Below are 56,664 nucleotides of genomic sequence, written 5' to 3'. Positions count from 1 at the left end.
GATAGAGCTGGGTGACGCGGTAGATCAGGTTGTTGCAGTGCTGGGTCCACGCCTCGCTCACGCCCTGATCGCCGATATGGTGCGCCATGCGGCTGGCACGCGGGGAAAAGATCGTCAGGTCCGCGCCGCGTTCCTTGATCAGCTTGAGCTGGTTCTTCTCGATCGTCTCCCGGATCTCGTCATCGGTGATCTCGGGATAGGGCGGAGGCGTGCCGCCGCTCTTGAAAGCGGCTTTCTGCTCTTCGCGCCAGTCGTCATGCTGGGACGGAGCAGTGGTGTAATGGCCATGGCAATCGATGATCAGCGTCATGTGCGCCTCAGTTCCTCTCTTGGTTTGCATTCGCCGCGCGTCGTTGCAATTCGACCGTGCCGCGAGTCATCACAGGTTCCACGCCAAGCCCTAGCAGGGTCTTGGCCGATTCTTCCATCTCCGCCGCGCGGCGTAAACCGTGGGTTTCCATACGCTCGCGATTATAGGCCACGCGCTCCGCCCAGGGGATGGTTTTCTCCGATGCGTCGAGCGAGGTCATGACTTCATCGAACACGCCTGCCGCATCGGCGGCGGCGGCGCATTCGCTGGACAGTGCCTCCAGCCCTTTCACCATGACGGAACGGATCATCTTGATCGCGCTTGCCCGGCCCACATCTTCGCCCACGATGCGGGTCTTGGCGAAGCCGGCATCGCGCATCAGCATCATCGCATCCTGTGCGGCAGGGCCCGCGAACAACAGTGGTACATTCATGCGCGCGGGATCGACCGGCGCCATCACCGCCACATCGACATAGCGACCGCCGGCTGATTCAACCGCCTGCGCGGCGGCCCGCTTCGTTTCAGGGGCCACGGAATTCATATCGCACCAGATCGCGCCTTCGGGCAGGAAGGGCGCATATTCCTGCGCCGCCTTCAGCGCCTGATCCGCCGTGACCAGGCACAGCACCAGCACGGCGCCGTCCAGCGCTTCCTTCGCGCTGGCCGCCGGACGGACCCCGCATTCTTCCATCGCGGCCCGCTTCGCCTCGTCCGTGTCCCAGGCTATCGCCCTGTCTTCCCAGCCGGAGGCAAGGGCAAAGGTGAAACCGGCCTCACCGAAGCCGATCAGGGTCAGGGATGGGGTCTGCGCGTTCATTTCGTTTGTGGCATCCTTCCGCCCCCGCCCCTACAGAATGTATGTGTTGCATACAAGTTGGCCCAAGCCGCGTCACGCACTTGACGGATGGTGCCAAGCCGGTCCACCCGGCGAACGAATTTTAGACAGTGGAGAGTCGGAACATGGCCGGTGTCGTCGTCCAGAATATCGAACGCGCGGATAAGGAAGTTGTGGCAGCTCTCGGCAAATGCGGTGTTGCCACCGTGCACGAGGCGCAGGGCCGTATCGGGCTGCTCGCTTCCTATATGCGCCCGATCTATCCGGGTGCGCGCATCGGCGCTTCTGCCGTGACGATCAGCGTGCCCCCGGGCGATAATTACATGGTCCATGCCGCGATCGAACAATGCCAGGATGGGGACGTTCTGGTGATCGCGCCGACCAGCCCCTGCGAAGACGGCTATTTCGGCGATCTGCTCGCCACTTCCGCGCAGGCGCGCGGTGTGAAGGGCCTGATCATCGATGCCGGCGTGCGCGACGTGCGCGATTTGCAGGAAATGGATTTCCCGGTCTGGTCCAAGCGGGTCTTCGCGCAGGGCACGATCAAGGCCTCGCTCGGCAGCGTGAATGTGGACGTGGTGTGCGCCGGTGCCTTCATCCGCCCGGGCGATATCATCGTTGCCGATGATGACGGCGTGTGCGTGGTGAAGCGCGAAGACGCGGAAGAAGTGCTGAAGAAGGCGCAGGCCCGCGAAGCGAACGAGGAAGAGAAGCGCCAGAAGCTGGCCGATGGCGTGCTTGGCCTCGACATGTACGGCTTCCGCCAGAAGCTGACCGATATGGGTCTGAAGTGGATCTGATCCGGGCAATTCCCCTTTCCGTTCGCGGGAAGGGGAGAGGGATGAAACGATGACACAGACTTCAGCACCCGTGATGTGGATGCGGGGCGGCACGTCCAAGGGCGGCTATTTCCTCAGCGATGATCTGCCCGCTGACGAGAAGGAGCGGGCAGACTTCCTGCTGCGCGTCATGGGCAGCCCCGATCCGCGCCAGATCGATGGCATGGGCGGCGCCGATCCGCTGACCAGCAAGGTCGGCGTCGTGAAGAAGAGCGAGCGGGAAGGGATCGATGTCGATTATCTGTTCCTGCAGGTCTTCGTCGATCAGGCGATTGTCACCGACCAGCAGAATTGCGGCAATATCCTGGCCGGGATCGGCCCCTTCGCGATAGAGCGCGGGCTGGTGCAGCCCACCGGGGATGAAACGCGCGTTTCCATCTATATGGAAAATACCGGGCAGGTGGCCGTGGCCACGATCCAGACCCCGGGCGGCATGGTCAATTATGCGGGCGATGCGCGGATCGACGGGGTGCCCGGCACCCATGCGCCTATCCCGCTGGAATTCCGCGACACGGCTGGCTCATCCTGCGGAGCGCTGCTGCCTACCGGCAATGCCGCGGACGTGATCGAGGGCGTGCGCTGCACGCTGATCGATAACGGGATGCCGTGCATCGTGTTCAAGGCCGAAGATGTCGGCGCCACCGGCTATGAAACGCGGGAAGAGCTGGAGAGCGAGGCATTCGCCCCGATCCGCGAGAAGATCGAGGCCATTCGCCTGGCGGCCGGGCCGTTGATGAATCTTGGCGACGTCAAGGAAAAATCGGTCCCCAAGATGACCCTGGTCGCGCCGCCGAAAAATGGCGGCGCCGTGACAACGCGCGTTTTCATCCCGCATCGCGCCCATGCTTCCATCGGTGTGCTCGGCGCGGTGACGGCGGCGACGGCCTGCCTGGTGGAGGGGTCGCCCGCCGCCGAAGTGGCGGACATCCCCGAGGGGGAGAGCAAGACGTTGAGCATCGAACATCCCAGCGGCGAGATGAGCTGCATCCTCAAGGTGGATGATGCAGGCGATGTGGTCAGCGCCGCCCTTTTGCGCACCGCGCGCAAGCTGATGGACGGGGTGGTGTTCGTCTGACCGGAGTGAGCCGTGCGCGTGCTTCGACAGGCTCGGCACGATCGGTTCTGGTAGTTGGTTGAAAGTTCCGCGCGTCCTGAGCCTGTCCAAGGACGTGCGCCAAGGGAAGATATATGAGCGACCGCATTACCAGCTGGCACCCCAATCCCAGCAAGCCGAACTTCACGCCCCCGCCGGGCGCGGTGGATGCGCATTGCCACGTTTTCGGGCCGATGGCGCAGTTCCCTTTCAGCCCCAAGGCGAAATATCTCCCCGAAGATGCCGGGCCGGACAAGCTGTTTGCCCTGCGCGATCATTTGGGATTTTCGAAGAATGTCATCGTGCAGGCGAGCTGCCACGGCACGGATAATTCCGCCACGCTGGATGCGATCGCCAAATCGAACGGCAAGGCGCGCGGCGTGGCAGTGGTCGATCCGGCGATTTCCGAAGCGGAACTGGCTGCCCTGCATGATGGCGGCATCCGCGGCATCCGCTTCAATTTCCTGAAGCGGCTGGTCGACAATGCGCCGAAGGACAAGTTCCTGGAAGTCAGCAAGCGCCTGCCTGCCGGCTGGCATGTCGTGATCTATTTCGAAGCTGACATTCTGGCCGAACTGCGCCCCTTCATGGACGCGATCCCCGTGCCGCTGGTGATCGACCATATGGGCCGCCCCGATGTGACGCAGGGGCCTGACGGGCCGGACATGAAGGCGTTCCGCGCCCTGCTGGACAGCCGGCCTGACATTCATTTCAAGCCGACCTGCCCGGACCGGCTGGATGCGATCAAGGAAGGCGGAAAGGGCGATCCGTGGAATGATTTCGCCTCGGCGGTCGCGCCGCTGGTGGCCGATTATCCCGATCGCTGCATCTGGGGCACGGACTGGCCGCACCCCAATATGCAGGACGAAGTGCCCGATGACGGGCATCTGGTGGATATGATCCCGCGTATCGCGCCGACTGAAGAATTGCAGCGCAAGCTGCTGATCGACAATCCGGAGCGGCTTTACTGGGCCGATTGACCGGGTCGGTCAGGCCGGAAACTGGCGTGCCGGACGGGGATCAGAGCTCCTCGTCCGCCGCCTCCTCAAGGTGGTCCTTGATATTTTCGCCGCGTTCACGCAGCTCGTCCGCGCGTTGTTCGGCGGCTTCCTGTTCCTGTTCGGGCGCACCTTCGGCCAGTGATTCGACGACATCGGCCTGCGCTTCATAGGATTCGTCGATCGCTTCTGCCTGTTCCTCCACCTGTTCTTCGGCCGGGCTGTCGCACCCGGAAAGGCCAAGTGCCAGTGCGGCCATCGGCAGGGCGGCCAGTGTGATCCTGGTGGTGCTGAGCATCGAAATATCCCCTTTTTCTGCGTTGTTGGCCCGATTGCGAAGCCATTTTCGGCGGGCGCTCAATGGCGGAAACGGTCCAAGGGGCAGGGAAGTTTCCCGAAAGCCAGCATTTGCCCGATTGCGCATTGTCTGGTGGCCAGGCATTCATCATCGCGCGCTGGCCCCTTGTTGCGAAGCGGTTGTGCCGCTAAGGGCGCGGCCACTTCTCTCTTACAAATCGAGTATTGTTTCATGAGCCTGCGCAACGTGGCGATCATCGCCCACGTCGATCACGGCAAGACCACGCTTGTCGATCAATTGTTCCGCCAGTCCGGCACTTTCCGCGAAAACCAGCGCGTTGAAGAACGTGCGATGGACTCCAACGATCTGGAGAAGGAGCGCGGGATTACCATTCTCGCCAAGCCGACTTCGATCGTCTGGCGCGATTACCGTATCAATATTGTCGATACGCCGGGCCACGCCGATTTCGGCGCTGAGGTGGAACGCATCCTGTCCATGGTGGACGGGGTGATCCTGCTGGTGGATGCGGCCGAAGGCCCGATGCCGCAGACCAAGTTCGTGACCGGCAAGGCGCTGGGCCTTGGCCTGAAGCCGATCGTGGTGGTCAACAAGATCGACAGGTCCGATGCGCGCGCCAGCGAAGTGCTGGACGAAGTGTTCGACCTTTTCGTCAATCTGGACGCCAATGACGAACAGCTGGACTTTCCCGTGCTCTATGCCTCCGGCCGCAACGGCTATGCTGGCATGGATGAAAGCGTGCGCGAAGGCGATCTGACCCCGCTGTTCGAAAGGCTGGTGGCCCACGTGCCGGAACCGCAGCTGGACGGCGGCGCCAAGTTCTCCATGCTGGCGACCCTGCTCGATCGCGACAGCTTCCTCGGCCGTATCCTGACCGGCCGGGTGGAAAGCGGCAAGCTGGAAGTCGGCATGCCGATCAAGGCTATGGACGTGAACGGCAAGCAGGTGGAAGCCGGCCGCGCGACCAAGATCTTCTCCTATGAAGGGCTGGAGCGGGTCCCGGTGGAAAGCGCCAATGCGGGCGATATCGTCGCCATTGCGGGCCTGACCACGGCCACCGTGTCCAACACGATCTGCGATCCCGCCGTGGACGAACCGATCCACGCCCAGCCGATCGATCCGCCTACCCTGTCCATGACCTTTGCCGTGAATGACAGCCCCTATGCCGGCCGTGATGGCGACAAGGTGCAGAGCCGCGTCATCCGTGACCGCCTGGAGCGCGAGGCGGAAAGCAATGTCGCCATCCGCATCAGTGAAAGTGCCGAAAAGGACGCTTTCGAAGTGGCCGGCCGCGGCGAATTGCAGCTGGGCGTGTTGATCGAGAACATGCGCCGCGAAGGTTTCGAACTGTCCATCAGCCGCCCGCGCGTGCTGTTCCGCCAGGGCGAGGCCGGCCGCGAGGAACCGTATGAAACGGTCGTGGTCGACGTGGACGATGAATTCTCCGGCACGGTTGTCGAAAAGATGGCCCTGCGCAAGGCGGAGATGACTGACATGCGCCCGTCCGGCGCAGGCAAGACCCGTCTGACATTCTCCGCCCCGAGCCGTGGCCTGATCGGCTATCATGGCGAATTCCTGTCCGACACGCGCGGAACGGGCATCATGAACCGCCTGTTCGAGAAATACGGACCCTATAAGGGCCCGATCAGCGGTCGCCAGAACGGCGTGCTGATCTCCATGGAACAGGGCGAGGCCGTGCCTTATGCGCTCAACGCGCTGGAAGATCGCGGCATATTGTTCATCGCCCCGGGTGAGGCGCTGTATCAGGGCATGATCATCGGCGAGAATGCGAAGCCGCAGGATCTCGAGGTCAACCCGCTGAAATCCAAGCAGCTCACCAATTTCCGCGCCAGCGGCAAGGATGAAGGTATCCGCCTGACCCCGCCGCGCAGGATGACGCTGGAACAGGCGATTGCCTATATCCAGGATGATGAACTGGTGGAGGTGACGCCCAAGAGCATCCGCCTGCGCAAGCGCCATCTCGATCCGCATGAACGCAAGAAAGCCGCGCGCGCCGCAGCCACGGCATAATTTGCGACATTTTCGGGCATTGCCCGAATTGCCCTGACTGGTGATACTCCCGGGCTGAACAGGCCCGGGAGAGCCGGATGAGTATCACAAGGGCGGGCTGCATGCTGGCCGCGTTGCTGGCGGCCATGCCTGCCAATGCGCAATCGGCGGAAGAGCCGGAGCCGGGTGGGGGCGATATCGTCGTCACCGGCCAGGCCGAAATGCAGGACCGCGGCACGATCAGCCGTCAGGCCCGCGCCATCACTCGCAAGCAGAACTGGCATGACCGGCCGCTGGCCCGGTTTGAAGATCGGCTGTGCCCGGGCATTCTCGGCCTCAAGCCCGATTATGCCGCCCTGATGATCGACCGTATCCGCGCCAATGCCGAAAGGCTGAAGATGTGGATGGCGGACGATACCGGATGCGAACCCAATCTCGTCATTGCCTTTGTCGAGGACGGCAAGGCCGCGATGGCGGATTACGAGCGGAAATATGGCTATCGTTTCCGCCTCCTGCCGCTGGAGGACCGGCGGGATCTGCTGGGCGCGGACGGCCCGGTACGCGTGTGGACGATGACGCAGACCCGCACCCGTGACGGTATGCCCATTTACGAAAGCGGCTCGCTGATCGACCCGCCGGTTTCGCGGCAGGCCATGGCCCATTCAAAGATCTATCTGTCCACGCGGGAAGATATTCTGCAGGTCGTCATCCTGTTCGATCTGGCGGCGGTGCAGGGCAAATCGCTGGTCCAACTGGCGGATTACGCCACGATGCGCGGCCTGGCGCGGACCGTGCCACCCGAAGGCGAACAGGCGATGGATACGATACTGGGCCTGTTTTCAGTGCCATCGGGCCGCGCCCCGGCGGAAATGACCGAATTTGACCGCGCCTATCTGGCCAGCCTGTACGATTCCATTCCCAACCTGCCCGCAACGGCAAGAATATTGGGCGTGAACCGGCAATTGCGGCTGGCGCGGGTCGCAGAAGAGGATGAGGGCGGCCGCTGACCGCCCTCTTTCCCGCATTTATTCCGCGGCGGGCGTGATCTTCAGCAGCGCGCCTTCCGTCTCGTCCGTCAGCACATAGACGGTTCCGTCTGGCGCGATCTTCACGTCACGCAGGCGCTGCTCCAGCCCTTCCAGCATCGTCTCCATAGCGGTGACGGCACCGTTGGCATTCACTTCCATGCGGACCAGCGACTTGCTCATGGCCGGCATCAGCAGATCGCCTTCCCAGCCTGGGAAGGCCGCGCCGTGATAGACCGCGATATTGCCCGGATTGATCGATGGCGGGCCGAAGGCGAAGGCGGGGTCCTTCATCCCGTCCACCGCGCGAATGCCCTTTGCCGCTTCGCCATTATAGTGATGGCCCTGCGTCACATCCATCCAGCCGTAATTCACGCCCTTTTCGATCAGGTTCAGCTCGTCCCCGCCGCGCGGGCCGAACTCCGTCTCCCACAATTTGCCGGTCAGCGGATCGAAATACAGGCCCAGCGGGTTACGATGGCCGGTGGACCAGATGGTGTCCTGCCACCCTTCCTGTCCGGCAAAGGGATTGCCGGGCGCGGGCTTGCCATCATCGGTCAGGCGCAGGATCTTGCCGAAATCATTCGACTGGTCCTGCACCATTTCGCCATAATTGCGATCCCCGCTGGTGACATAGAGGAACCCGTCCGGGCCAAAGGCGATACGCCCGCCATAGCTGCCAAAGGCCGGTCCCTGGCCGCAGCACCGTTCCGGCACTTCCGAGCCGTACCATGGGGCGGCGACGAAAATATCCTCCACATTGCTGAGCTGATGCCCGCCATCCCAATGCGCGCGGGCCACGGCCAGCGCGGTATCGGCATTGACGCCGGGCTTGTCCCCCGCATCCGGATGCGGTTTGCTGTAAGAGAAATAGATCAGCCCGTTCTCGGCGAAATCGGGATGCAGGGCCACGTCCATCAGCCCGGCAAGGCCAAAGGCAAAGATCGCCGGCAGGCCCGCGATTGGCTGCGGATCGAGCTGCCCGTCCCGGATAATGCGCAGGCGGCCGGGCCGCTCCGTCACCAGCATGCCGCCATCTGGCAGGAAGGCGAGGCTCCACGGATGGTCCAGCGTATCGCCCACGCGCTCCACATGCAGTGTGGCCATTTCGGTTTCCACGGTCCACGGTCCATCGCCCAACGCCACGGTCCGGAAACCGGGAGGCGGGGCGGCGGCTCTTTCCCCGGCTGGCGCGTCCTGCGCGCGCGCCGTCTGCCCGCCGGCCATCATTCCCAGTGCCAATGCCAGCGACAGCGCCGCCCTGATCCGTTTCATCTCGTCCCCTCCCGTATTTGACTTTGTCCCCCTCTTAGGGGCGGGGCGCGAACTGCACAATCCGGCACACTGATGCAGATGCTCCGATTATGCGTTTCCGGGCGGGAAGAGGCCGCGAACAGGCGGTTCGGGGCGAAAGCCCCGATCCGTTGTTTCAATCATTCACCGGGCGCCGCTGGTGCGAAGGCGTGGTTCAGGCTGTCTCCGCCGCTTCGGTGAAGCGGCCATGCTTGCGATAGCGCAGCATCCAGCGATCGAGGAACAGTTCCAGCGGGCGCGGAGAAACGCCCAGCTGTTTCAGCCCCGGCAGTTCGCCCGATGCCACGCTGCCCTGTTTCAGCAGGTTCCACTGATCGGAATTAAGCGGCGTACCGGGCAGGCTGGCGAACAGCGAGGCCAGGCCGTCGGGCACTGGCGCCAGAATACGCTTGCGTTCCTGCGTCCTGGCGATGTCATGCAGCAGCTCGTTCATCGTCAGCACTTCGGGGCCAGCGATTTCGAAAGTCCTGCCGCCATGCTTGCCTGGATCGGACAAGGCGCTGACGATCGCTTCCGCGGCATCGTCCACCCAGAGCGGCTGCAGCTTTGCTTCCGGTGCGAATACCGGCACCACCGGCATTGCGCGCACCAGGCCAGCGAACAGATTGATGAACTTGTCGTTCTCGCCAAACAGAACGGAAGGCCGCAGGATGCTTGCCTTCGGGAAAGCGTCGAGCACCAGCTTTTCGCCCAGCCCCTTGGTGCTGGCGTAGCCGCTTTCCGATTCGGCATCGGCGCCGATGGCGGAAACATAGGCGAAAGCTTCCACGCCCTGCTGTGCGGCGATTTCGGCGGCAAGTCCCGCGCCTTCGGCCTGCAATTCCTTCTGATGGGCGCCGAATGTGCCAACCAGATAGACGACGGCGTCCGCATCGCGGATCGCTGCTTCCATGCTGGCGCGGTGGGTGACGCTGCAGCGCATGAACTGCATCTGGCCGAGATTGGCCAGCGGCTTGAGATGAAACGCCTTTTCCGGCGCGTGATCGGCGATTCTCAGACGTGCATCGCGCTGCAGCAATTCCTGCGCCACGAGTGATCCGAGGAAGCCGGCGCCACCGATAAGCACCACCAGCTTGTCTTCAAGCGGTTCGAGATGAGCCATTTATTCGTCCAACCCAGCCTTGTGCTGCGAGCTTTGCGTTACAGGGCGGCCATGCCGCAAGGCGCCTCTCGCCGCAAGCCGTCACTGACTGTGCTAGTTCTCGTTGACAGGCCTGTCGCCGTTGGCTATCGGCCCGCCCCTACCCAGCGGATGGACGCCAACGTTCCTTCCGCATCAGGTGCCCAGATGGCGGAATTGGTAGACGCACCGTCTTCAGGTGGCGGCGGGGGCAACCCCGTGGAGGTTCGAGTCCTCTTCTGGGCACCATTTGTTCTTCTCACGTTCTCCCAAATAATCTATAAAACCCGCAGAAATCCTAGGGATTTGGCCCTTGGATCGTTCCGGATCGTCCCGCCTGTTCTCGGGGGTTCCAGACACTTTTGTGGGCCTTTTGAGGCCGTTTCGCAAAGGCCCAGATGAAAAGGCCCCCACATGCCGCTGACAGATACTCGCCTCCGCGCTCTCAAGCCCAAGGACAAGCCGTACAAGGTAACCGATGAGCGCGGCCTATATGTTGAGGTCACGCCCACCGGCGGCAAACTTTGGCGATTCCGATACCGGATCGGCGGTGCGCAAAAGAAGCTCTGCATCGGCAGCTATCCCGACATCAGCCTCAAGCAAGCGCGAGACGTGGCCTACGAGGCACGACGAGCAGTTGCTTCAGGGGGCGACCCGGCTTTTGAGAAGCGGAAGCAGAAAATCCGCGCAGAGTTCCTTTCTGCACAGACTTTCGAGGCAGTAGCACGTGAGTATATTGAACAGATGATGGTCCAGAATGGCCGCGCCGATGGCACTATCGTCAAGGCCAACTATTTCCTCGACAAGCTTGCGCCTGCCATCGGGAACCGACCCATCAGCGAGATCGAGCCGTTCGAAGTCCTGGCTCCTCTCAAACGGCTGGAAGCCACTGGTAAGCACGAGACTGCGAAGAAATGCCGTTCGTTCGCAGGCCGCGTGTTTCGCTACGGTGTCGCCACGACCCGCTGCAAATCCGATCCGACCAGTATGCTGAAGGGTGCTCTCGTAACGCCGAGAGCCACGCATTATGCTGCAATCCTCGAGCCCACCGAGCTTGGCGGGCTGCTGCGCGCCATCGACTGTCCGTCGTCAGAACATTTGGCGCAACTGGCGGCGTAGATTAGCGGAGTGTCGGCCTCGTCTGGGGGTTGATGTTAGGCGGCGAGCTTGCGGTGTTGCAAGCGCCGATGCTCGATGGTCTGTCGCTTGATCCTTTCTCGCTGTTTGATGATGGCTGGGGCCCTGCCGAAGTAGGTGTCGGCGGGCGTCACGTTGTTCAGGCTCTCGTGGTAACGCTGGTTGTTGTAGTGCTCGACGAAGGCTTCGATCTGGTCCTCAAGGTCGCCGGGCAGGAAGTAGTTTTCCAGCAGGATGCGGTTCTTCAGGGTCTGGTGCCAGCGCTCGATCTTACCCTGGGTCTGGGGATGGCAAGGGGCGCCGCGCACGTGGCTCATCTTGTTGGCCTCGATGTATTCCGCCAGTTCGCCAGCGATATAGCTGGGGCCATTATCGCTTAGCAGGCGCGGCTTGTGCAGCACCGTAGCGCTGTCGCAGCCGGAAGCCGCCAGAGCGCGGTCCAGCGTGTCGGTCACGTCCTCGGCCCGCATGTTGGTGCACAGCTTCCAGGCGATGATATAACGCGAGAAGTCGTCGAGCACGGTCGACAGATACATCCAGCCCCACCCGATGATCTTGAAGTAGGTAAAGTCGCTCTGCCACATCTCGTTCGGCCGGGTGGTCTTGGTGTGGAACTGATCGGCAGCCTTGATCACGACATAGGCCGGGCTGGTGATCAGGTCGTGGGCCTTCAACAGGCGGTAAACCGTGGCCTCGGACACGAAGTAGCGCTTCTCGTCAGTGAAGCGCACGGCCAGCTCGCGCGGGGACAGCTCACTGTGATCCAGCGCCATCTCGATGATCTGGTCCTGGATGCCCTCGCCGATGCGGTTCCACACCCGGCTCGGTGCCGATGGCCGATCCTCCAACGCTTCCGGCCCGCCTTGGAGGTAGCGGTCATACCAGCGATAGAATGTCCGGCGGGCGATGCCGAGCTGGTCCAGCGTGTGCTTGGCGGACAGGTGCGACTGCTCGACGATCCTGATGATCTCGAGCTTCTCGGATGCAGGATATCTCATTCGTCGTCGCCCCCATCCGCGAGAATGCTTTTTTTCAGCAGGCGGTTCTCGAGCGTCAGGTCGGCGACGCACTCCTTCAAAGCGCCGGTCTCCCGGCGCAGATCCTTCACCTCATCTGTGGTCGCAGCGCGGGCGGTGTCACCAGCCAAGCGGCGCTTGCCGGCCTCCATGAACTCCTTCGACCAGGTGTAATACAGGCTCTGGGCGATGCCTTCCTTGCGGCACAGCTCGGCGATGCTGTCATCGCCGCGCAAGCCTTCCAGCACGATCCTGATCTTGTCTTCCGCCGAGAAGTGCCGCCGGGTGGCCCGGCGGATGCCCTTCACCACAGCTTCCGCAGGGGTCTTGGTCCGCGATTTTGCATTGGAGGATTTGGGTCTCATCTTCGTTCCTTCGTCACTACGACGAGACCCAAATCCTCCTTAAATCACAACCTCAAATCTGTGCCATAGGTGCTGACGGGGAACAGGCGGCAATGCCAGCTGGCAGGTGAACCGCAACGCCTACGATTTTCGCTACGGACCGGGTTTTGCCGGCTACGCCACCAATATCTACGACACCCCACAAGTGGACCTGCCTTCTTCGACCCTCGTCGGCGGCGACTTGGTTGATCCATTCCCGATTGCGCGGACGCGACTGTGGAGCGCTTTCGCATCGGACACGATGGGGATGATCGAAGATCGATTGCAGGTCACAGCGGGTCTGCGCCTGCAATCCATCAATGTGAAGAGCTACAGCTACTTCGGCGGCGACCTCGCGACGGAATATGATGATAGTGCGGTTACGCCCGTGATCGGCGTGGTCCTGAAGCCGTTCGATGGCCTATCGCTATACGGCAACCGGATCGAAGCACTCCAGCAAGGCCCGACAGCGCCGCTCGATCCGGCACTCGTAAACAATCCGGGCGAGGTTCTCGCCCCGCGCAAGTCGCTGCAGTACGAGGTTGGAGGCAAGCTGGCACTGGGCGATGTCTTCGTCGGTCTCGGCGCCTACCGCCTTGAGCGACCGGGAGAGGGTGTGCTTGCCGACGGCAGCTTCGGATACCTCGGGGATCAGACGCACCAAGGCATCGAGTTCACGGTCAACGGCGATCTGACACCCAGCCTGAGGCTGATCGGCGGCGCAGCTCTGACCGATGCGAAGCTCGTCAGCGGCAACGAGGTACCTGGCGTTTCCGAATACACCGCCAATGCAGACTTGGAGTGGGACTTGGGCTTTGTGCCTGGCGCGACGATCACAGCGCGTGCAGTGCACACGGGTCCGCAGTGGGTCGATGCCGCCAACACGCTCGAACTCGATAGCTGGACGCGTATCGATCTCGGTGCGCGCTACGTCTTCGCGGCGGACGACACGCCGGTCACGCTCCGCCTTTCGGCCGATAATATCACGAACGAAAAGTACTGGGCCAGCGCGTTCGACGTCTTTTCTGCCGCACTGCTGCAAGGAACCCCGCGCACAATCAAAGCCAGCATCTCTGCCGACTTCTAAGTTGGGCTGCGATGGGGCCGCTAGTGGTCAGTCCGGTCCTGGTCGACAAGGCGCAGATAGCGGACATTCGGCTTGCGACCCGTGAGCGGACATTGGTCGCATTACACCGCTGTGTGAAAGCAGTCGTTGGGTTGGAATGGAGAGAACTCCGGCGATCGGGTGCTGCTCAACCCAACATAGATCCGGCGTCGGAGGCAGCTGTAGGGTAAGCAAACATAGTCGATTTAATATCGTCCGCATTAAGCCCATGTCGGATGGCTAAGCCGAAGATATTGATCAGTTCGTCAGCGTCAGGGCCGACCAGGTGAGCCCCAAGGATGCGTCCTGTTCCAGTTTCGACCAGCACCTTGTGGCCGTAGATCTCTTCGTTCAGCCGCCTTGCCGAAAACCAACCTGGGTGCGATCCAGCATTCACCGTGAAATCCAAACCTGCCTCGTGCGCCTCGCTTTCCAGCATTCCGACCCGCGCCGCCGGCGGCTCCGTGAAAAGTGCACTAGGAACCCCACAATAGTTCGGAGCTCGGCCGCTATCTTCGAGTATGTTCTCAAGAACCACTTTGGCATCATGACTGGAGACCGGAGTCAGTGGCGGACCATTTGCAGCAGCGTCACCCGCCGCGAAGACTTTGGGGTTGCTTTGGCTTCGTAGTTGAGCGGTAAGCACCAAGCGACCCTCGTCACAGGCGACGTCTCCCGCCCCCAGATCGAGCGAACCGATCGCAGGGACTCTTCCGGCAGCGTGCACCACCAAGTCCCCTTCGATCCTGCGGTCGCCAGCATGGACGGTCAGAACGCCGCCTCTCTTCGCTACGCTGTTCACCTCGGCGTCCACGATTTCAATGCCGAGATCGTCGAAACTCGGCATGAGCCAATCGACCGTGTCAGGGTCGAAGGCTTTCAGAATGCGGCCTCGTTGGATGATGGTCACCTTTGCACCTGCCCGCGCCGCGAGGTGGGCAAATTCCGCAGCTATGTATCCACCGCCGACGAATACGATCCGATCTGGAAGGGTTTCGAGTTCTAGGAATGCATCGCTGTGGGTCAGCAACGGCTCGCCTTCGATGCCAAGTGATCGAGGCTCCGCCCCCGTCGCGATAAGAGCGTGGGAAAAACACAGTTCCGTCTCGCCTATCACGATCCGGCCGGGGCCAGCGAAGCGAGCCGTGCCGTGGAAGGTCGCGACGCCCTTTCGCTCGTAGCGAGCTTCCTGCTTTTCAGGGACGGGGTCGGTGAAGCTGCGCTTGAATGCCTGGAGGTCACCCCAGTCAATCGAAACAGAACCTTCGATACCCTTCCCCTTCAATCGCCTGTGTGCAGCGAGCGCTTCCTCTCCACTCACCATCATCTTTTTCGGATCGCACCCTCGGAGCGCGCATGTGCCACCGTAGGGCCTGTAATCGATAACCGCGCAACGCTTCCCGGCGTCGGCCATCTGGTGGACCGCGACCTGCGCAGCCGTTCCCGATCCGATCGCAATGAAATCGAAAGCCTCAGCCATTGCAGCAGTCCCCTTCCTGTATCGGAGGACAGCGAACTGTGCCGTAGGAGCAGAACACGCAGCAATCGCCGTGGAGCGGCTTGAGACGCACGCCGCAGCCCGTGCAAGTGTAGAAGAACATGCAGGCGTTGGTCGGCATTTCCATGTCTTCTTCATGACCGCATTCGGGGCAGCGCAAGCGCGAGATCAGGATCGGATCAGCCATAGAGGAAGGCACCTGTCAGCAGCGCAGCACCGATGGCAATCCCTATGGCGGTCAGCGCTCGATAGGTCGGTGATCCGCATGCACTGTCCGCCGGGCATGTTTGTGCCTGCCTAAACTGCCAGAGCAAACGGAGGGTCGCAGCGAGGAGAAGAGCCGACGCGAGGGTCAGCAGGGGGAGGCGATAGGGGGCTACGACAGGCGAGATGCTGCCAAGCCACGCGGAACCCACACCAACTGACGTAAGCGTCAATGGGAGTGCACAGCAAGCAGCTGCTCCGAAGGCAGCAAAGACACCGCTGCCCGCCGCTAATCCGTTCCACCATGTGCTGAAGCTGCGCACCAGTCGTCCCTTTCCAAAACCCGATTCCCGCAATTATTTACAGTCTGTAGCAACTACAGACTCAAGGGGTTTCGTGTGAAAATCGGTGATGTATCGAAACAGACCGGATGCAAAATCGAGACAATCCGATATTATGAGCGGATAGGAGTCATCGACCCGCCTCCACGAAGGGGCGCTTACCGCGACTACGGTCCTCGGGACATCGAGCGGCTGCGTTTCGTTCGGCGTGCGCGCGAACTCGGCTTCTCCCTTGAAGAGGTGCGGGCGCTGCTCGACCTCACACCGGGGCCCGATGTGCATTGCGATCAAGTGCAATCAATCGCGGAACAGCATCTCGGGAACGTCCGCGCCAAGCTGGCGGACCTCGCGCGCATGGAAACTGCTCTGACAAAATTGATCAGGCAGTGTGGCACTACCAGTGATGATCGGTGCCCGGTATTGGAAAGCTTAGCCGGCGAAGGCTAATCCAGCAGATCCAAGCTACGGACCAACGTTCCATCCAACACTCACAATTGACTCAGCCTGCCAGAGCAGAAAAGCAAGCGGTCCGCTTTCGGGCACCTTGCTATGCGCGGGCTACGTCCAGAATCCGGGCGTATTGTGTTGAAAAACTCTGCCACCCGTTTTGGTCGGTAACACTAGAACTTTGGCACGCCTCGTAGTGTAACAATGATTCAAGCGGCAAGCTCACTCTGAATTTTTGTTGCCCGAAATTAACCTCCGGCGCGGCGGGGCCGACTTTTTCAACACAATACGGGCGTAAAGCTGACATTGATATCGCCCAACTCGCATAGGGAGAAATTGAATTTGGAGTCCCGAAAAAGGCATCGAACCAATGCATTAGACGGCTTTTGAGGGCCTTTTGAGGGCTTTTTGGAGACGACCGAATTCCTAGCTATCTGATAAGACGTAAAAAATTATTTCGAATGTGATGCCTCTTCTGGCACCATTTATTCTGATTTCGAGATATGGCGGTTTCTTTTTCGGGTATCAGGCGGTTGCCTCTGCCGGAGAGCATTCGGTGGGCATTGTCGATCCGCTGGGCCTTCGCGATTGGCTGATCGCGGTCAGTGCCGGTTTGGTGGATGCTTCGCCAGGTCAGTGGTTCCAGCCGGGTAGCCCGCATCCCGAAAACGGAAATAACGGGCATGGCTTTGCGGAATCATGTCAAGTTGCGCCGCTGGGCCTCGATTGCCACTTCTGCGCGGGATGATACGTCCAGCTTGCGATAGATGGATTTAAGGTGATCGCGTACGGTGTGGGCGCTGATCTGGAGGTGATCGGCAACTTCGCGGGCGCGCAGGCCGCGGCCGACCAGCGACAGCACTTCCCGCTCCCGTGCGGTTAGCGGGTCTTCTTCCGGATCCAGGGCAGGGCGGAAATGGGCCAGCATCATGCGGGCAATGGCGGGCGACAGGGATGGTTCACCGGCCATCAGGCGTTCGATGCGGAAATGCAGCAGTTCCGGCTCTGCATCCTTGATCAGATAGCCATCCGCCCCTGCGGCCAGCGTCGCTTCCACGCTGGCACGGTCATCCATTACGGTGACGGCAGCCACCAGAATGTCGGGGTCTTTCTTCAGGTTACGGATTATGTCCCATCCGCGTCCGTCCGGAAGATGCAGGTCGATAAAGGCAAAATCGAATTTCTGGCCGAACAAGACAGCCGTTTCCGTGAAGGATGACGTTTCCACCAGATTGCGGCCATCCTTCCCTTGTTTTTCCAGAACCGCCTGGATCGCTTCGACCAGGAGGCGCCGCGCGGGTTGCAGATCGTCCACGACCAGGATTCGAGGGTGCGGGGTGGCCATCATCTGGCGAGCGGAAGGTTGAAGCTGATGCGGAAACCGGCGCCAATCCTGCCGGCGCAATCGAAATAGCCGCCGATCGCGGCCATCCGCGCCCCCATGTTCCTGATGCCGTTGCCCTGCCGCAATGTGCCGTCGAAACGATCGCCGTCATCATCGGCGACGACATAGAGGCGGCCGCCTTCGACCCGCGCCTGTACCGAGAGCAGCGTTCCCCCGGAATGGCGGATCGAATTGGTCACGATTTCGCGTAGCACCGAAGAGAGTGATTTCTGCTGAGCGGGACCGAGCCAGCCCGGCGCGTCGAGGATCGGCCAGTTCAGGCTCATCCCCGCGGCTTCGAGCCTTTCCGCCGCTTCGGCCCGGCTATCGGCCAGCACGTCCGCCACCCGGCCCGGCCCGCCTTCTTCCGCTGAAACGATGGCGCGCACTTCGGCCAGGGAGGATCGCAGCACGGCCTTGAGCTGTCCGATATCGTCAAGTGCGAGGCCGGACATCAGCCGCGCGGAAAGATCATCGTGCAGATCGCGAGAGATACGGCTGCGTTCGCTCGCTTCGCCCTGTTTGAACGCGTCATATTCCTGTCGCAAACTGCCCACCAGGCCAACCAGCCGTTCGGATAATTGCCGGTCGCGGGCCTGAAACAGGCGGGTGCCATTCGCCTTGTAATGCATTTCCAGCGCCGGGCATCCCATGGTTGCGGGAATCTGGAGGCCGACGCCATCCTGGATGATCGCGACTTTCCCCTCTGAAGATGCCGACGGCGGGACGGGCGTGATCTGCAAGGGCGAAAATGTGCGGGTCAGAAGGCCCTGCCAATCCGCGGCGCGCTGGCCGGAATCTTCTATCAGGGCGATATGCGCGGCAGCTTCCAGCAGGTGTTCGGCGGATGTGTTGCCCGTCAGCCAGCGCTGCATGAAGCTGCGCCATGGCAGGTAGAAGAAGGGCAGCAGCAGGAGGCAGGTCAGCACAGCGGCGCTGCCGATCGACCCAAGCAGCGCAATCAGCACCACATCCACCAGGACCAGAAGAAAGCCGAAAGACGCAGCGCGGAGCAGGTTGATTGCCCATTGTTCGCTCTGGAACAGCGCGCCGCGCCGCAGGCCGAAGGCCACGCCCAGATGCACGATCAGGAAGAAGGCGAAGGCATAGCTCTGATCGATAAGCGGCGCGCGGCCAATCACCAGCGGGAGGACGGCAAGGCTGATGAACAGGCCCGATCCGATCAGGGTTGAAACGCCCACCCAGCGTATCGCCGCACGCTGCAGCGGATCCTTGCGTGAACGGAAGAACTGCGCCACCACCAGCAGGAGGATGAGCAGCATTTCCGTTGCCGTCAGCAGGGGGACTTCATTCGACGGCGCGCCCAGCCTGTCGAACAGGCCCAGCACATACCAGCCGGTGAAGAAAGCTGCGACCGCCAGCAGCAGCCAGTTCCCGGCCAGCCGCACCGGATAGACCAGGAACAGGCAGATCATCGCCGCGCCATAAGTCGCGGCCCCGAAACCATTGATATTGGCGAGCGGCAGGAACAATGCGGATGGCAACGCAAGCCAGCGCGTGCTGTAGATTGCCGCCGTGGCGGCTGCGATCCACAACCCGGCACCGGCAATGCCAAACAGCATGTTGGGCAGGGCGCGGGGCTGCATCGCCCAGATCCAGGCCGATATCATGAAAACGGTGAAGCCCACCGCCATCTGCATCCAGAATTCGAAGGGCAGGCCGCGGGCCGCAGTCAACGCCGCAGGTCGTATCGTTCCGAACCCGTCGATAATCGGCACGTCCTGCTGCTCTGCCCAGACGGCCCAAGCTGCCAACGAGTCCTGCCTGGCAAAAAATTCGGCCTGTTCCGAATAGCTGCCAATCGTGTCGGGTTCGGGCGTCAAATCCGCCGTTTCTATGGCGTGCGGCGTGCCGCCAGGCGTGGGATGGGCGGCGATGGCGCCAATTGCCTGGCCTTGCGCATCTTGCAGGACGATGGGGCCTTCATCCGTCAGCAATTCGGAATAGCGTGGCTGGATGAGGGCGGCCGCTGTCAGCAATGCGCTGATGGCGAGGCCTACAGCCATCGCCACGGCAAGCCGCACACCCGGCATGGTCCACATACGATGTCCGATACGCGGCATTTGGCCACCCATAGCCGGGGGAACAGAAGTGGTGGAGCGAAAAAGCCACCGCCGGGCACCTTCGCGCTGAATGAGCAGGGCGCGATCGTGCAGCAACGGATTTTATGGAAGGGCAATGAACAGGCCATCCCCCGGACGCGGGATGGCACCGCCGAACGCCATTCTGTCTACCCGTCCACGCATCACGAAAGTGGCAGGGGGAATACATTGCGGGTTTTCAGGACGATAATGATGCTGGCGGGGGGCTGTGCAGTCATGCTCGCCAGCCCGGCGGCGGCCGAGGTCGATGCGGTTGTCCGGCAAGCGCTGGAACTGCATTCGGCAGGGCGTGCAGGGCAGGCCTATGCCTTGCTGGAGCCGCAGCAGGATGTTCGCGCTGCCGATCCCGACTATAATTACATCCTCGGCCTGTCCGCAGCGGATTCCGGGCGTCTGGCAGAAGCGATACTGGCGTTCCAGCGTGTGCTGGCGCTGCAGCCGGACCATTCCCAGGCGCGCGCGGAACTTGCCCGCGCTTATGCGATGGCAGGGGATATCGATACTGCCCGCGAACAATTCGATACGGTGGTCAACGATCCCAGCCTTCCGGACCCGGTGCGGCAGCGGTTCGATCGCATCGTGCGCGATTATGACCGCCAGATCGCGGGTGGAGGCACATCGATCAGCGGCTTTGCGGATATTGCGGGCGGATATGACAGCAATATCAACGGCGCGACCGATGACGATACGATCGTGATCCCGCTGTTCGCGGCATTCGGCCCGGGCGCGCTGGGGCCGGGGGCGCGGGAACAGGACAAGGGTTTCTATGAAGCGCAGGCCGGAATATCCGGCGTGTCCGCCGTCTCCCGCCAGACCCGGATCTTCGTATCCTTCCTGGGAACCGGGCGCGACCATATTGATAGCGGCGCCTTCGATCAGCTGGCGATCACCGGTACGGCCGGCATTGGGCACACCCTTGCCAATCGCGATGTCGTCTCCTTCTCCGTGCAGGCCCAGCAATTCTGGTTCGGGCAGCGCAGTTTCCGGAAAAGCGTGGGGGCCGTGGGGCAATATACCAAGCGGCTGGCAAACGGCGAAGCGCTGAGCTTTTCCGGCGAATATTTCCGCCTGAATTTTGACCGTGACCCGCTGCGCGATGCCGACCGTTACGGTGTCGGTCTGGCCTATTCTGCGCGCACGTCGATCATCTCGCTTTCGGGCGGGCATGAAGAGACGCGCCGGAATGCCGGGGATCACCTTTCCTTCGATTATCTGCGGGCGAATATCGGCGTGGAACAGCCCGTGGCACGCGGGTTGGCACTGGTTGCCGGCGTGGGCGGGCAGATCAGGCGGCATGACGCATCGGATCCGCTGTTCCTGGCCCGCCGCAAAGATGAACAGATCGACCTGGCGGCGGGTCTGAAAGTGCGGCTGACGGACAATCTCTATGCCCGCCCCCGCGTCACCTACACCCGCAACTGGAGCAATTTTGCGCTCTACGATTACCAGCGCGCGACGGTGAGCTTCGGCCTCCGATACGAATTCTGATGGGAGTGAACCTGATGTTGAACAAGGCCATCCTTCTTGCCACGGCTTCTCTCCTTACCGTTAGCCAGCCTGCGCGGGCGGCGGATTACATATTCGGCCAGAACGGGGCGGTTCCCGAAGGCAGCTGGCAGGAACGCCAGGGCGGCGTGACCCAGATTCGGCTGGATGACGGAAGCATTGTCGGCCTGGTTGGCAAGGCGCGCTTCCGGATCAGCGAAGGGCAGATTGTCATCGCCGATGGCGCGGCGACGGTGAAATCGCCCGCCAATTCGCAGGTGATCGTGAATTTCGAAGGTGGCGGCAATGCGATACTGCGCGGCGCGGCCAGCCTGACGGTGAATGCAGGCATGGTCCGGGGCCACGTCTTGCAGGGATCCATGACGGTCGATGGTAATGGCGGCCGCCAGACATTCGATGCCGGTTCCGCCTGGAGGATGGCCGCATCCGCGGCACCTGCGCGTGTATTCGCCAACCCGGCACAGCAAGGGCCGGCGGCAACGGTGGCGCAATTGCGGGCGCAGGGCATCCGTGCCGCTGCCTTCAATGGCTTGCCCGTATCGCTGGGCCAGGCATTGGGCGCGATCGGTGCGTCGGGCGATGTGGTGCAGGCTGCCCGTGCCATTGATGGCCGGGCGCTGCGGCCGGTTTCAGGCAGCCTTCCTGCGGGCGATGTGGAACGGTTGCTGGCTTATTCCAACCGCCTTGCCGCCACGCTTGCGCAATTGCGCGCGGGAGGCGGCGCATCCCTGTCCCCCGGGCTTGTCGATACATATCTGCGGTTCCTAGCCAGTGGCGGCGCTGCCGGAGAATTCCAGGCGTCCTACAACGCGATCCTGACCCGCTATCTGGAGCTGCTGGCGGCGGGTGGATCGCCCGGAAATTTCAACGGTGCGAATATCGATGCGGTGAATGCCTATCTGGCATATTTGCGGGATAACGGCCTGCTGGACCGCATCGTGGGCATCGAACAATCACTGGTCGCGGCCTATCTGGATTACCTGGCCAGTGGGGGCAATCCCGCACAATTCCAGTACGGCCCGGCAATCGATACCGATCTGCTTGCCGAATATGGGGCGGCGATTTCAGCTTATCTCGCTTATATCGCGCAGGGCGGCGACATTGCGGGTTACAGCGGGGCCACCGCCGCGCAGATCCGTCTCTATCTGGCCGCGCTGGAAGCGTCGGGTATGCTGGACAGCCTGTTCAGCGCCCAGGCGCAATTGCTGCGGGCCTATCTTGCCCACCTTGAAGGCGGCGGGTTGCCGGGCGATTTCACCGGTTTCGATCCCGATATAGATCCGCAACCCGGCCCGACCCCAGCGCAGATGCTGGCAGCTGTCGATGGCTTCCTGGACCATATCAAGGCAGACGGCCTGCCGAGCGAATATTCGGCCGCCGATTTCGAGACGCTGAAAACCTATTTCAACGACAGTGTCAGCCTGGCGTTGCAGCAGGCGGGGCGGGCTGAGGATAATCACCTGCTCAACACCTATTTCAGCTATGTTTCCTTTGAAAACCCGGATGCGGATGCCTTTCCGGGCCTGCCTGCTCTGGGTGGCACGGTGGCCACTTATGCGATGGCGCAATCCATCAACCGGCCGCAGGCGGTGGAAGTTGCAGCGGTCAGCACGGGCGGATTCACCGCTCCGCTAGTGCTCGATGCCGAAGGCGTGCCGGTCTATATCAGCAATGATATATTGGTGGATGGCGGTTCCTCCGCGGCGGAGCGGGACCAGGGGGCAGCCACCACTTCGACCCGCGTGACCGGCGATCAGTTCACGCTGGCAGGTGGCAGTTTCGCCCTGGGCGACAATCAGGGGATGCATTTTACCACTGCCGTCCCCCTGTCCAATGTGCCTTCCAGCGCCACTATCAATTATGTGCTGGACAGTGCCACCAGCCCCACTTTCAATGATGGTTCTTCGGCACCGGGCACGTTCGATGCCGCACTGGCAGTCAAATATGACGGGCTGCAGATCCGCATGGCGGCTGAAGGCAGTGTCGTCATGCCCGGGGATGCGACCTACACCTTTACCACGCCGGGCGGGCTGGATGGGCTGGACAGTCTGGCGGTGACTGCTTTCGCCGCTTCTGCCGACAGGATCGCCATCCAGCAGACAGCGGCATTATCCGGCACGGGCAAGGCATGTGTCAGCGGTGCCGCCGGATGCGAAATCTATCTGGGGGCGACACCTGCGGGTGCGGGCGCCAACGCGCTTGTCCTTGCCTATGGTTCGCGAAATGGCGGCGCGGGCAGTGTCGGCTTTACCGGATCGGCGGGCTTCGTTGCCGGCAGCGGCGATGATGGGGGCGATCCGGATGGAGAGCTGCCCGGCGGCGGCCTGGTCGGCGCGGGCTTCGATACGGATGGCATGGTCGCCTATCGGACCACCTTCTATGACCGGGGCAGCGGCCGCCTTGCCACCAATTATGGCGCCCATAACGATACGGCTTCGCGCAATGCCGATGGCGGCTTCGATACGATTTCGCGCGGCGGAACGACCAGTTTCGATCGCAATGGCCTGGCATTGATCGAGCAGCGCGGCGATGATGATGTTCTGTTAACGCGTTACGGCGCCGGCACTTTCAAAGCCAATGGGACGGATATTACCGTGCCGGCCGGTCGTTACCTGGACATGGTCGCCATTTCGGATGTTGCCCCGACACTGCCCGTCAGTGGCACGGCGACTTACCTGATCGACGATTACAATATCCAGACCACGTCCGATCTCCCCAATGCGGGGCTGGACCTGACAATCGGGGTGGCGTTTGGCCCGGTCCCGCGCATGGCCGCCGAAGGGGTGCTGAGGCTGGATGCCGATTATGGCTTCGCCACGCCGGGCGGGCTGGCCGGTGTCGCCACGAGCGGTGCGGTGCTTTCATCCTCGTCCGGATTTGCCATGGCGCCGTTCACCAGCGGGTCGGGCGATTACTGCACCAATCTGGCCGCCTGTTCATTGCGCATTCTCGGCAGTCTGAATGAAGATTTTGATCTGTTTGCAGGCACCTTCCTCACAATTGGCGGGGCGGAACAGGCAACCGGCGTCTTTTCGGCGCGGTCGGACGATCTGGCCGGTATTTCGCTGGATGCGGGGGCAGGTGTGGCGTCTGGCAGCCTTGCCATGGCCTTCGCGCATGATGGCCAATTGCCATTGTATATTAATGCCGGCGGTTCAAACCTTACGCTGAACACCATCAATCGCCTGGCCATGTTTGATGGCGTTTATGACGATCGCGGGCTGGTGTCCCTGACCTATAACGACACCAATCCGTCGCAAGCAGGCAATCTGCTTTTCGCGCGTGGTGCAGGCATGGCCGTGGCCGATCTGGCTGGCGGTGCCGACTGGCAGCTTGGCCGCTATACAGGTGGCCGGCTGGAGGGTTCAGCCGCGATTTACGGACCGAATAACGGCGCGCATTACGCCGTACTCGCTCCGCTGGTAAACGCGCCATCCAACGGAACCATCAATTATGCGCTGAAGGCGGCGACGCGGCCCGTCTATTCCGACCAGTCGACCGCGCCCGGCACCTTTACCGGTGCGATGGCGGTGCGTTTCGCCGCCGCGCCCACGGTTGGGCTGGAAGGCACGGTTACCATGCCTGACGCCACCTACAGCTTCCAGACATCAGGCGGTGCGGCCAACCCCGCCAATGGTGCCGCGCTTCTGGATACGAGCGGCGAAAGCGGGCTGACATTCTTCGCCAATCTCGATGCCAGTGTCAGCGCCGATACCAGCGTCTGCCTGGCAGGTGGGGCCTGCGAAGTGAGCCTTGGCGGGCAGATTGGGGGAGACGGCGCGGGGTGGGCCAGCCTTGGCTACATCATTCGCGGTGCCAGTGTGGAAACTCCGAAGGTTTCCGGTGCGGCGGTGTTTGAAGGCGGGGCCTTTGTGCCCGATGCGCCGCCGCTGGAAGGGACCGCGGTGGAGAACCAGATCACCACCTACGCTTCTTCCGTCATCGGCATTGACCAGCGGCAGCCGACCACGGTGACATATGAAGATGCCACCGGTGCGCCGATCGCCTACAGCTTTTCTCCTCCCAACGAGGAGCCAACGATTGGCGGCGCGTCCCTGAACGAAGCAGGCAGTGTGGCCGATGTTATCGGCTGGGCCCGCTGGGCCGGGGGCGAAACGGGTGGGCGCTATTACGCGATGGGTTCCGTCGCATTGCCGGCGGATGGCGGCTGGCACGTTGTATCAGGCACGCCTGCAACCAACCTTCCGGTTTCGGGCACGGCAACTTATGCCGTGGCGGGTGCGACCAATCCGACGATCCGCGATGGTTCCCTGGCGCCGGGCAGTGCCACGGGCACGGCGGCCGTGGCCTTTGGCGCCACGCCGCGCGTCGGGATCGATGTGGCAGTCAGCATCGGGGGATCGACTTACAACATCGCCACCAATGGCGGCGCGGCCAATCCCGGCACGGGCATTGAAGTGGGCACCAGCGGGACGAACAACATGGTGTTCCGCGAGTATAATCTGACCGCTTCGGGCAGTGGCGCCGTGTGCGGAGGCAGCGGGGCCTGCGGCGCAGTGTTCACCGGCTTTTTGGCAGGGGAAGGGGCCAGTCATATCGGCCTGTCCTACACCTTCGGCAATACCGGCTTCGACAAGCAGGTCGATGGCGGGATTGTCTTCGGGAAGAACTGAGGGATCGAACAGGGGCGGAAAATCCCGAAACTCCGCCCCTATGGCAACGCAATGCAGTCTGCCGCGTCAGCAATGTCGCGGCAGACTGCTGAGCTGGCATGTCAGGCCCGGCGATTGTCAGGCCGATGGATGCGGGTCGGGCCCTGTCCTAGGCGCGCAGCTCTTCGCTGGCTTTCCTCAGCCTCGGCAGGAAGCGCGTCAGCATTTCCTCGATCGGGATGCGGCTCGCCGCGCATCCGATGTTGAGCGCGGCGATTACCCGGCCAGAGCTTTCCACGGGCACGGCGACGGAACGCAATCCGATTTCCAGCTCCTGATCGACGATGGCGTATCCATCGCGCTTCACGCCTTCGAGAATGGTGAGAAGGCGCCGGGGATCGGTCACCGTTTTCCCGGTCAGGGGCGTCAGGCTTGTTCTGCCAAGATATTCATCGAGCATCGGCTGATCGCAGCCTGCCAGCAATACTCTTCCCATTGAGGTGACGCAGAGGGGCAGTCGGCTGCCGGCATAGAGGTTTATCGACATGATCCGGCTTGTCTGCGCCCTGGCGATGTAGCGCACATGGTCGCCATCAAGGATGCCGAGCGAGCATGATTCACCCAGTTCGTCTCGCAATCGCTCCAGGATAGGGGTGGCACGGCTCGCCAGCGATCCCGTCCCGACAAAGTTCGAGCCGAGCGAATAATGCTCGTTCTGGATGACAAAGCCTTCGTTGTGCCAGGCGACATAGCCCAATTGAGAAAGCGTATACAGGCATCGGCGCGCAGCCGAACGGCTGAAACCCGTGCGCCGCGCTGCTTCGGCAATGCTGATCTGGCCCTGTGTATTTGCGACCAGGCGCAGCACCGCCAGCCCTTTTGCCAGCGACATCATGAATTCGGGATCGCCCGAAAATCGGGAATGGTCGACCATGCTACCTTCATTTTAATAACCGATTATCGAACATATGTCTGATTATCGGTTGACTCAAGATGCCCCTCCCTGAAGTTTGCACCGAGGGAGTTCATGCTGTGGTCGATAAAATTTCAGCATCGTTGGAACAGGCGGTCGCGGGAATTCGCGATGGGGCCACGATCATGCTGGGTGGGTTCGGAACAGCCGGCATGCCTGATGAATTGATCGATGCGCTGATCGCAACCGGGGCGGGCGATCTGGAGGTTGTCAGCAATAATGCAGGCAATGGGGAGACGGGGCTGGCCGCACTGATCAAGGCGGGCAGGGTCCGCAAGATCATCTGTTCGTTCCCGCGCCAGCCGGATTCACACCATTTCGATGCCTTGTATCGCGCCGGAAAGATCGAACTGGACCTTGTGCCCCAGGGCAATCTCGCCGCGCGCATTCATGCGGCCGGCGCTGGGCTGGGCGCGATCTTTACTCCCACCGGATACGGAACGCAGCTGGCGCAGGGAAAGGAGGAGCGCGAGATCGATGGCCGCAACTACGTGCTGGAATACCCGATTCATGCCGATTTCGCGCTGATAAAGGCGCTGAAGGGCGATCGCTGGGGCAACCTCGTCTATCACAAGTCGGCGCGCAATTTCGGTCCGATCATGGCCATGGCCGCAAGGTGCACGATCGCCCAGGTGACTGAGACGGTTCAGCTGGGGGCGCTGGACCCGGAGGCGATCGTGACGCCGGGGATTTTCGTACAGCGCCTTGTGGCTGTCAGGCCCGGCGGCCCTGCCTCGGCATCGGCGCAGGAGGGGGCGACATGCGCAAATTGAGCCGGCAGGCCATTGCGGAGCGGGTGGCGCGGGACATTCCGGACGGGGCTTATGTCAATCTCGGGATCGGCCTGCCGACCCTGGTTGCGAATTTTCTGCCCCAAGACCGGGAAGTTCTGCTCCATAGCGAGAACGGTCTGCTCGGGATGGGGCCAGCCCCGAGTCCGGGCGAGGAAGATCCCGACCTCATCAATGCCGGAAAACAGCCTGTCACCCTGTTAACGGGCGGTTGCTTTTTCCATCACGCAGACAGCTTCGCGATGATGCGCGGAGGGCATATCGACATTTGCGTGCTTGGCGCTTTCCAGGTGGCGGTGAACGGCGATCTCGCCAACTGGCATACGGGGGAAGATGACGCGATCCCCGCCGTGGGAGGCGCGATGGACCTCGCCATCGGTGCGAAGCAGACTTTCGTGATGATGGAGCTTTTTACCCGCCAGGGTGTGAGCAAGCTGGTGGAAGCATGCACCTGTCCGATCACAGCGCCCCGCTGCGTGTCCAGAATATATACGGATGTTGGGGTCATCGCGGTCGGCCCGTGTGGCGCGCAGGTGCTTGAACTGATCGACGGGCTTTCGCTGGATGCCCTCCGCCAATTGGTGGGAGTGCCACTGGCGGATGCCAGGGAAGGGCAGGCAGCATGACGGAAGCGTTCATCTGTGACGGTATCAGAACCGCGATCGGGCGGTATGGTGAAGGCCTTGCTGCCGTTCGTGCGGACGATCTTGGCGCGATCGTGTTGCGTGAACTCATGCGCCGCAACAGCGATCTCGATCCGTCCGCGATAGAAGAAGTATATTACGGCTGCGCCAACCAGGCTGGGGAGGACAACCGGAATGTCGCGCGGATGAGCCTGCTGCTTGCCGGCCTGCCTGTCAGCGTGCCGGGGGTGACGGTCAATCGCCTGTGCGCGTCCGGGCTTGAAGCGGTTGGGGCGGCGGCGCGGGCGATCCGCTGCGGCGAGGCGGGGCTGGTAATTGCCGGCGGGGTAGAAAGCATGACCCGCGCCCCCTTCGTCATGGCCAAGCCCGCAACGCCCTTCGCGCGCGATCTCGCGCTGCAAGACACGACAATGGGCTGGCGCTTCGTCAATCCCGTGCTGGATGCCATGCATGGCACCGAAACGATGCCGCGCACGGCCGAGAATATAGCTCAGGAAGTGGGCATCACTCGGGAGGATCAGGATAATTTCGCCCTGCGGAGTCAGCAACGCGCGGAGATGGCGCAGGAACGCGGCTTCTTCGCGGGCGAAATTGTCCCTTGCGAGATTCCTGGACGGAAGGGTGGGGAAACCACCCTCTTTGCGAAAGACGAACACCCGCGGCCCGGATCTTCTCTGGCCGGGCTGGCCAGATTGAAGCCGCTATTCGATCCGGGTGGCACTATTACCGCAGGCAATGCATCGGGAATCAATGATGGCGCCGCGGCACTGATAATTGCGGATGAAGCCGCAGCGAAGCGCAACGGGCTGACCCCGCGCGCCCGCATTCTCGGCATGGCATCTGCGGGGGTGGAACCGGGCAGGATGGGCATTGGCCCGCTTCCCGCGGTCGGAAAACTGCTGTCGCGGCTGGATCTTTCTATCGGCGATTTCGATGCGATCGAATTGAACGAAGCGTTCGCCAGTCAGTCTCTGGCGGTGCTTCGCGGCCTGGGATTGCCTGACGATGCAGCACAAGTGAATCCCAATGGCGGTGCAATCGCGCTGGGTCATCCGCTGGGAATGTCGGGCGCGCGCCTGGTGCTGACGCTCCTTCGTCAGCTGGAGCAGAATGAAGGCAGGCTTGGTCTGGCCACATTATGCGTGGGTGTGGGCATGGGCCTGGCGCTGGCGATCGAAAGGGTATGAATCCGATGATCGGTTCCTTCGTGTACGAATCCTTGCCTGGCCGGGTCGTGTTCGGGGCCGGGGCGATAAGGCAGCTATCCGAAGAGATCGCCGCGCTCGGCCTTTCGCGGGCGCTGGTGGTGACAACACCTGCGCAGGAAGATCTGGCGCAAATGGTCGCTGCCAGGATCGGTGGCGCATGTGCCGCAATCTTTGCGGGCGCCGCCATGCACACGCCGGTTGGCGTAACCGAACAGGCGCTGCAGCTGGTCAACACCCATCAGGCCGATGCGCTGATCTCGATCGGGGGCGGCTCCGCCCTCGGCCTTTCGAAAGCGCTCGCCCTGCGGACAGACCTGCCGCAGGTTGCCATTCCGACCACTTATGCGGGATCGGAAATGACACCGATCCTGGGCGAGACACAGGATCAGGCCAAGACCACGCTCAGAGATCCGAAGGTCTTGCCCGAACTCGTCATCTATGATGCGGAACTGACGCTGGAACTGCCGGTCGGCATTTCCGGTACAAGCGCCCTGAACGCGATAGCCCATTCGGTCGAGGCGCTATACGCAAGAGAAAGCAATCCCGTGATCCGCCTGCTGGCGGCGGAAGGCATACGGTCTCTCGCTTCGGCATTGCCGGGTATTGCCGCCGATCAACGGGATGTGTCCGCCCGCGAAATGGCCCAATATGGCGCCTGGTTGTGCGGAATGTGCCTTGCCGGGGCAGGCATGGCCTTGCACCACAAGCTTTGCCATACTCTGGGCGGTTCGTTCGGCCTGCCTCATGCGGAAACCCATGCCGTGGTTCTCCCCCATGCACTGGCCTATAATGCGCCGGCTGTGCCGGAAGCGATGGCCACTCTTCGCGTGGTCCTGGATGCTGACGATCCGGCGTTGGCCCTGCAGCGGCTTGGCCGCACAATGGGTGCCCCCGCCAGCCTGCGCGAACTTGGCCTTGCCGAAAGCGACATCGAAACCACCGTGGAGAGGACGATGGCATCGCCTTACTGGAACCCGCGTCCGCTCGAACGTGGGGCCTTGCAAGAGACCTTGTGGCGAGCGTGGGCCGGAACAGCTCCCGCCAGCGAATGAATTGCCATTCAACCGGACCTGAAGGGAGAATGTGATGAGCAATCTCGATATTGCGGCGGAAAATCCGTATTTTGACCAGGCGCGTTCCGCCGCGCTGGTCAATGGCAGGATGGGGGAGCAGACGCCCGAGCGGCTGCGCGAGATCATGACCGTGCTGGTCAACCATCTGCACGCAGCGATCAAGGAAGCGGAAATAACCGAAGAGGAATGGATGGCAGGGATCCGTTTCCTCACCGATGTCGGGCATATGTGCACTGACTGGCGGCAGGAATTCATCCTGCTTTCGGATGTGCTGGGCGTATCCATGCTGGTGGATGCCGTTTCGAACGAGCGGCCCGAAGCAGCGACGGCCAACACCGTTCTCGGGCCATTCTACGTCCAGAATTCCCCGCACTATCCCAATGGGCACAACATCTGTCTCGACGGTAAAGGCGAACCGCTGGTGATCAGCGGCAGGGTGGTGGACGAAGCGGGAAGGCCCGTTGCCGGTGCCGAAGTGGATGTCTGGCAAACCAATGACGAAGGGTTTTATGACGTGCAGCAGAAGGGCATCCAGCCCGACTACAATCTGCGCGGCGTGTTCACTACCGATGAGCAAGGCGAATATTGGCTAAAGAGCGTAAAGCCGCGCCACTATCCCATTCCCCATGATGGCCCTGTCGGCAGGCTGCTGACGGCGTTGGGGCGGCACCCCAACCGGCCCGCGCATATTCACTTCATCGTTCGCGGCGAAGGATTCCAGACTGTCACTACCCATATCTTCGCCCCTGATTGTCCCTTCCTTGCCTCGGATCCCGTCTTCGGCGTGAAGAAATCGCTGATTGCCGATTTCCGCAGGGTCGAAGATCAGGCGCTGGCTGAAAAATACGGTTTGGCGGCACCTTTCTGGCACGTCGAATGGGATTTCGTGCTGGTTGCTGCCTAGTTTGGGCTGAAGTCATTGGATCGGTCTGCCCGATCTTCTCCGCTACCCGTCAATATTCGCGCCGCCGCCACGGGGCAGCTTTCCGCCCGGAAAGTCCACATGCCGTTGAACTGGCAAGTCCGGCGATAGGGCTGAATTATGAGCGCTCTGGAGATTGAATTAGTCAGTCAGCAGGCGCGACTGTAGATTTTTCAGCATGAGGAATAACGGACAAGCGGAAGCTCGGGCATGACTGCTGGCAGTTCTGCAAGTGACAGGAAAGCCACGCCTGTAATGGCCGAATCCAAACGCGTATCCCCCCTTGAAGGTATACGCGTACTTGATTTCAGTCACATCCTGGCCGGTCCTTATTGTACGAGGTTGCTGGCCGATCTCGGGGCCGATGTGGTGAAGGTTGAAAGCCGTTCCAGGCCGGACATGCTCGGTGCGCTTCGGCCGGGCGAGAATCCGCCGGGGCGGCGGGACCGGCCGCCGCTTTATCTCAACACCAATCGCAGCAAGCGATCGATCACGCTGAACCTGAAAACCGATGCAGGCAGGAAGGTCGCCTTCATGCTCGCCTCGAATGCGGATGTGATCGTCGAGAATTTCAGCAGCGGCGTGATGGGACGGCTTGGCCTGGATTACGATGCGCTGGCCAGTGCAAATCCGGGCCTGATCTATCTGAGCCTGTCGGGATACGGCCATTCGGGCCCGCGCCAGCACTGGATCAGCATGAACATGAATCTCCAGGCGCATTCCGGGCTGATGCTGGCAACCGGGTCGGAAGGGGATCCGCCGGTGGCGATCGCCAATTCCTGGAACGACTATATCGGCGGAATTCACGGCTGCTTTGCCGTAACCGAGGCATTGGCCAGCCGCAGGCGCACTGGGGAAGGGGCCAATCTCGATATCAGCCAGTTCGAATGCAGCGCCTCCACGATTGGCGGGCTGATCACCGCATGTTCGATCAACCAGCGCCCGCTATCCCGGCCGGGTAATCGGTGCAGCGCGCATTCGCCGCAGGGCGTTTATCGTTGCGCGGGAAAAGATGAATGGTGCGCGATTACGATCGAGGACGATGATCAGTGGCGCGCGCTGCTCGGCGTGATCGGAGGGGAGGGGCTGCTGCATGAAGAGCGCTTCATGCAGGCGCGCGGGCGGCAGGCCGCGGCGAGCGATCTCGACTGCGCGATCGAGGAATGGACGAGCTTGCTGGACAGTCGCGAGGTCGAGCGAAGGCTGATCGAGGCGGGCGTTCCGGCAGCGCGCATGAACCGCATCCCCGATGTGATGGACCTTGACGAGGCGGGCGCGGTTTTCCGCCCGATAGACGACCCGCAAGATAGCGAGCGGCGTGTCACCGGCCTTCCGGTTTCCTGGCCCCGGCTGAAGGAAGCCCTGCGGCCCGCACCGGCGATGGGCGAGCATACAGAGGCGGTGCTTGAAGACTGGATCAGTCTGGCTGCGGCAGATTTCGCGGAGTTCGAGCGCGAAGGCGCCTTTCATTAGAAAGTGGGGACATGGCAGAGGATGAAGATCTCATTGGTCCGGAATTGCGGGCCTGGATCGGGCGCGGCATCGGCAGGATAAAGGTGCCTGAACCGATATCGGGTTCCGAAGTGCGCCGCTTTGCGCGGGCGACCGGCGATTACAACCCGCTCTGGTTTGACGAGGAATATGCTCGTGCCGCAGGTTATAGCGGCAGGGTGGTGCCGCCAATGGTGGTGCATGAAGTCTTCCGCAGAGTTGGGGGAGAGGGGGGCGAATGGACCGATCCCTGGCTGAGCCTTCCCATGCCTGCCGGCTATACGGAAGCCCGTAATGCCGGCAGCGAATCCGAATGGCTTGCCCCCGTATATCTCGACACACCGCTGTTTATCGAATGCGATGTCGTGGACATCTTCGCCCGAAAGGGAAGGAGCGGCAACACCACTATCTTTTCCCAGCGGGAAGAACGGCTTCTGGATGAAGCGGGCGAAGTTGTTTTTCGCCGGCTCCAGACCATTGCCCACCTCAAGCCGGCCCCTGCCCCGCAAGGTGCCGGGAAGGGTGCCTGATGGCACGTATTCTGGATCTCGCGCCGGCGAATGCCGCTTATGCAACCAGGCTGCTGGCGGAAGCCGGCCATGACGTGATCCGCGTCGAATGTCCGCGAGGGGATGCCTTGCGGCGGCAGGGCCCCTTTGTCGACGGCGCGCCGGTGCTGGAATCAGGGGCGAACCACCTGTTCCTGAATGCGGGAAAGCGCAGCGTTTCGCTGGATCTGGAAAGCGATGCGGGCAAGGATATCCTGCTTGAGCTTGTGCGCGGTTGCGACGTGATGATCGCCAGCGATTCCTGTCCGGTGGCGGAAGCCGATCTCTTCGCCGCCCAACCCGATCTCGTCTTCATAGATGTGACGAGCGAAATGGGGGAATTGTGCACGGTCGCGCGCAGCGGCCTTCTTTCCATCACCGGCCAGCCGGGAGAGCGCCCCTATGTCCCGGGCGGACACGTGGCTTTCGCCATTACCGGCCTGCATGTCGCGCTTGCGGCTTCTGCCGCACTTCTGGCGGGTGAAGACAATGCGGGGGGACATCGCATAACCGTGTCCGAAACCGAATGCCTGATCTCGATGATGGAACAGGCCATGGTGGGCTATACGGCTCTGGGCAAGGTGGCTGAGCGCATGGGCTATCGTGGCGCGGTGACGGCGGTTTCGGGCGCGTTTCCCTGTGCCGATGGTTATTGGATGCTCAGCGTGCCGCCGTCCGGGGACGGGTGGAAAAGATTCGTGGAATGGACCGGCGACCCCGCGTTCAACAGCGACAAGGATCTGGAATCCGAAGCGCACCGGAATGCGCAGAAGGAAAAGCTCCTTGATGAGATTGATCGCTGGTCAATGGGCTTCGCCAAACTCGATCTCGTGACGCAAGGCCAGGAACGGCGCATTCCAGCCACACCAGTGGCCACGCCGATGGAATTGCTCGACGATCCGCAACTGGTTGCCCGCGGCTATCTGCGCGGGATGTCCCATCCGCTGCTTGGGCAGGTGCGGCTTCCAGTCGGGGCCATCGCAGTGGCGAAGGGCGATGCAATCGCCCGTGCGCCGATGCTGGGGGAACATACGGCCGAGATACTCGCCGAGCTGGGATATTCCGACGCGCAACGCAGCGCGCTGATCGAAATGGCCGTGATCTAGGAGAGTTTGATGGATCTGAAGACTTCAGCGGTGGAATCCATCCCGAGTTTTGCCTCTGCGCAAGTGGGGGGCGATATTCCCGGGCGTTCGTATCCGCCCGTAACCATTATCGATGCGGTACGCTGGGCCGGGTTCCAGGAAAACTACGCCAATCTGCACTACGACCGGGATTATGTGAGGGAGCAATCGGGCTTGCCCACCTTCATCGCCAGTGGCGCGTTCAGGGAATCGTTGCTGGTGCGGCTCCTGACCGACTGGGTGGGCCCGAAGGGGCGTTTGTGCAAACTGAAGACGAAGCAGACCTATTCGACTTTCGAAGGTGACAGCCTGCGTTTTGCGGGGCGCATCGCCGCCAAGTCCGACAATCCGGAAGACCCCTGGATCACTTGCGAAATGCAGGGGTTCAATCAGGATGATCGTCAGGTTCTGGAGGCCAGCTGCACGCTGTTGCTTGATAACAGTCCGGTTGGGGGCGAATGAGGATGGACTGCGCCATCGTAGGGATCGGTCAGAGCGAAGTCGCACGCAAATCCGAGATGACATCGGTTGAACTGGGCCTGCGCGCCGCAGTGGCGGCAATCGCGGATGCCGGGCTGAACAAATCCGACATCGATGGCGTGATTACCCAGCAGGTCCGGACCAACCCACAGGCGAACAACTCCTCCCTGCTGGCCCAGAGACTTGGCATAACGCCGCATTACGTCAATGAAACAAGCCTCAGCGGCGGTGCGCCGGCAGCAATGATCGCAAATGCAGTGGCGGCAATCCGTGCCGGGCTTTGCACAACAGTGCTTTGCACATCGGGCGGAGGGGAGCAGCCGCTCAGCCGCGAAGGCAAGGGCTGGGGAAGATTGTCGACCGGGTGGGAAGATTTCATGAATCCGTTCGGTGCTGGCGCGGCGCCTGTCAGCTATGCGCTGGGGGCCATGCGTCACATGCATCTTTACGGAACGACATCCAGGCAGTTCGGGGCAGTGGCCGTCGCTTGCCGGAAACATGCGGCGCTCAATCCCGATGCGGTAATGCGAAAGCCGATGACGATCGAGGATCACCAGGCTTCGCGCCTGCTGGCCGACCCCTACCGATTATTCGATTGCTGCGTTCCGGCGACCGGGGCCGGCGCGGTGATCGTCACCAGCGGGGACCGTGCTCGCGATCTGGCCCGGTTGCCGGTAGGCATCGAGGGCATGGGTGCCTCATCGCTTTTCGCCACGCTGGAACACGCCCCCGAACTGGCGACCTCTGCCGCTTGCGGAGCGGCGCGACGAGCATATGCCATGGCGGGGTTGAAACCGGCGGATATCGATGTTGCCGAACTGTATGATCCTTTCACCTCCGTCGTGCTCGTAACGCTGGAGGATTACGGCTTTTGCGAGAAGGGCGAAGGCGGTTCGTTCGTCGAAGGGGGCAGGATCGAACTGGGCGGACAATTGCCGGTCAACACCCATGGCGGCCTGCTTTCACAAGGGCATCTGGGGGGCATTGCGCATATCACCGAAGCGGTGATCCAGTTGCGCGGCGATGGCGGTGAACGACAGGTCCGCCAGGCACGCACCGCCGCGGTCAGCAGCCAATGTTCGCAATTGGGGATGCATTACACATTGCTGCTCGCCAACGAGGAGTTGAACTGATGCCTGGCCGCAACTTCGCCCCGATCGAAAATCCCGACACCGAAGGATTTTGGCAAGGGTGCCGCGATGGAACCCTGCTTATCCAGCGTTGCAAGTCTTGCGGGACCAGCCGCCATCCGCCCAGTCCGCTGTGCCATTCGTGTCATTCGGCGGAGCGGGAATGGGTCCGCTCAGACGGAAATGGCGAAGTCTGGAGCTTCAGCGTGCTTCGCGAACCGCTCGGCGGTTGGGGTGGGCCATTGCCGGCGGTCGTGGCGATCATCGAGCTGGAAGAAGGCGTGAAGATGGTCAGCAACCTCGTCGGCGTGGAGCCGGAGGCGGTCGGCATCGGCATGAAGGTTAAGGTCTGTTTCGAAAACGGGGACGGTGAAATTGCCCTGCCCCGGTTCCGGCCAGCCATTTGAATGAAGAGAGAAAAACTGCGGGATCAACCGCAAATAGGAGGCTTGCATGGCGATCTACCTTTCTCACTCGGGAACATCGATGTTCTCGAACCCATCTCCGTCACCCGATCTGTTCGTGGCAACGGCCGAAGGGCTGTTTCATCTCAGGCGGGAGGGTGACGGGGAGTGGCGAAATGTCGGGCAGACGCTCGCCGGTCACCACATATGTTCTCTCGCGCGGGAAGAGCTTTCCGGAACCATGATTGCTGGAACGCATGATGGCGGCATTGCGATCAGCACGGATGAAGGTGCCAGCTGGGAGTTTCGCAATAACGGGCTGGCTTCGCACAATGTCTTTGCCGTGGCGGCGTGCAATGTCGATGGCGAAGCGCGCCTCTATGCCGGAACTGAACCCGCGCATCTTTATGTGAGCACTGACATGGGCATGTCCTGGACGGAGCTGGATACACTCCGATCAGCTCCCAATCTGGATGACTGGACCTTCCCGCCGCCCCCGCATGAAGCGCATGTCAAATACATCACCTTCGATCCTGCGGATCCGAATTGCATCTATGCGTGTGTGGAACAGGGTGAATTGCTGCGCAGCACGGATGGCGGGAAAACATGGGAAGACCTGCTGACCCGCGCTGGCGTTGCCAAGGAAGTCGAAGGTGATGCCCATCGGTTGCTGATCCGGCCACAGCATCCCGACAAGTTCTTCCTGCCCACGGGATTCGGATTGCTTGTCAGCAATGATGGCGGGAAGAGCTGGCAAAATCTGAAGGAGCGTTTGCCAGCTATTGGCTACCCCGATCCGATGGTGTTTGATCCGGGGCGCCAGGAATTGCTGTTCGTTGCCGGTGGCAAGGACACTCCCGGACACTGGATTCCGACCAGGAATGCCAATGCCAGCGTGGCGCGCAGCCGTGATGGCGGAGAGACATGGGAAGTCGTCACCAACGGCCTGCCGCAACCCATGACCGCCAGTATCGAAGCGATGATGATCGAAAGCCATGGCAATTCGTGCTCGGTCTTCCTCGGGACAACCGATGGAGACGTTTATTTCAGCTCTGATGATGGCGAGAGCTGGAGCCGGATTGCACAGGATCTTCCGCCAGTTTCAAAAGGGCTGCACTTCCTGCTGGCCAAGGGGTTGATCGATGGCCCCCCGCCTCCAGGCATGGGTGCCGGGGCGCCTGCCTGAACCATCGGTTCCTGAACCCGCTCCCCGAAGCCCCGTTCGATGATGGTTCGAACGGGGCTTCGCATTTCAGGCGGGAATGGCAGAGCGGAGGAATTCCAGCGTTTGCGCATCCGCGACCGCCGCGGCGGATTCCACGAATGCCGGGGATGCACGGCGTGCAAAAGCGTGTCCGACCTTGGCGTGAGTTTGGATCGATACCAGATCGTTGCCGGCAAGTTCGCTCTTGATCCGATCCTGTGCCTCGGGGGGGCAAAGGGCATCTTCTTCCGGAAGATGCAGCAGGACCGGAGCCTTTAGCCCGGATGCGCGATCCAGCACCGAAGTAATGCCAACGCCGTAATAGCTGACCGCCGGATGATTGCCTTCCGTGGCCGAGAGAAAAGCAAGCTTTCCGCCCATGCAATAGCCGACCACTCCGACCGGCCCTTTCAAGTCGTGGGCTGCTGTCAGATAGTCGGCACTGGCCAGGATGTCGGAGATTGCTGCCGGCTCATCCAGGCTTTTAAGCAGCTGCATTCCGGTTTCGCGATCGCTTTCTGAAGCCGGGTCGAGTTCCAGCCCTGCTTGCTGGCGCCAGAACAGGTCGGGTACCACCGCGGTGAAGCCTTCGCTCGCGAACCAATCGGCTACGGCGCGCATCGATCGGCTGACGCCGAATATTTCCTGGGCAATGACAATTCCGCGCGGACCCTGGCCCGTCGCATAGGCGCCGAACCGTTCCCCGTGCTGGTTTTCGATCGTGACGTTCAGGCTCACTTCCTCGCTCCTTTATCTTCCTGGGGTGGGGGAGGAATGACTAGGGTTTTCGCGAGGTCGACAGGCAATCGAAAGTGCACGCAGTGCATTAGGGGAACTTATCCGCCAGGAAATCGGGAGCTGTCGTTTCCTTTACCGGAACGTAAAATCAGTGCTGGTATTTGCGGGGGACCCTGTCCATTATCGCAATATATTCTGTAAAGTGATGACCGATTTGAGATGCGTCTAGACCCCCAGCGATTGCTGCGCCTCGCCGTTCTTATTAATCAAGGGGGGTTTCGCAAGGCGGCCAAAGAACTTCACATTACCCAGCCTGCACTTTCACAAAGTATCGCGCAGTTGGAAGAGGAAGTCGGCGTACAGCTCATCACCCGATCCGCGCATGGTGTTGAACCGACAATCTATGGCGAGGCGTTATATGCCCATGCACGCACGATCGACCGCGAGCTTGCTCAGGCTACGCAGCAGATAGAATCGCTCATGGCCGGCGGCGCCGGTTCGCTCCTGGCCGGGGCAACGACTGGCGGCGGCATCCACATCGTTGCCCGCGCGGCGGCCAATCTCAAGTCCAGCCGCCCTGACACAAAGATGTTTATTCTAGAGGAAAGCCTCGTCGATGCGCTTGTTCGGCAATTGCGCGATCGCGTGATCGATCTGTTCGTATGCCAGAATCCCGCCGATTTCGACCTGAAAGGGCTCAAGGCTTTCCGGATATTCCAGTCGCGCAAATTGTTGTGCGCCAGAAAGGGGCACCCGCTGGAGGGCACTGGCGATCTGCGCGGTTTCATGGATTACACGCTGATCCTGCCGCCCGACGAAATGGGCATTCTGTCCAGCATAAAGACCGAACTGGCCGCCAGCGGACTGGAAATCCATGAAAGCAACATACTGGTGTCGAATTCGATTTATGCTGCGAAGGAAATCGTATCCAATACCGATTGCTGGTCTGTCTTTTCTGACAATTCCATCATCAAGGAAAGAGAGCAGGGCAGTCTCGTCGCCTATGATTTGCCGGAATGCTTCGAGGGCTGGAATTATCTCGTAGTGCGTGCGGAATACAGCGCGAGCAGCCTTGCAAAGTCCTTTATCCGGGAGATTTTTCAGGTTTGCGAGCTATGGGGGCTGCCGGTCCACCGCGACGCGATCTCCTTTGAGCGAACTGGCAGGGTGCCTGGTATCCGGACCTGATCGGTGCGGATCGCCGCAATGCCGTTTTTCCACGATGATCCGCGGCCTTTTCATCCATCCCCGCACATCATGATCGCTGATTTCCTGTCAGGAGATTAGCACCGTTTATGTGAGTTCTGGAGTTTCGATTGGCCGTCGATCAACTAAGCACCTAAGCAGAAGTGCGGAGAAAACAGAAAGCAAGATCGGCGTGGGGAGGCGTCGTCGAAAAATGCAAACTCATGTTTTTCAAAAAGTGGGTCTGGCTTTGAAGAAAAGCGCCCTTCCCGGCGCGGTTTTTGCCAGCTTTACCCGCGCCCTCCCTTCCCGGTTGCCAATTTACGGAAAATTTGAGGAGGGGCGGTGATGAATATAGACGTCGCCGAACTCATCGATGTGGCCGGATCGAAGCAGAAGAAACAGATCCATGCTGACGAGGATATCTACAAGCTGGAGCTTGAGCGTATCTTCGGGCGGTGCTGGCTGTTTCTTACGCATGAATCGGAAATTCCCAATCCGGGCGATTATTTCTCGACCTATATGGGGGAGGATGCGGTCATCGTGGTGCGCGGTGCGGATGGCGTAATCCGTGCCTTCATCAACAGTTGCACGCATCGCGGCTCGCGGGTGTGCCACGCTGAATCCGGCAATACGCGGGCTTTCGTCTGCCCCTATCATGGCTGGACCTTCGGTATCGATGGTTCGCTGCGGGGGGCCCCCTCGAAGACGGCGGCCTATGGCGGGGAGCTGGACAAGGGGAGCCTTGGCCTCGCCCCGGTGGCCAGGGTGGAAAGTTATGGTGGCTTCGTGTTCGGCTGTTTCGATCCCGATGCACCCGCGCTGGCCGAATATCTGGGCGACATCACCTGGTATATCGACTGTTTCACGACGCGCGCGGGCATGGAACTGCTCGGTCCGCCGGTAAAGTCGATCATCCAGTGTAACTGGAAAGTGCCGAGCGAGAACTTCCTCGATGGCTACCATGTCGGGGGACGCATCAGCCATCGCTGAAGGTTCTCGGTGGGCCGTTATCGGGTGTGGCGGGCAATACGCATATGCCTGAGGGTGCCGGTTTCGTGGCTTCGACGCGTTATGGCCATGGTGCGGGCGTGATCTACGATGCGGCGGCGGCGCTTCACCGGCGGCCCGATTACCATAATTTCATCGAAGCCAAGCGGCCTGAAGTGGCCGGGCTGCTGGGGGAAGAAAGGGCGCGCCTTTACGGTTCGCATATGGCGCATACCATCTTCCCCAATTGTTCCTTCCTTTACGGTACGAATGTCTGGAAGGTCTGGATGCCGCGTGGCCCGCACGAGATCGAAGTGTGGACCTGGACCATGGTGGAAAAGGATATGCCGCCAGAGCTGAAGCGCACCATCCAGAAGGAGACGATGCGCGGTTTTGCGACGGCGGGAACATTCGAAACCGACGATACGGACAATTTCCAGTCGATTACCGACGCGCTTCGCGGCCGGATGGCCCAGCAGGGCAGCATGGATTCGACACTCGGCCTCCAATACGACACGCGAGACGAGCAAATGCCTGGAAAGATAGGGGATTTCCTTGTCTCCGAAATCGGCGTGCGCGGCTTCTACAGTTTCTACAAGGACGTGATGGAGGCCGGCGATTGGGAGGCGCTCAAGGCCCGCCGGGTTGATGACGGGTGATCTGCGCCAAGCGGCTGGAAGAATTCGGAGGGGGGATTGATGGATCCGGTTGAGTTCAAGGGCAAGACGGCAATCGTCACCGGGGCTGCCAGCGGTATCGGCAAAGCCGTAGCTGCCAGTCTGGCCGCAGGTGGCGCCGATCTGGCTCTGACAGATATCAATTCGGACGCTCTCCACGCCTTGGCCGGGCAGCTGCGCGACACGCATGGATGCGCGGTGTCGGCAGTTGCTGCGGATGTTTCCCGCGAAGAGGCGTCCGCCGGGATCATCGAGGAGGCCCTGACCCATTCCGGCCGGGTCGATATACTGATCAATGCTGCGGGGATTCATCATGTCGGGGATATTGACGAAGTATCGCTCGATGAGTGGAACCGGGTCATTGCGAACAACCTGACCAGCATGTTCCTGATGGCGCGCGCTGTCGTGCCGCAGATGATCGAACAAGGGGGCGGCGCGATTGTCAGTGTCGGTTCGGTGTCGTCTTTCATCGGGCAGGAGATGGGCGGGAAAAGCACGTTTCTTTATAATGTGACCAAGGCCGGCATTCGCCAGCTGAGCACTTCTCTTGCCACGCGATATGCGGCTGCAGGCATCCGGGTTAACTGTGTCTGCCCGGGCGCGGTGCGGACAGGGATGAGCCTGACGCCCGATCAGGAAGCGAACGCGCCGGTGCGAACGGCAATTCTTTCGGCCATGGCAGAAGGGCATCCCATGGAACGGGTGGCGGAGCCGGAAGAAGTCGCGGCAGTAATCGCGTTTCTCGCATCCGATAATGCGTCCTTCGTTACCGGGGCGGCGATGCCTGTCGATGGCGGATATCTGGCACGATGAGCGTGGGCGCCGGATCAGAACAATCGGATCAACACGATGGGAGTGCGGGTAGAGCCATGTTGAAGGATGTTGGCGACAAGGAATACAATGCTGTCTGTCGCTTCTACTTCCGGGAGGCGCGCCTATTCAGTCAATCCAATTACCGTGAATGGATTGATGCAATGGTGGATAGGGAAATACATTACTGGTTGCCGGTTTTTGAAGATCGGTACAAGAATGACCGGAAAGCCCCGCCTGCCTTTCCCCCTTCGATTTACGACGACGATTTCGAAGATCTGGATTCGCGGATTTGCCAACTCGAAACCAATCTTGCCCGGCGCCTGGATCCAGCGCCGCGTATTCGGCATCTCATCACCAATATCGAAGCCTTTGAAACGGATGTTGCTGGCGACATTCACGCGCTTTCGAATTTCCTCGTCTGCCGGAACCGGCGTGAACGCGAGCAGTCGATCCTTGTCGGTGGGCGGGAAGACCTGCTGCGCATGACGAATGAGGGGCTTCGGCTCGTCCGGCGAAGAATAAATATCCCCCAGAGGGTGGTCCTGGATTCGGACTTATATTTCATGATGTAAGTAAAAAATAAAATTACAAAATAATTGGGAGAGATCTGATGAAGTATCGTGTTGAGCGAGGATTCTCTACGCCTGGTGTCCGCGCGAGCCGCGTGGGTCTTTTCGGGGCAAGCCTGATGGCTCTTGCTTTTTCCACCCCGGTCCTGGCGGAAGAAGATCAGGTCACGGCTGCCGCAGATCGGAATGCGTCCACCGGCACCACTCCCAACATCGTTGAGATCGTCGTGACCGCGCAGCGACGGTCGGAGTCGGCGCAGCGGACCGCGCTTTCCATCGCTGTTCTTGGTGGCAATGATCTGAAGGAGGCGGGCGGCGTGTCGCCCGATGATCTATCGCGTTTGCTGCCTGGCGTGCAGGTAAGTGGCGGCACGAGCACCCAGATCTATGTGCGCGGTATCGGCGATTATGGTGTCACCGCGCAGTCCAATCCCGCAGTGGTTACGAATATCGACGGGGTGGTCGTGAGCCGACCGCAGGCAATTTCGGGCAATTTCTTCGATATCGAACGCGTGGAAATGCTGAAGGGGCCGCAGGGAACGCTTTACGGGCGGAACGCGAGCGGGGGGGTTCTCAATCTGATTACTGTCCAGCCGCGCTTCGGTGAGCTGGGCGGTTATATTGACGGAATAATCGGCAATTATTCCCAGTTCGGCGTGGAAGGCGCTTTGAACGTGCCAGTTGGAGATGCCGCGGCGTTCCGAGCGTCCTATCAGCTGAATCGCCGTGACGGCTTTCTTTCCGACGGATCGGATGACGATGACCGGGAAGCGGTGCGAATCCAGGGCAGGGCATTGGCGGGCGAGCGCATGTCGATCCTTGGATCCTTCAGCTATACGCATCTGGGGGGAGTTGGTTCGGGCATCGTTAGCTTGCCGGCGATTCCGGGCCTCCCGGTTCGCACAGGTACGACTGATCCCGCCTATGCTGCGGCATTCCTTGATGCATTTGCGCAGCAATATGCCGATAGCGGCGGCATGTCGATGCCGCCGTTCATGGTCGACGATCCATCGCTTTTTCCGCTGTTCAGAGATGTCGAATCCTATGCCGCACATCTTCAGCTCGATTACGAAATGGATTTTGCGACCTTTACGCTCATCCCGGCCTGGCGGAAGACGCACGCCCAACTTTCTTTCAATTTCAACTATAACTACAATCTCGGCGCGCCCTATAATGCGGCAGGAGATGCGCCGGACGGTGAACGTTCGACCCAGTATTCGCTCGAGGCGCGGCTCGGAAATGAAAGTGACCGGCTGAAATGGGTGTTGGGAGGATATTGGTTCAAGGAGGATCAGACCACCGATTACCAGATCCGCGCGGGCATGGCGCTGAACACGCGGAACGTGTTAAGCCTGGGCACTGAAGCCTATGCTGCCTTCGGGCAATTGACCTACAGTATTACCGATGCGATCCGCCTGACTGGCGGGCTGCGCTATACGAGCGACAAGCGCCGCGCCTTCGATTTTGAACGCTATGCAATCTCGCCGATGATACTGGGATCGGCGCCGTCATCCAACGATTGCACACCACCCAATGGCGCGATGCCGGGAACGCTGTGCCCGATATACAATCCGACGCCTGGTTTTTACGACAGCGAGGAAACCTTTGACCGCCTGACCTGGAAGGGTGGGGTAGAGATCGATGTCGGACCGCAGAGCCTGCTGTTTGCTGATGTAAGCACTGGCTTCAAGGCCGGCGGTTTCAACCAGTCCGTAACATTGGTTACGCGCGATTCCCTGATACCGTTCGATCCGGAAACCATCACTGCCTACACCATTGGGCTGAAGAACCGGTTCCTGGATAACCGGCTGCAGGTGAATCTTGAAGGTTTTTACTACGATTACAAGAACCTGCAGATGTCTATGCCCGGCTTTGACGGTGATAATTCCGTCGTTCTCATGACCCGTAACGCCGCAGGCGCAACGATCAAGGGTGCCAGCCTCGATATAGTGGCGGCCCCGTGGCAGGGAGGGACGATCCGGGGCGCGGTCGAATATGTCGATGGTGAATACGGTAATTTCGTAGTCGAACAGCCCGCCAATTTCGTTCCGCCGGGGCGCGTCGGCTGTCCGGTCAGCGCTCCCGGCGCAACGGGACTTGTCAGCATTGATTGTTCCGGGTTCCCGCTGATGCGCACTCCGAAATGGAGCGGGATGGTCGGGCTCGATCAGGCGTTTGAGCTGGATAATGGCGGGGACATAACTTTCAGCGCGGATGCCAGCTTTGCATCCAAGACATGGCTGGCGGCGGATTTTCATCCTGACCAGCAGCAGGCAGGCTATGTTACCCTGGCATCGTCTCTCACCTATAATGCGCCGGACAAGGCCTGGTATGTCAGTGCGTGGGTGCGCAACCTGACGAATGAGGACATCTATGTCGGGGGCGGGGGCAATCAGCACGGTTTCCTGACCGGATGGAACACCAGTTCGATCGCGCCGCCGCGAACCTACGGGCTGCGCATGGGGTTCCATTTCTGATGGGGCTATTGGCCCCGTGCGGAAGGTTTCGACCGTCAACCTGCCGGAATTCCCTTCATCCCTCGGCCGAGGCGCTTGCCCTGTAGTCGGCGCCTCGCAGGAAATGGACAACCGCGTGGTCGATCCATTTGTCCAGTGAAGGGGGGAATTCGGCGGGGTGTGGAGGGAATAGGGCCCGGATCCGGAGCGAGCCGACACAAGCGCCAAGGAACTGGTCGGCTGCGATTTCCGGATCACTGATTTCCATGAGCCCGGCCTCGGTCCATTCGGCAAGCTTGAGGGCGAGCGATTTCCGCAGATGGATCACCCCGTTTTCATGGAACGAGCGGGTAAAGTCCGGGAAGCTCTGCGATTCCGCGACCACGAGACGAAACAGGTCGATGCTCTCTTCGGTGAGCACCAGTGCCAGATATTGCCGGGCGAGCGTGTCCAGCGCCTTTCGGGGGGTGTGGGCATCGTCGAATGTGAGGTCGAGCCCGGAGGAAAGTTCCTCGCTTTTGCGGGCTATCATCGCGCCGAGAAGATCGTCCTTGGTTTTGAAGTGCTTGTACAACGTCCGCTTCGATACGCGGGCGACCTCGGAGATTTCATCGACGCCGGCGGCGGCAAACCCCTTGCGAAGAAATACCTCCGATGCGGCGCGCATGATGTCATCGCGTTTCGTTCGCATTCTTTCCGTCACTTTCTGGCCAGTTGCCCGCCAACCTAATCCGGGTGCGGCAGCTTGACAAAAGTAAACTGATGAGTTTACTTTTGTCCGCGGTAGAGAGAGGAACAGGAAATGAGCATGATGTCGCCCGAGGCTGCGTCCCCCGATCTTTGGTCAACGAAACGGCAGTTCGAACAGGTGTCGCCAGCATCCCTGGCCGGGCGCTTCATGCGCAGCTTCTGGCAGCCCATTGCCATGGCCACGCAGATCGAACCGGGTCGCGCGCGGCCTGTCCATGCGTTCGGTGAATCCTTCACGCTCTATCGTACGCCGGATGGCACGCTGAACCTGACCGAGTTCCGCTGCCCCCACCGGCGCACACAGCTTTCCACGGGATGGGTGGAAAGCGACGGAATCCGTTGCATGTATCACGGGTGGAAATTCGGCACTGACGGGCAGTGCAAGGAAGTGCCTGGCGAAGACAATGAGAATTACATCAGGCGGATCAAGCTGAAGACTTATCCGGTCAGGGAATATCTGGGCCTGGTCTTTGCCTATGTCGGTGATGGTGAACCGCCCGAGATGCCGCGCTACACCGCATTCGAGGATGCAAGTTATCTCGATGTCAGCACGTATTTCCGGGACTGCAATTATTTCCAGAATATCGAGAACGGTATTGATGAAGTCCATGTGAACTTCACTCATAGTACCGGATTGTTCGAGCATTCCGGCCTTAACGAGGAAGTTCCGCAGGTAGAGGCGGAGCAGACGTCATATGGGCTCGTCGCCAAGGGCGTCAGGAGCGACGGGCGGGTTCGCGAAACCCATCTCCTGATGCCCAATATACTGATGCTCAAGCTCCCGCCGAGTGCCGAAGGCGAAAACGAATGGCGCAATTACATCAGCTGGCGGATCCCGGTCACCGATACGCTGCACATGACCTTCATCGTGCAGGGTGTCAGCATCGCGGGGGAGGACATCGACAAGTTCATCGCGGCCAGGGACGAAGTCAATGCGCAGATCGCCGCGCTCGAATCTTTCAAGGATGTCTCGCGAAGGGTGATGTCCGGGGAAATCGCCATGTCGGACATACCGCCGCGGCCCGATATTACCGGTATCCAGGATTATGTGACGCAAGTGGGGCAGGGAGAGATCGTCGATCGTTCGGCCGAACATCTCGGACGGTCGGACCTTGCCATCGTCCTGCTGCGCAGGATGTGGGAACGCGAATTGCGAGCGCTCGAAATGGGTGAGCCGCTGACCAGCTGGGAAGTGCCCGAAATGCTTGCCCCCACCAAGGGGTTGTAAGCCCTTCGCCGGCTCCGCGCTTCGCAAATATCAAGGCCTTCCAATGTCCGCCAAGATTGAGCTCGTCCTCACCTGCATCAGGCTCGGATCGCGAAACACGAATCTTTACAGGTTCGAACGGCCGGAAGGCGGTTCCCTCCCCCCGGTTGCGCCAGGCGCGCATATTTCGCTCCATCTTCCGGGCGGGATGGAGCGACAATATTCGCTGTTACATGCGGGAGAGAACCTGAAGGCTTACGACATCGCAGTGAAGCGTGAGGAGGACAGTCGCGGGGGATCGCGCTGGATTCACGATCGGCTGCGGGTGGGGATGCGGCTGCAGGTCAGCCCGCCGCGAAACCACTTTCCCCTGGATGAGGGGGCGGCCTTCTCGCTGCTCATCGCAGGCGGAATCGGCATCACGCCGATCTATGCGATGGCGCATCGCCTGCGTGATCTGGGGCGCCCGTTCGAACTGCACTACACCGTGCGATCGCGCAGCGATGCTATCCTGCTCGATGAACTGAGCCAGTGGGAAAATGTCACGATCCGGATAGGGGAGGAATCTGCGGGTGCCCCCTTTGCGCTGGCCCGGATCGTTGGCGACGCCCCGGCGGATGCCCATATCTATTGTTGCGGGCCGAACGGGATGCTGGAGGCGTTCGAGGAGGCGGGCAGGGCTTCTTCGCGTAGCGCCGACCATATGCATGTCGAATATTTCGAGGCCCGGTTCGAGGCGGCAACCGATCATCAATTCACCATAGAACTGGCCCGTTCGCAAACCGAACTGGTGGTTCCGGCGGGCAAGACAATTCTCGAAGTCCTGAGGGATGCCGGAATCTTTGTCTCCTATTCATGCTCCGAAGGTGTGTGCGGGGCATGCGAAACGACAGTAATCTCCGGCATACCGGACCACCGGGATTCGATCCTGAGCGAGGAAGAGCGGCAAGCGAATGCGACCATGATGGTGTGCTGCTCCGGCGCGAAGAGCGACAAGCTGGTGCTGGACCTTTGATATCCTTGGGAAGTTGACCATCCGGCGATGACGATAGCCTGCGCGATAATCTGGGGCGGACGACCCTTCAGGCGCTGTCTCCGGTAGTGCCGGCATGGGATAAAGATGTGGCGGGATCGGGCCGGTTCGCCGATGGCTTGGTCATCCGGCTTATGAAGCGCAATGCCGTTGCCGATGGCGTGTCCTTGCACCATGCAAGGCCGAAGCGCACTTCGCGCAGATGATCGGGCATTCCGCCGGTTTCGAGCGGCCGGAACGCAACGCCTTCCATGCGAAGTCGCTCTGCTGATGCGGGCAGGATGGCCACGCCTTCCCCACATGCGACGATGCCGACAACCGCCTCGGTCGTGGCGACCTGGTGACGAATTTCCGGATTGAACTTCGCCAGCCGGCACAGGGCGAGCAGGTCGGAATGGAAATTGAACCCGCGGGTAGGCTCGTAGGTAATGAAGCGGCTCGATTCCAGATCGGCAATGGATATCGCCCCGCGGTTTTCAAGGAGCGGGTGCCCTTCGGGCAATGCGACGACCAGCGGTTCGCCATGGACAAAGGCCGTTTCGATCATTTCATCGAAAATTGGCAGGCGCAGCAGGCCGAGATCGATTTCCCCGCTTCGCAGCGCGTCGATCTGGTTGAGGACCGGCATGGGGCAGAATTCGAAATCGACATCGCAGGCATCGGCCCTGAAGCGACGGATCAGCGCGGGGAGCAAGGAATAAACTGTCGATCCTCCGAAACCCAGCTTCAACGTGCCGCGCAGGCCGGAGGCGGTCTGCCTCGCGCTCTCGATCCCCTTTTCAATTGTCGCCAGGGCCAGGCGGGCTTCTGAAACCAGCGTCTCCCCAGCCGGCGTGATTCTGACCGAATGCGTGTCGCGTTCGAAAAGCTGTACCCCGATCTCGGTCTCCAGATCGCGGATCGCCCGGCTGAGCGGAGGCTGGGACACATTGCATCGCGCGGCCGCCCTCGTGAAACTCAGTTCGTCGGCCACAGCAATAACATAGCGCATCTGCCGCAAGTCCATGCCTATTCCCTTCGGGTATAACCGAATTCTCTATAATGTATTTCAGGAACAGCAGAAAGAGAGGGAAGGTCTGCCCGGAAAAGGCCGGGGGTGCATGATTCGTGAATGCGAAGATACCGAGATTGTCATTCGAGGAATTGGCGCCGGATTTGCAGGATTCCTTGCGCGGGAAATTCGAGCGGCTTGGCTATCTGGGGGAATTCTTCAGCTGTACCGGCCATCTGCCCGAGGTGCTGACGCCCTTCATGGAAATGACCGGCAAGCTGAAAGAGGCGCTGCCGGACCGTTGGACCGAAACCGTCGCCCTTACAGTCGCGGTGCTGATGGATAATCCCTACGAACTTCATCAGCATGAACGTCTCTCGGAAAAGCTTGGCTTCGGGAAAGACTGGATCGCCGCGGTCGAACAAGTGGCGCCCGACAGCGCGCCCTTGCTGTCCGGGGAAGAGCGGGCACTGCAGCGCATGACGTTCGGCCTGGTGGCGCGCCAGGGGAAAGATACAGAAGCTGAACTGGACGAGGTGATCGACCTTGTCGGCAAGGAGCGCGCCATCGCGGTCCTTTTCCTGGTCGGCCGGTATGTCGCCCATGCCCAGATGGTGAACTGCCTTGGGCTGGCGCCGCCTGTTCCATCGATCTTCGCGGAGGTAATGCCATGAGCGCCGGTATCTGGATATCGGAGGCCGAAGTTGTCTCGGTCATGTCCCTGCCCGAAGCGATCGATGCGCTTCGCGACGGGTTGAAGGAAGAAGCAGCGGGCCGTGCCGTCAACATGGTCAAAACCCATGCGACATGGGCCAATGGTTCAACACTTCACGCCATCGGCGCGGTCTTTGAAGGGCTGGGCGTGGCCGGCACCAAGACGTGGGCGCATACCGCCAACGGGGCCATGCCATTATTGGTTCTGATTGACGCGGATAATGGCAGCGTGCTCGCCATTATCGAAGCATTTGCCCTGGGCCAGATGCGTACTGGCGGCATAAGCGGCCTGGCAACAGATCTGATGGCCCGTCCGGGAGCGGCCCACATGGCGATGATCGGGGCCGGCAAGCAGGCGATTGCCCAGGTCGCCGCCGTTGCTGCCGTCCGCAAGCTGGACCGGGTCACGGTCTGGAGCCCGACGGCTGCCAACCGCGAAGCACTGGCACGCCGAATTGAAGAAAGTCTTGGGCTGGATGCTGTCGCCTCGGCCTCGCTGGACGAGGCCCTCGATACAGTTGACATCGTAACTCTCGCCACCCGTTCGCGGATGCCCTTCTTGCGGGCGGACAGCCTTCCGCGAGGAGTGCATATCAACGCGGTCGGTGCGATCACGCCGGAGCGCGCCGAATTCGAGGCCCCCCTGCTCGACAGGGCGACGCTTTGTGCAGCGGACAGTGTCCCGCAAGTGCGCAAGCTCAGCCGCGAATTTCAGGAGGCGTTCGGAGAGGACGAGGCGGCATGGGATCGGCTTGTCCCCTTGTCCCGGCTGGCCGCCGCGGGAACGGCGCGCCCCGGCGATTGCGATCTCAGCGTGTTCAAGGCCATGGGCATGGGCATCTCGGATCTGTCCCTAGGCATTGCAATCCTTGATCGTGTGCGTGCTGCCCGGCTCGGCCGACCTCTCCCGGAGGTGACCAGGCAGGCCCCGCGCCTGACCTGAACGATCAGCAAACAGATTCAGGAGAGAAATCGATGAACGACTTTCGCACTGATTTCGATGAAACGGTTGGCCGCTTTGCAGACATCAGCGGACAGAACTATCCCATCAACGATCCCTGGGCGCCTGCAATCATAACAAGGGAACAGATCGACGAGGAGATCGAGCGTCTCGCGTCTATCCCGATTCCCGGAAACGGCCGCCGCAGCTCGCTGATCGTTCATCCCCGCGCCAATCCAGCCACGCCGGGACTTGCCACCTCTGTCCAGGTCACCCTTAATGTCCTGAAGCCGGGAGAGCGGACAGAGCCATTTCGCCACAATGCGACGGAAGTGAATTTCTGCATCCGCGGGGAAGGAGTGGCGACCGTTGGCGACCGGCGCATCCCCTTCGGCAAATATGATGTCTACAACACGCCTTCCTTCGTGCCCTACTGGCGGGAGAATACAGGTACTGATCTGCAGGTCTTCCTGACCTACACGAATGTGCCGCTTCTCCAGTTCATGCAGGTGCATCACTGGGAAGCGAATCCGCCGCTTCACCAACCTGTTGAGGAAGAGGATGACCAGTCGATCAATCCGCGCCGGATCAGCCCTTACGGCACGTTTGAAATTGGCGATGATGGTGCAATGCTCATGCCTTATGAACGGCTGATCAACCCTCCTGCGGTGGAATCAAATGCGCTGCACTGGCCGTGGGAGAGGGTTGAGAGCGAACTGAAGAAGCTGCAGGATCTTGGCCAGGATTATGTCGGTCGGCGGCTTTACCTTCTCTATAATCCCATGACTGGCCGCACCAACGGGACAACGCCGAACTTCTTCGCCACGATCACGATCCGTCCGCCGCAGATCGTGGACAGGCCGCATCGCCATGTATCGGAAGCCATCAACTATTATTTCCATGGCAGTGGGCGGAGCACGGTTGCCGGTAATGTGTATGAATGGAAGGCTGGCGATCTCATGCTTTCGGCTCCGGGATGGGCCGTGCATAATCATGCTTCCTATGATGATTATGTTTACGAGCTAACGATTCAGAACCAGCCGCTTGCCATCGCGATGGAGGCGCTTCTCTGGCAGGAAAACCTGAAGGAGCCTCCGGCCCTGCTTGGGGCCCAGATGGGGTTTGACACGAACAGGAAGTCCGCCGCCTGATGTGTCCGGTGGCGGGGATCACCAGTGGTCCGGTTGGTTCCACCCTGAATGGTGCGGCTATTCGCGCTGCTGCGGCTGCGCTTGCCACTGCGGAAAAGACCGGGACGCAAATTCGCTTGCTGAGCGAAGATCATCCCACGATCACCATGGACGATGCCTATGCCATCCAGGCTGAATGGGTGCGGATGAAGTGCGCGGCTGGCGATACAATCATCGGCTGGAAGATCGGCCTGACATCCAGGGCAATGCAATCCGCGCTGGGAATAGATATTCCCGATTCAGGCGTCCTGCTTGGGTCAATGACTTTCCCGAATGGGGGCATCGTTCCGGCCGGAAGGTTTATCCAGCCGCGGATCGAGGCGGAAATTGCCTTCGTCATGAAGCATGACGTCCCCGCCGATGCCACGCCGGCAGAGATTGCTGAAGCAACGGATTATATCGCGCCGGCTCTCGAAATTCTCGACACCAGAATCACCCGCGCGGACCCGGAAACGGGGCGAATGAGAACGGTGTTCGATACGATATCGGATAACGCGGCCAATGGCGGTATCGTTCTTGGTGCGCCGGTCCATGATTTCAGGCCCGAAGACCTGCCGTGGATCGGTGCCATCCTTTCGCGCGACGATCAGATCGAAGAAACCGGGCTAGGGGCCGGGGTATTGGGGGATCCTCTCCTGTCGATGTCCTGGCTCGCGCAACGTCTCGGGGTGTATGGGCAGGGAATCCGGAAAGGGCAGATTGTCCTCTCCGGTTCGTTCATTCGTCCTGTCGAGGCGCCGCCCGGCAGCAAAATCCTGGGCGACTTCGGTCCCTTCGGTCGTGTTGAGATCGCCTTCGGCTAAAGTGGGAAGCATGGTCATGAACGCATTCAAGCGGGCGATCGCCGCCTTGCAGCCGCAAATCGGGATCTGGCAGGCGCTCGCAACGCCATACACGGCTGAAATCTGCGCCGGGGCGGGTTTTGACTGGATGGTGATAGATGCGGAGCATGGGCCGAACGATCTTCCGCTCGTCATGGCCCAGTTGCAGGCTGTCGACGGTGGCGCCACGGAAGCTGTGGTGCGCTTGCCGGTCGCGGATACGGTCCTGGTGAAGCAATATCTGGACATCGGCGCGCGCAGCCTGCTGATTCCGATGATCGACACGGCCGAGGGGGCGGCCGAAATGGTGCGCGCTACGCGTTATCCCCCTTTCGGAATTCGCGGCGTAGGGGCGGCGATCGGACGGGCCAGCCGATGGGATCGGACCGCCGATTATCTCCACCGCGCGCAGGAAGATATCTGCCTGCTGCTGCAGGTTGAAAGTCAGGCGGCGCTGGAGAATCTGGAAGCGATCGCTGAGACCGATGGCGTTGACGGCGTCTTTATCGGGCCGTCCGATCTGGCCGCAGATCTTGGCCATCTGGGGAACCCGGCCCACCCTGATGTCCAGGCTGCGATCGAAACGGCGATTGCGCGCATATCCGCCTGCGGCAAGCCTTCGGGCATCCTCATCGCGGACGAGAGGCTTGCCCGCCACTATCTGGAGCTGGGCGCCAGTTTCGTGGCCGTTGGAACCGACGTGTCCATTCTGGCCCGCGGCACCGAAGCTCTGGCCGCGAAGTTCAAGTCAGACGAACAGGCAAAGCCGTCATCCGGGGCCGAGCCAAAGCCGTCCGTTTACTGACTTCCAGCAAGAAACGCGTGGGCGCGGTCAATCCGCGTGCGCAAATCAGGGATCGGATCATGCGGACTGAATCTATTTCCATCAATCCCGCCGATGGCACATTGCTGGGGCGCTACCCGGCGATGGATGGTGCGCAGTTGGACGCAGCACTTGCCAGAGCCAGTGCGGGTTTCCGAAATTGGGCTGCCCTGGGCCAGGACGCGCGATGCACGCATCTGCAAAGGCTTGGCGCAGTTCTCGCCTCGCGCCGGGAGGAACTGGCGCGATCAATCACCCTGGAAATGGGGAAGCCGATCAGTCTCGCCCTGGCCGAAGTGGATAAGTGCGCCAATCTTTGTAACTGGTACGCCGAAAATTCAGGGCAGATGCTCGCTGACGAAACTACCGATTTCGGCCCCGAAGGCGTGGCAACGGTCCGGTATCTGCCGCTCGGCACTGTCCTTGCCGTCATGCCGTGGAATTTCCCCATTTGGCAGGTTCTGCGCGCAGCAGTGCCAATCATGGCATCGGGTAACGCGCTGCTGTTAAAACATGCGGATAATGTGCAGGGCAGTGCCCATGCCCTGGCGGAATGCTTCTCGGATGCAGGCTTTCCCGACGGTGCGTTTCTCGTGGTCAATGCAGATCGGGAGGCGATTACGGGCTTGCTGGGCGATCCGCGCATCTGTGGGGTGACGGTCACTGCTGGCGTTGCCGCGGGCTCTGCCCTTGCATCGGAAGCGGGGCGGAACCTCAAGAAGTCTCTCCTGGAACTTGGCGGGTCTGATCCGTTCATCGTTCTTCCCGATGCGAATCTGGAAAGGGCAACTACTGAAGCTGTCCGGGCGCGTTTCCAGAATTGCGGGCAAGTGTGCATCGCCGCGAAGCGATTTCTTATTCACGAGGAAATTTTCGACGCATTCACCGACAGCTTTGTCGAAAAGGTGCGCCAGATCAGGGTTGGCGATCCACTCGATGCAAAAACGGAAATGGGCCCCATGGCGCGGGAGCATCTTCGGGCCGAAGTCCACTCGCTCGTCACGCGCAGTATCGATCACGGTGCACGGGTCCTGCTTGGGGGCGAGATAGCTGATGGTCCGGGCGCCTTCTACCCTCCTACCGTTCTGGTGGACGTAACCAATGACATGCCCGTTTGCCGGGAAGAGGTGTTCGGGCCGGTCGCGCCGATCCTGAAGGTGAGAAGCTTCGATGCAGCCATCGAACTGGCCAATGACAGCCTGTTCGGGCTTTCTGCTTCCGTCTGGACAGGAGATCCGGATCTGGCTGCCCGAAACGCCCCGCGGATCAACGCGGGTGCGGTATACGTCAACGGTATTTCAGTATCGGATCCCCGCGTGCCTATCGGTGGGATCAAGGCCAGCGGCTATGGCCGCGAACTCTCCCACTTCGGTTTGAAGGAATTTTGTAACGCCCAGCTATGCTGGCTCAGATAACGTGTTGAGCTTCGTCCGGCGGGTGGGGGCCTTCCCGATCACCTGCCTGCGGGCAGGCCTTGCGGATCTGTTATTGTTGCCCCTGCCTCGTCGATTGCAGCCTTCGTGGCGCGGCGATAGGCGGCCACCAGGAAGATCGTTGCCACCACCGGCGTGGCGAGCATGGCGGCAATTGCTATCCGCAGCGATTCATCGCCCAGCCGGGGGGCGAGCAGATCGCTCAACAGGCCGACGATGAAGGGGCCCATCGTTCCGCCGACGAGGCCGGTCGCCGCCAGAAGCAAGGTGGCCGACAATCCGCGATCACCCGGTGCGACAGAGTTGACCACGAAGTTCATGGCCGTGGGCGTTGCCATGCTGAGCAGGAAGTTCATCACCGCTGCGCAAGCCATCGCCGCTGCCAGCCAGGGGAGGAATATAAATCCCGCCATGAATGGCAGTGAGAGCGGAATGCTCCACAACGGCACCTTGAGCATGTCGGCGGCCAGATTGCGTTTGCGAACCATGCGATCGGCAAACATCCCGGATGCGAGGGCGCCGAAAATCCCGCCCAGCCCGACTGCCGGACCGATAACCAGTCCCACCTGGGCCAGCGGCACGTCATGCGATCGCAGCAGGAATGTGGGCGCCCAGGCTGCCAGCACGAAAGTCATCATCGAACCGGCGCCAAAGCCGGCCATCAACAGCAGGAAGCCCGGACGGTGCAGCACCCGGCCGCAACCATCCACGAGATCGCGCCAATAGGCGGGAATGGCCGTGCGATCCGCTTGTTCTTCGCGTTCCGGTTCGCGAACGCTGAAAAGCAGCAGGGCCGTGACCGAAAGACCGGATAATCCGCAGACGATGAACATGCTGCGCCAGCCCATGGCGGCGGCCAGAACGCCGGCGATGATCGTGCCGCCGACAATGCCGACAAAGCTGCTGGTCTGAAATACGGCGACTGCGCGCCCGCGCGCTTCCATCCGGAACAGGTCCGGGATCAGGGACATGGCCGCCGGAACTGCTGTCGCTTCCCCGATCCCCACGACGATACGGGCGAGGGCCAGGGTGGAAAAGCCCGTGGCCAATCCGGTGGCGGCTGTTGCCAGAGACCAGACCGCGACGCCAATCGCCAGGATGCGCACGCGATTGCCGCGATCGACAAGGCGCGCGATGAACAGGCCGCCAACCAGGTTGAACAGCACGAAGAACAGCCCGCTGGCGAGCGACATTTCCGTGTCGCTGATGGCGAGATCGCGCCCGATCGGATCGACTACCGTTCCGAACAGAATGCGATCGCCCTGGTTGAATACATTGGCGAGGAAGAGGACAAACAGGGCCCAGAAAGGGTTTGTTTTCGGCGGTGCCTTGGGATTGGCGCTCATTTCCCGGTGTCCAGGCCCAGCAATTGCGCGGCGTTGAGGCCCAGTATCTTCGCCCTGGTTTCCTCATCGAGGCGATCGTGGAAGCCCACGGGGTCAGGTTCCGACATGTCGAAGGGATAGTCCGTGCCGAGGCACAGCCTGTCCGCGCCATGCGTCCTCACCAGACTTTCAAGCTCGTCCTTGTCGAAAACCAGCGTATCGAACCAGAGCTTGCGCAGATAGCTCGACGGTTCATGCTGGCAATGTTCCGAACAATCCGCCCGGGCGCGCCAGCCATGATCCATCCGGCCCCAATAGCCGGGGATGTATCCGCCGCCATGGGCAACGCAGATTTTCAGCCCCGGATATGCGTCCAGCACGCCGCCGAAGATCAGGTGGC

At 61.0% G+C, this 56,664-nt stretch carries 53 protein-coding genes and 1 tRNA gene (2 of these 54 only partly in view); 37 read left to right on the top strand and 17 right to left on the bottom strand.

Going from position 1 to position 56,664, the window contains the following annotated elements:
• Nucleotides 1-310, bottom strand: partial view of an amidohydrolase family protein gene (locus tag WYH_RS09385; protein ID WP_046903616.1) — the 5' end (the start) only. Its footprint begins 716 nt before the window's first position; only the first 310 of its 1,026 coding nucleotides appear in the window; the start codon lies at nt 308-310; its stop codon lies beyond the left edge, outside the window.
• A gap of 7 nt (nt 311-317) precedes the next feature.
• Nucleotides 318-1,127, bottom strand: a complete 810-nt coding sequence (locus tag WYH_RS09380; protein WP_046903615.1) for an NAD(P)-dependent oxidoreductase — start codon at nt 1,125-1,127, stop codon at nt 318-320.
• A gap of 143 nt (nt 1,128-1,270) precedes the next feature.
• On the opposite strand from WYH_RS09380, the gene WYH_RS09375 reads away from it, so the two are divergent.
• From WYH_RS09375 to WYH_RS09365, 3 genes are all read left to right on the top strand, one after another.
• The gene (locus tag WYH_RS09375) at nt 1,271-1,945 is read left to right on the top strand and encodes a 4-carboxy-4-hydroxy-2-oxoadipate aldolase/oxaloacetate decarboxylase (protein ID WP_046903614.1); all 675 of its coding nucleotides are present in this window, start codon (nt 1,271-1,273) and stop codon (nt 1,943-1,945) included.
• A 49-nt stretch (nt 1,946-1,994) separates the two neighbouring features.
• A complete protein-coding gene (locus WYH_RS09370) occupies nt 1,995-3,059 on the top strand; it encodes a 4-oxalomesaconate tautomerase (protein ID WP_046903613.1) in 1,065 nt (354 codons plus the stop codon).
• Nucleotides 3,060-3,172: 113 nt separating this feature from the next.
• Entirely contained in the window at nt 3,173-4,057 is an 885-nt protein-coding gene (locus WYH_RS09365; RefSeq protein WP_046903612.1) for an amidohydrolase family protein, read from the top strand.
• Between the two features lie 40 nt (nt 4,058-4,097).
• On the opposite strand, the gene WYH_RS09360 is transcribed toward WYH_RS09365, so the two are convergent.
• Nucleotides 4,098-4,373: a hypothetical protein gene (locus tag WYH_RS09360; RefSeq protein WP_156320115.1), complete on the bottom strand. Its 276-nt coding sequence runs from the start codon at nt 4,371-4,373 to the stop codon at nt 4,098-4,100.
• Nucleotides 4,374-4,604: 231 nt separating this feature from the next.
• Between WYH_RS09360 and typA the strand changes: the two genes are divergently transcribed.
• Together typA and WYH_RS09350 are read left to right on the top strand one after the other, a co-directional pair.
• The gene (typA, locus tag WYH_RS09355) at nt 4,605-6,422 is read left to right on the top strand and encodes a translational GTPase TypA (protein WP_046903610.1); all 1,818 of its coding nucleotides are present in this window, start codon (nt 4,605-4,607) and stop codon (nt 6,420-6,422) included.
• Between the two features lie 77 nt (nt 6,423-6,499).
• Nucleotides 6,500-7,408 carry a hypothetical protein gene (locus tag WYH_RS09350; protein WP_156320114.1) on the top strand — a complete coding sequence of 303 codons (909 nt, stop codon included), beginning with the start codon at nt 6,500-6,502 and terminating at the stop codon, nt 7,406-7,408.
• 18 nt (nt 7,409-7,426) lie between these two features.
• Here the strand turns inward: WYH_RS09350 and WYH_RS09345 are convergent, their stop codons facing one another.
• Nucleotides 7,427-8,701 carry a PQQ-dependent sugar dehydrogenase gene (locus WYH_RS09345; protein WP_053833517.1) on the bottom strand — a complete coding sequence of 425 codons (1,275 nt, stop codon included), beginning with the start codon at nt 8,699-8,701 and terminating at the stop codon, nt 7,427-7,429.
• Between the two features lie 193 nt (nt 8,702-8,894).
• Entirely contained in the window at nt 8,895-9,842 is a 948-nt protein-coding gene (locus WYH_RS09340; protein WP_046903608.1) for a complex I NDUFA9 subunit family protein, read from the bottom strand.
• A 180-nt stretch (nt 9,843-10,022) separates the two neighbouring features.
• On the opposite strand from WYH_RS09340, the gene WYH_RS09335 reads away from it, so the two are divergent.
• Nucleotides 10,023-10,109 (top strand) — tRNA-Leu (locus WYH_RS09335).
• A 165-nt stretch (nt 10,110-10,274) separates the two neighbouring features.
• Nucleotides 10,275-10,979 (top strand): tyrosine-type recombinase/integrase, encoded by a 705-nt coding sequence (locus WYH_RS09330; protein ID WP_046905021.1) that lies wholly within the window; start codon nt 10,275-10,277, stop codon nt 10,977-10,979.
• A 35-nt stretch (nt 10,980-11,014) separates the two neighbouring features.
• Here the strand turns inward: WYH_RS09330 and WYH_RS09325 are convergent.
• Nucleotides 11,015-12,378, bottom strand: a protein-coding gene (locus tag WYH_RS09325; protein WP_156320037.1) for an IS3 family transposase whose coding sequence is annotated in 2 segments (ribosomal slippage) — nt 11,015-12,030 and nt 12,030-12,378 — 1,365 coding nt in all. Because the reading frame shifts where the segments join, the coding sequence is not laid out codon by codon here.
• Between the two features lie 106 nt (nt 12,379-12,484).
• Between WYH_RS09325 and WYH_RS09315 the strand changes: the two genes are divergently transcribed.
• Nucleotides 12,485-13,483 (top strand): TonB-dependent receptor, encoded by a 999-nt coding sequence (locus tag WYH_RS09315; RefSeq protein WP_244877903.1) that lies wholly within the window; start codon nt 12,485-12,487, stop codon nt 13,481-13,483.
• Nucleotides 13,484-13,649: 166 nt separating this feature from the next.
• Here WYH_RS09315 and WYH_RS09310 read toward each other — a convergent pair whose 3' ends face one another.
• Genes WYH_RS09310 through WYH_RS16545 form a run of 3 tightly spaced genes read right to left on the bottom strand, consistent with a single transcriptional unit; the run spans nt 13,650 to nt 15,526 of the window.
• Nucleotides 13,650-14,981 (bottom strand): dihydrolipoyl dehydrogenase family protein, encoded by a 1,332-nt coding sequence (locus WYH_RS09310; protein WP_046903607.1) that lies wholly within the window; start codon nt 14,979-14,981, stop codon nt 13,650-13,652.
• On the bottom strand, nt 14,974-15,186 hold the full coding sequence (locus tag WYH_RS09305; RefSeq protein WP_053833516.1) for a GDCCVxC domain-containing (seleno)protein: 213 nt from the start codon (nt 15,184-15,186) through the stop codon (nt 14,974-14,976). Before WYH_RS09305 ends, WYH_RS09310 begins: the two co-directional genes overlap by 8 nt.
• Entirely contained in the window at nt 15,179-15,526 is a 348-nt protein-coding gene (locus WYH_RS16545; protein ID WP_082347936.1) for a mercuric transporter MerT family protein, read from the bottom strand. The genes WYH_RS09305 and WYH_RS16545 overlap by 8 nt, the downstream gene beginning before the upstream one ends.
• A 75-nt stretch (nt 15,527-15,601) precedes the next feature.
• On the opposite strand from WYH_RS16545, the gene WYH_RS09300 reads away from it, so the two are divergent.
• Nucleotides 15,602-15,991 carry a MerR family transcriptional regulator gene (locus WYH_RS09300; RefSeq protein WP_046903606.1) on the top strand — a complete coding sequence of 130 codons (390 nt, stop codon included), beginning with the start codon at nt 15,602-15,604 and terminating at the stop codon, nt 15,989-15,991.
• A gap of 697 nt (nt 15,992-16,688) precedes the next feature.
• Here WYH_RS09300 and WYH_RS09295 read toward each other — a convergent pair.
• The gene (locus WYH_RS09295; RefSeq protein ID WP_082347935.1) at nt 16,689-17,339 is read right to left on the bottom strand and encodes a LuxR C-terminal-related transcriptional regulator; all 651 of its coding nucleotides are present in this window, start codon (nt 17,337-17,339) and stop codon (nt 16,689-16,691) included.
• Nucleotides 17,336-19,459: a sensor histidine kinase gene (locus WYH_RS09290; RefSeq protein WP_156320112.1), complete on the bottom strand. Its 2,124-nt coding sequence runs from the start codon at nt 19,457-19,459 to the stop codon at nt 17,336-17,338. The genes WYH_RS09295 and WYH_RS09290 overlap by 4 nt, the downstream gene beginning before the upstream one ends.
• 207 nt (nt 19,460-19,666) lie before the next feature.
• On the opposite strand from WYH_RS09290, the gene WYH_RS09285 reads away from it, so the two are divergent.
• Nucleotides 19,667-20,986, top strand: coding sequence for a surface lipoprotein assembly modifier (locus WYH_RS09285; RefSeq protein ID WP_244877902.1), 1,320 nt, complete (start codon nt 19,667-19,669; stop codon nt 20,984-20,986).
• A 14-nt stretch (nt 20,987-21,000) separates the two neighbouring features.
• Entirely contained in the window at nt 21,001-25,638 is a 4,638-nt protein-coding gene (locus tag WYH_RS09280) for a hypothetical protein (protein ID WP_156320111.1), read from the top strand.
• A 148-nt stretch (nt 25,639-25,786) separates the two neighbouring features.
• Here the strand turns inward: WYH_RS09280 and WYH_RS09275 are convergent, their stop codons facing one another.
• Nucleotides 25,787-26,551 carry an IclR family transcriptional regulator domain-containing protein gene (locus WYH_RS09275; RefSeq protein WP_046903602.1) on the bottom strand — a complete coding sequence of 255 codons (765 nt, stop codon included), beginning with the start codon at nt 26,549-26,551 and terminating at the stop codon, nt 25,787-25,789.
• A 98-nt stretch (nt 26,552-26,649) separates the two neighbouring features.
• Between WYH_RS09275 and WYH_RS09270 the strand changes: the two genes are divergently transcribed.
• The 12 genes from WYH_RS09270 (at nt 26,650) to WYH_RS09215 (ending at nt 37,591) form a co-directional block, all read left to right on the top strand.
• The gene (locus WYH_RS09270) at nt 26,650-27,363 is read left to right on the top strand and encodes a 3-oxoacid CoA-transferase subunit A (RefSeq protein WP_046903601.1); all 714 of its coding nucleotides are present in this window, start codon (nt 26,650-26,652) and stop codon (nt 27,361-27,363) included.
• The gene (locus tag WYH_RS09265) at nt 27,351-28,007 is read left to right on the top strand and encodes a 3-oxoacid CoA-transferase subunit B (RefSeq protein ID WP_046903600.1); all 657 of its coding nucleotides are present in this window, start codon (nt 27,351-27,353) and stop codon (nt 28,005-28,007) included. The genes WYH_RS09270 and WYH_RS09265 overlap by 13 nt, the downstream gene beginning before the upstream one ends.
• Nucleotides 28,004-29,212, top strand: a complete 1,209-nt coding sequence (gene pcaF, locus WYH_RS09260; protein WP_046903599.1) for a 3-oxoadipyl-CoA thiolase — start codon at nt 28,004-28,006, stop codon at nt 29,210-29,212. Before WYH_RS09265 ends, pcaF begins: the two co-directional genes overlap by 4 nt.
• Nucleotides 29,213-29,217: 5 nt before the next feature.
• On the top strand, nt 29,218-30,285 hold the full coding sequence (locus WYH_RS09255) for a maleylacetate reductase (RefSeq protein ID WP_046905018.1): 1,068 nt from the start codon (nt 29,218-29,220) through the stop codon (nt 30,283-30,285).
• Nucleotides 30,286-30,319: 34 nt separating this feature from the next.
• Nucleotides 30,320-31,210 (top strand): intradiol ring-cleavage dioxygenase, encoded by an 891-nt coding sequence (locus WYH_RS09250; RefSeq protein WP_046903598.1) that lies wholly within the window; start codon nt 30,320-30,322, stop codon nt 31,208-31,210.
• 273 nt (nt 31,211-31,483) lie between these two features.
• Nucleotides 31,484-32,701: a CaiB/BaiF CoA transferase family protein gene (locus WYH_RS09245; protein ID WP_053833515.1), complete on the top strand. Its 1,218-nt coding sequence runs from the start codon at nt 31,484-31,486 to the stop codon at nt 32,699-32,701.
• Between the two features lie 11 nt (nt 32,702-32,712).
• Nucleotides 32,713-33,249 (top strand): MaoC family dehydratase, encoded by a 537-nt coding sequence (locus WYH_RS09240; RefSeq protein ID WP_046903597.1) that lies wholly within the window; start codon nt 32,713-32,715, stop codon nt 33,247-33,249.
• Nucleotides 33,249-34,373, top strand: coding sequence for a CaiB/BaiF CoA transferase family protein (locus WYH_RS09235; protein WP_046903596.1), 1,125 nt, complete (start codon nt 33,249-33,251; stop codon nt 34,371-34,373). The genes WYH_RS09240 and WYH_RS09235 overlap by 1 nt, the downstream gene beginning before the upstream one ends.
• Nucleotides 34,374-34,382: 9 nt before the next feature.
• Nucleotides 34,383-34,853: a hotdog family protein gene (locus tag WYH_RS09230; RefSeq protein ID WP_046903595.1), complete on the top strand. Its 471-nt coding sequence runs from the start codon at nt 34,383-34,385 to the stop codon at nt 34,851-34,853.
• Nucleotides 34,854-34,855: 2 nt separating this feature from the next.
• Nucleotides 34,856-36,004 carry a thiolase family protein gene (locus WYH_RS09225; RefSeq protein ID WP_053833514.1) on the top strand — a complete coding sequence of 383 codons (1,149 nt, stop codon included), beginning with the start codon at nt 34,856-34,858 and terminating at the stop codon, nt 36,002-36,004.
• On the top strand, nt 36,004-36,408 hold the full coding sequence (locus WYH_RS09220; protein ID WP_046903593.1) for a Zn-ribbon domain-containing OB-fold protein: 405 nt from the start codon (nt 36,004-36,006) through the stop codon (nt 36,406-36,408). The genes WYH_RS09225 and WYH_RS09220 overlap by 1 nt, the downstream gene beginning before the upstream one ends.
• Before the next feature lie 79 nt (nt 36,409-36,487).
• Entirely contained in the window at nt 36,488-37,591 is a 1,104-nt protein-coding gene (locus tag WYH_RS09215) for a WD40/YVTN/BNR-like repeat-containing protein (RefSeq protein WP_169780751.1), read from the top strand.
• A gap of 66 nt (nt 37,592-37,657) precedes the next feature.
• Here WYH_RS09215 and WYH_RS09210 read toward each other — a convergent pair whose 3' ends face one another.
• A complete protein-coding gene (locus WYH_RS09210; protein ID WP_046903591.1) occupies nt 37,658-38,347 on the bottom strand; it encodes a dienelactone hydrolase family protein in 690 nt (229 codons plus the stop codon).
• Nucleotides 38,348-38,587: 240 nt separating this feature from the next.
• On the opposite strand from WYH_RS09210, the gene WYH_RS09205 reads away from it, so the two are divergent.
• The 6 genes from WYH_RS09205 (at nt 38,588) to WYH_RS09180 (ending at nt 45,058) form a co-directional block, all read left to right on the top strand.
• The gene (locus WYH_RS09205; RefSeq protein ID WP_053833512.1) at nt 38,588-39,535 is read left to right on the top strand and encodes a LysR family transcriptional regulator; all 948 of its coding nucleotides are present in this window, start codon (nt 38,588-38,590) and stop codon (nt 39,533-39,535) included.
• Between the two features lie 345 nt (nt 39,536-39,880).
• On the top strand, nt 39,881-40,525 hold the full coding sequence (locus tag WYH_RS17290; protein ID WP_053833511.1) for an aromatic ring-hydroxylating oxygenase subunit alpha: 645 nt from the start codon (nt 39,881-39,883) through the stop codon (nt 40,523-40,525).
• A gap of 44 nt (nt 40,526-40,569) precedes the next feature.
• Nucleotides 40,570-41,181, top strand: a complete 612-nt coding sequence (locus tag WYH_RS17285) for an SRPBCC family protein (RefSeq protein WP_053833510.1) — start codon at nt 40,570-40,572, stop codon at nt 41,179-41,181.
• Between the two features lie 39 nt (nt 41,182-41,220).
• Nucleotides 41,221-42,012, top strand: a complete 792-nt coding sequence (locus WYH_RS09190) for an SDR family NAD(P)-dependent oxidoreductase (RefSeq protein ID WP_046903589.1) — start codon at nt 41,221-41,223, stop codon at nt 42,010-42,012.
• Nucleotides 42,009-42,584, top strand: coding sequence for an aromatic-ring-hydroxylating dioxygenase subunit beta (locus WYH_RS09185; RefSeq protein ID WP_082347931.1), 576 nt, complete (start codon nt 42,009-42,011; stop codon nt 42,582-42,584). The genes WYH_RS09190 and WYH_RS09185 overlap by 4 nt, the downstream gene beginning before the upstream one ends.
• 116 nt (nt 42,585-42,700) lie before the next feature.
• Complete coding sequence (locus WYH_RS09180) at nt 42,701-45,058, top strand: TonB-dependent receptor (RefSeq protein ID WP_053833509.1); 2,358 nt, start codon at nt 42,701-42,703, stop codon at nt 45,056-45,058.
• A 55-nt stretch (nt 45,059-45,113) separates the two neighbouring features.
• On the opposite strand, the gene WYH_RS09175 is transcribed toward WYH_RS09180, so the two are convergent.
• The gene (locus tag WYH_RS09175; protein ID WP_046903586.1) at nt 45,114-45,728 is read right to left on the bottom strand and encodes a TetR/AcrR family transcriptional regulator; all 615 of its coding nucleotides are present in this window, start codon (nt 45,726-45,728) and stop codon (nt 45,114-45,116) included.
• Between the two features lie 111 nt (nt 45,729-45,839).
• Here WYH_RS09175 and WYH_RS09170 point away from each other — a divergent pair, with 111 nt between their 5' ends.
• Nucleotides 45,840-47,015, top strand: a complete 1,176-nt coding sequence (locus WYH_RS09170; RefSeq protein ID WP_046903585.1) for a Rieske 2Fe-2S domain-containing protein — start codon at nt 45,840-45,842, stop codon at nt 47,013-47,015.
• A gap of 43 nt (nt 47,016-47,058) precedes the next feature.
• Nucleotides 47,059-48,009, top strand: a complete 951-nt coding sequence (locus WYH_RS09165) for a PDR/VanB family oxidoreductase (RefSeq protein WP_046903584.1) — start codon at nt 47,059-47,061, stop codon at nt 48,007-48,009.
• Between the two features lie 67 nt (nt 48,010-48,076).
• On the opposite strand, the gene WYH_RS09160 is transcribed toward WYH_RS09165, so the two are convergent.
• Nucleotides 48,077-49,033 carry a LysR substrate-binding domain-containing protein gene (locus tag WYH_RS09160; protein WP_053833507.1) on the bottom strand — a complete coding sequence of 319 codons (957 nt, stop codon included), beginning with the start codon at nt 49,031-49,033 and terminating at the stop codon, nt 48,077-48,079.
• A 101-nt stretch (nt 49,034-49,134) separates the two neighbouring features.
• Between WYH_RS09160 and WYH_RS09155 the strand changes: the two genes are divergently transcribed.
• The 6 genes from WYH_RS09155 to WYH_RS09130 all read left to right on the top strand — a co-directional run bounded on the left by WYH_RS09155 (nt 49,135) and on the right by WYH_RS09130 (nt 54,921).
• Nucleotides 49,135-49,692, top strand: a complete 558-nt coding sequence (locus WYH_RS09155) for a carboxymuconolactone decarboxylase family protein (RefSeq protein ID WP_046903583.1) — start codon at nt 49,135-49,137, stop codon at nt 49,690-49,692.
• The gene (locus WYH_RS09150) at nt 49,689-50,675 is read left to right on the top strand and encodes an ornithine cyclodeaminase family protein (RefSeq protein WP_046903582.1); all 987 of its coding nucleotides are present in this window, start codon (nt 49,689-49,691) and stop codon (nt 50,673-50,675) included. Before WYH_RS09155 ends, WYH_RS09150 begins: the two co-directional genes overlap by 4 nt.
• Before the next feature lie 32 nt (nt 50,676-50,707).
• Complete coding sequence (locus WYH_RS09145; RefSeq protein WP_046903581.1) at nt 50,708-51,823, top strand: cupin domain-containing protein; 1,116 nt, start codon at nt 50,708-50,710, stop codon at nt 51,821-51,823.
• A gap of 146 nt (nt 51,824-51,969) precedes the next feature.
• Nucleotides 51,970-52,665: an FAA hydrolase family protein gene (locus WYH_RS09140; protein ID WP_235979038.1), complete on the top strand. Its 696-nt coding sequence runs from the start codon at nt 51,970-51,972 to the stop codon at nt 52,663-52,665.
• A 16-nt stretch (nt 52,666-52,681) separates the two neighbouring features.
• Nucleotides 52,682-53,488: a 4-hydroxy-2-oxoheptanedioate aldolase gene (hpaI, locus tag WYH_RS09135; protein ID WP_046903580.1), complete on the top strand. Its 807-nt coding sequence runs from the start codon at nt 52,682-52,684 to the stop codon at nt 53,486-53,488.
• 59 nt (nt 53,489-53,547) lie between these two features.
• Nucleotides 53,548-54,921, top strand: a complete 1,374-nt coding sequence (locus WYH_RS09130; RefSeq protein ID WP_046905015.1) for an NAD-dependent succinate-semialdehyde dehydrogenase — start codon at nt 53,548-53,550, stop codon at nt 54,919-54,921.
• Nucleotides 54,922-54,959: 38 nt separating this feature from the next.
• Here the strand turns inward: WYH_RS09130 and WYH_RS09125 are convergent, their stop codons facing one another.
• Both WYH_RS09125 and WYH_RS09120 read right to left on the bottom strand, forming a co-directional pair.
• Nucleotides 54,960-56,285 (bottom strand): MFS transporter, encoded by a 1,326-nt coding sequence (locus WYH_RS09125; RefSeq protein ID WP_046903579.1) that lies wholly within the window; start codon nt 56,283-56,285, stop codon nt 54,960-54,962.
• A protein-coding gene (locus WYH_RS09120) for an amidohydrolase family protein (RefSeq protein WP_046903578.1) crosses the window boundary here: on the bottom strand, nt 56,282-56,664 show its 3' portion. The gene runs 673 nt beyond the window's last position; only the last 383 of its 1,056 coding nucleotides appear in the window; its start codon lies beyond the right edge, outside the window; it ends in the stop codon at nt 56,282-56,284. Before WYH_RS09120 ends, WYH_RS09125 begins: the two co-directional genes overlap by 4 nt.

The sequence above is a fragment of the Croceibacterium atlanticum genome, assembly GCF_001008165.2.
GTDB classification, from domain to species: Bacteria; Pseudomonadota; Alphaproteobacteria; order Sphingomonadales; family Sphingomonadaceae; genus Croceibacterium_C; species Croceibacterium_C atlanticum.
The sequence above is the reverse complement of the archived record's forward strand: the minus strand, read 5'-3'. Positions and strand labels throughout refer to the sequence as shown.

Coding starts and splice junctions, on each gene's coding strand:
- WYH_RS09175 (WP_046903586.1), bottom strand. CDS start 45,728: ATGCGAACGAAACGCGATGACATCATGCGCGCCGCATCGGAGGTATTT.
- WYH_RS09215 (WP_169780751.1), top strand. CDS start 36,488: ATGTTCTCGAACCCATCTCCGTCACCCGATCTGTTCGTGGCAACGGCC.
- WYH_RS09220 (WP_046903593.1), top strand. CDS start 36,004: ATGCCTGGCCGCAACTTCGCCCCGATCGAAAATCCCGACACCGAAGGA.
- WYH_RS09150 (WP_046903582.1), top strand. CDS start 49,689: ATGAGCGCCGGTATCTGGATATCGGAGGCCGAAGTTGTCTCGGTCATG.
- WYH_RS09275 (WP_046903602.1), bottom strand. CDS start 26,551: ATGGTCGACCATTCCCGATTTTCGGGCGATCCCGAATTCATGATGTCG.
- WYH_RS17290 (WP_053833511.1), top strand. CDS start 39,881: ATGAATATAGACGTCGCCGAACTCATCGATGTGGCCGGATCGAAGCAG.
- WYH_RS09360 (WP_156320115.1), bottom strand. CDS start 4,373: ATGCTCAGCACCACCAGGATCACACTGGCCGCCCTGCCGATGGCCGCA.
- WYH_RS09180 (WP_053833509.1), top strand. CDS start 42,701: ATGGCTCTTGCTTTTTCCACCCCGGTCCTGGCGGAAGAAGATCAGGTC.
- WYH_RS09295 (WP_082347935.1), bottom strand. CDS start 17,339: ATGATGGCCACCCCGCACCCTCGAATCCTGGTCGTGGACGATCTGCAA.
- WYH_RS09190 (WP_046903589.1), top strand. CDS start 41,221: ATGGATCCGGTTGAGTTCAAGGGCAAGACGGCAATCGTCACCGGGGCT.
- WYH_RS09230 (WP_046903595.1), top strand. CDS start 34,383: ATGGATCTGAAGACTTCAGCGGTGGAATCCATCCCGAGTTTTGCCTCT.
- WYH_RS09145 (WP_046903581.1), top strand. CDS start 50,708: ATGAACGACTTTCGCACTGATTTCGATGAAACGGTTGGCCGCTTTGCA.
- WYH_RS09250 (WP_046903598.1), top strand. CDS start 30,320: ATGAGCAATCTCGATATTGCGGCGGAAAATCCGTATTTTGACCAGGCG.
- WYH_RS09305 (WP_053833516.1), bottom strand. CDS start 15,186: ATGGCTGATCCGATCCTGATCTCGCGCTTGCGCTGCCCCGAATGCGGT.
- typA (WP_046903610.1), top strand. CDS start 4,605: ATGAGCCTGCGCAACGTGGCGATCATCGCCCACGTCGATCACGGCAAG.
- WYH_RS09380 (WP_046903615.1), bottom strand. CDS start 1,127: ATGAACGCGCAGACCCCATCCCTGACCCTGATCGGCTTCGGTGAGGCC.
- WYH_RS09265 (WP_046903600.1), top strand. CDS start 27,351: ATGCGCAAATTGAGCCGGCAGGCCATTGCGGAGCGGGTGGCGCGGGAC.
- WYH_RS09370 (WP_046903613.1), top strand. CDS start 1,995: ATGACACAGACTTCAGCACCCGTGATGTGGATGCGGGGCGGCACGTCC.
- WYH_RS09140 (WP_235979038.1), top strand. CDS start 51,970: ATGGACGATGCCTATGCCATCCAGGCTGAATGGGTGCGGATGAAGTGC.
- WYH_RS09290 (WP_156320112.1), bottom strand. CDS start 19,459: ATGCCGCGTATCGGACATCGTATGTGGACCATGCCGGGTGTGCGGCTT.
- WYH_RS09245 (WP_053833515.1), top strand. CDS start 31,484: ATGGCCGAATCCAAACGCGTATCCCCCCTTGAAGGTATACGCGTACTT.
- WYH_RS09345 (WP_053833517.1), bottom strand. CDS start 8,701: ATGAAACGGATCAGGGCGGCGCTGTCGCTGGCATTGGCACTGGGAATG.
- WYH_RS09185 (WP_082347931.1), top strand. CDS start 42,009: ATGAGCGTGGGCGCCGGATCAGAACAATCGGATCAACACGATGGGAGT.
- WYH_RS17285 (WP_053833510.1), top strand. CDS start 40,570: ATGCCTGAGGGTGCCGGTTTCGTGGCTTCGACGCGTTATGGCCATGGT.
- WYH_RS09160 (WP_053833507.1), bottom strand. CDS start 49,033: ATGGACTTGCGGCAGATGCGCTATGTTATTGCTGTGGCCGACGAACTG.
- WYH_RS09350 (WP_156320114.1), top strand. CDS start 6,500: ATGAGTATCACAAGGGCGGGCTGCATGCTGGCCGCGTTGCTGGCGGCC.
- WYH_RS09240 (WP_046903597.1), top strand. CDS start 32,713: ATGGCAGAGGATGAAGATCTCATTGGTCCGGAATTGCGGGCCTGGATC.
- WYH_RS09365 (WP_046903612.1), top strand. CDS start 3,173: ATGAGCGACCGCATTACCAGCTGGCACCCCAATCCCAGCAAGCCGAAC.
- WYH_RS09255 (WP_046905018.1), top strand. CDS start 29,218: ATGATCGGTTCCTTCGTGTACGAATCCTTGCCTGGCCGGGTCGTGTTC.
- WYH_RS09310 (WP_046903607.1), bottom strand. CDS start 14,981: ATGGCTGAGGCTTTCGATTTCATTGCGATCGGATCGGGAACGGCTGCG.
- WYH_RS09125 (WP_046903579.1), bottom strand. CDS start 56,285: ATGAGCGCCAATCCCAAGGCACCGCCGAAAACAAACCCTTTCTGGGCC.
- hpaI (WP_046903580.1), top strand. CDS start 52,682: ATGAACGCATTCAAGCGGGCGATCGCCGCCTTGCAGCCGCAAATCGGG.
- WYH_RS09170 (WP_046903585.1), top strand. CDS start 45,840: ATGAGCATGATGTCGCCCGAGGCTGCGTCCCCCGATCTTTGGTCAACG.
- WYH_RS09375 (WP_046903614.1), top strand. CDS start 1,271: ATGGCCGGTGTCGTCGTCCAGAATATCGAACGCGCGGATAAGGAAGTT.
- pcaF (WP_046903599.1), top strand. CDS start 28,004: ATGACGGAAGCGTTCATCTGTGACGGTATCAGAACCGCGATCGGGCGG.
- WYH_RS09130 (WP_046905015.1), top strand. CDS start 53,548: ATGCGGACTGAATCTATTTCCATCAATCCCGCCGATGGCACATTGCTG.
- WYH_RS09280 (WP_156320111.1), top strand. CDS start 21,001: ATGTTGAACAAGGCCATCCTTCTTGCCACGGCTTCTCTCCTTACCGTT.
- WYH_RS09165 (WP_046903584.1), top strand. CDS start 47,059: ATGTCCGCCAAGATTGAGCTCGTCCTCACCTGCATCAGGCTCGGATCG.
- WYH_RS09235 (WP_046903596.1), top strand. CDS start 33,249: ATGGCACGTATTCTGGATCTCGCGCCGGCGAATGCCGCTTATGCAACC.
- WYH_RS09330 (WP_046905021.1), top strand. CDS start 10,275: ATGCCGCTGACAGATACTCGCCTCCGCGCTCTCAAGCCCAAGGACAAG.
- WYH_RS09225 (WP_053833514.1), top strand. CDS start 34,856: ATGGACTGCGCCATCGTAGGGATCGGTCAGAGCGAAGTCGCACGCAAA.
- WYH_RS09340 (WP_046903608.1), bottom strand. CDS start 9,842: ATGGCTCATCTCGAACCGCTTGAAGACAAGCTGGTGGTGCTTATCGGT.